The sequence below is a fragment of the Kribbella sp. NPDC026596 genome, from assembly GCF_040638415.1.
GTDB lineage: Bacteria > Actinomycetota > Actinomycetes > Propionibacteriales > Kribbellaceae > Kribbella.
This window is the reverse complement of sequence record NZ_JBEZYF010000053.1, coordinates 1-54,685: the sequence shown is the minus strand read 5'-3', so window position 1 is coordinate 54,685 and position 54,685 is coordinate 1. Positions and strand designations below refer to the sequence as shown.

General features: G+C 67.8%; 59 protein-coding genes and 3 pseudogenes (1 of these 62 cut by a window edge). 27 read left to right on the top strand and 35 right to left on the bottom strand.

Going from position 1 to position 54,685, the window contains the following annotated elements; genetic code table 11:
• The 10 genes and pseudogenes from AB0E63_RS33325 to AB0E63_RS33280 all read left to right on the top strand — a co-directional run.
• A protein-coding gene (locus AB0E63_RS33325; protein ID WP_360375031.1) for a V-type ATP synthase subunit E family protein crosses the window boundary here: on the top strand, positions 1-31 show its end. 497 nt of this gene lie to the left of the window's left edge; the window shows 31 of its 528 coding nt (coding positions 498-528); its start codon lies beyond the left edge, outside the window; its stop codon occupies positions 29-31.
• Positions 28-1,746, top strand: coding sequence for a V-type ATP synthase subunit A (locus AB0E63_RS33320; protein WP_360375029.1), 1,719 nt, complete (start codon positions 28-30; stop codon positions 1,744-1,746). Before AB0E63_RS33325 ends, AB0E63_RS33320 begins: the two co-directional genes overlap by 4 nt.
• Positions 1,743-3,128: a V-type ATP synthase subunit B gene (locus tag AB0E63_RS33315; protein ID WP_360375027.1), complete on the top strand. Its 1,386-nt coding sequence runs from the start codon at positions 1,743-1,745 to the stop codon at positions 3,126-3,128. Before AB0E63_RS33320 ends, AB0E63_RS33315 begins: the two co-directional genes overlap by 4 nt.
• On the top strand, positions 3,125-3,736 hold the full coding sequence (locus AB0E63_RS33310; protein WP_360375025.1) for a V-type ATP synthase subunit D: 612 nt from the start codon (positions 3,125-3,127) through the stop codon (positions 3,734-3,736). The genes AB0E63_RS33315 and AB0E63_RS33310 overlap by 4 nt, the downstream gene beginning before the upstream one ends.
• Positions 3,733-4,191 (top strand): universal stress protein, encoded by a 459-nt coding sequence (locus AB0E63_RS33305; RefSeq protein WP_360375023.1) that lies wholly within the window; start codon positions 3,733-3,735, stop codon positions 4,189-4,191. The genes AB0E63_RS33310 and AB0E63_RS33305 overlap by 4 nt, the downstream gene beginning before the upstream one ends.
• A gap of 89 nt (positions 4,192-4,280) precedes the next feature.
• Complete coding sequence (locus tag AB0E63_RS33300; protein WP_360375021.1) at positions 4,281-4,949, top strand: dienelactone hydrolase family protein; 669 nt, start codon at positions 4,281-4,283, stop codon at positions 4,947-4,949.
• A 75-nt stretch (positions 4,950-5,024) separates the two neighbouring features.
• The gene (locus tag AB0E63_RS33295) at positions 5,025-5,774 is read left to right on the top strand and encodes an ABC transporter ATP-binding protein (RefSeq protein WP_360375019.1); all 750 of its coding nucleotides are present in this window, start codon (positions 5,025-5,027) and stop codon (positions 5,772-5,774) included.
• 25 nt (positions 5,775-5,799) lie between these two features.
• Positions 5,800-6,966 (top strand): ABC transporter permease, encoded by a 1,167-nt coding sequence (locus AB0E63_RS33290; RefSeq protein ID WP_360375017.1) that lies wholly within the window; start codon positions 5,800-5,802, stop codon positions 6,964-6,966.
• Positions 6,963-7,691, top strand: a pseudogene (locus AB0E63_RS33285) (ABC transporter permease); the annotation flags it as partial. The gene AB0E63_RS33290 and the pseudogene AB0E63_RS33285, both read left to right, overlap by 4 nt.
• A 73-nt stretch (positions 7,692-7,764) precedes the next feature.
• Positions 7,765-8,124 (top strand): annotated as a pseudogene (locus tag AB0E63_RS33280) (ABC transporter permease); the annotation flags it as partial.
• A gap of 137 nt (positions 8,125-8,261) precedes the next feature.
• Here AB0E63_RS33280 and AB0E63_RS33275 read toward each other — a convergent pair.
• From AB0E63_RS33275 to AB0E63_RS33255, 5 genes are all read right to left on the bottom strand, one after another.
• Complete coding sequence (locus AB0E63_RS33275; protein WP_360375063.1) at positions 8,262-8,525, bottom strand: hypothetical protein; 264 nt, start codon at positions 8,523-8,525, stop codon at positions 8,262-8,264.
• On the bottom strand, positions 8,522-9,148 hold the full coding sequence (locus tag AB0E63_RS33270; protein WP_360375015.1) for a hypothetical protein: 627 nt from the start codon (positions 9,146-9,148) through the stop codon (positions 8,522-8,524). Before AB0E63_RS33270 ends, AB0E63_RS33275 begins: the two co-directional genes overlap by 4 nt.
• A gap of 300 nt (positions 9,149-9,448) precedes the next feature.
• Positions 9,449-11,974, bottom strand: a complete 2,526-nt coding sequence (locus AB0E63_RS33265; protein ID WP_360375013.1) for a cation-transporting P-type ATPase — start codon at positions 11,972-11,974, stop codon at positions 9,449-9,451.
• Between the two features lie 47 nt (positions 11,975-12,021).
• Entirely contained in the window at positions 12,022-12,606 is a 585-nt protein-coding gene (locus tag AB0E63_RS33260) for a CBS domain-containing protein (protein WP_360375011.1), read from the bottom strand.
• Positions 12,607-12,797: 191 nt separating this feature from the next.
• On the bottom strand, positions 12,798-13,094 hold the full coding sequence (locus AB0E63_RS33255) for a hypothetical protein (protein ID WP_360375009.1): 297 nt from the start codon (positions 13,092-13,094) through the stop codon (positions 12,798-12,800).
• 239 nt (positions 13,095-13,333) lie between these two features.
• On the opposite strand from AB0E63_RS33255, the gene AB0E63_RS33250 reads away from it, so the two are divergent.
• The 3 genes from AB0E63_RS33250 (at position 13,334) to AB0E63_RS33240 (ending at position 15,731) form a co-directional block, all read left to right on the top strand.
• Positions 13,334-13,711, top strand: coding sequence for a VOC family protein (locus tag AB0E63_RS33250; RefSeq protein WP_360375007.1), 378 nt, complete (start codon positions 13,334-13,336; stop codon positions 13,709-13,711).
• Between the two features lie 47 nt (positions 13,712-13,758).
• Positions 13,759-14,634: a universal stress protein gene (locus AB0E63_RS33245; RefSeq protein ID WP_360375059.1), complete on the top strand. Its 876-nt coding sequence runs from the start codon at positions 13,759-13,761 to the stop codon at positions 14,632-14,634.
• Between the two features lie 350 nt (positions 14,635-14,984).
• Positions 14,985-15,731 carry a DUF4386 domain-containing protein gene (locus tag AB0E63_RS33240; protein WP_360375005.1) on the top strand — a complete coding sequence of 249 codons (747 nt, stop codon included), beginning with the start codon at positions 14,985-14,987 and terminating at the stop codon, positions 15,729-15,731.
• Positions 15,732-15,920: 189 nt separating this feature from the next.
• On the opposite strand, the gene AB0E63_RS33235 is transcribed toward AB0E63_RS33240, so the two are convergent.
• From AB0E63_RS33235 to AB0E63_RS33205, 7 genes are all read right to left on the bottom strand, one after another.
• The gene (locus tag AB0E63_RS33235; protein WP_360375003.1) at positions 15,921-16,244 is read right to left on the bottom strand and encodes a hypothetical protein; all 324 of its coding nucleotides are present in this window, start codon (positions 16,242-16,244) and stop codon (positions 15,921-15,923) included.
• A 142-nt stretch (positions 16,245-16,386) separates the two neighbouring features.
• Positions 16,387-17,955 (bottom strand): FAD-dependent monooxygenase, encoded by a 1,569-nt coding sequence (locus AB0E63_RS33230; protein ID WP_360375001.1) that lies wholly within the window; start codon positions 17,953-17,955, stop codon positions 16,387-16,389.
• A complete protein-coding gene (locus AB0E63_RS33225; protein WP_360374999.1) occupies positions 17,928-18,494 on the bottom strand; it encodes a hypothetical protein in 567 nt (188 codons plus the stop codon). The genes AB0E63_RS33230 and AB0E63_RS33225 overlap by 28 nt, the downstream gene beginning before the upstream one ends.
• 82 nt (positions 18,495-18,576) lie before the next feature.
• Positions 18,577-18,861, bottom strand: coding sequence for a hypothetical protein (locus tag AB0E63_RS33220; RefSeq protein ID WP_360374997.1), 285 nt, complete (start codon positions 18,859-18,861; stop codon positions 18,577-18,579).
• 78 nt (positions 18,862-18,939) lie between these two features.
• Positions 18,940-19,761, bottom strand: a complete 822-nt coding sequence (locus tag AB0E63_RS33215; protein WP_360374995.1) for an FAD/NAD(P)-binding protein — start codon at positions 19,759-19,761, stop codon at positions 18,940-18,942.
• Positions 19,754-20,200, bottom strand: coding sequence for a cyclic nucleotide-binding domain-containing protein (locus AB0E63_RS33210; RefSeq protein WP_360374993.1), 447 nt, complete (start codon positions 20,198-20,200; stop codon positions 19,754-19,756). The genes AB0E63_RS33215 and AB0E63_RS33210 overlap by 8 nt, the downstream gene beginning before the upstream one ends.
• Positions 20,193-21,299 carry a 4Fe-4S dicluster domain-containing protein gene (locus AB0E63_RS33205; RefSeq protein WP_360374991.1) on the bottom strand — a complete coding sequence of 369 codons (1,107 nt, stop codon included), beginning with the start codon at positions 21,297-21,299 and terminating at the stop codon, positions 20,193-20,195. The genes AB0E63_RS33210 and AB0E63_RS33205 overlap by 8 nt, the downstream gene beginning before the upstream one ends.
• A 110-nt stretch (positions 21,300-21,409) precedes the next feature.
• On the opposite strand from AB0E63_RS33205, the gene AB0E63_RS33200 reads away from it, so the two are divergent.
• The 4 genes from AB0E63_RS33200 to AB0E63_RS33185 are packed head-to-tail and all read left to right on the top strand — an operon-like array spanning position 21,410 to position 24,248.
• Positions 21,410-22,159: a hypothetical protein gene (locus tag AB0E63_RS33200; protein ID WP_360374989.1), complete on the top strand. Its 750-nt coding sequence runs from the start codon at positions 21,410-21,412 to the stop codon at positions 22,157-22,159.
• Positions 22,156-23,451, top strand: a complete 1,296-nt coding sequence (locus tag AB0E63_RS33195) for a Ni/Fe hydrogenase subunit alpha (RefSeq protein WP_360374987.1) — start codon at positions 22,156-22,158, stop codon at positions 23,449-23,451. The genes AB0E63_RS33200 and AB0E63_RS33195 overlap by 4 nt, the downstream gene beginning before the upstream one ends.
• Positions 23,448-23,960, top strand: coding sequence for a hydrogenase maturation protease (locus AB0E63_RS33190; RefSeq protein WP_360374985.1), 513 nt, complete (start codon positions 23,448-23,450; stop codon positions 23,958-23,960). The genes AB0E63_RS33195 and AB0E63_RS33190 overlap by 4 nt, the downstream gene beginning before the upstream one ends.
• A 42-nt stretch (positions 23,961-24,002) precedes the next feature.
• Positions 24,003-24,248, top strand: coding sequence for a hypothetical protein (locus tag AB0E63_RS33185; protein WP_360374983.1), 246 nt, complete (start codon positions 24,003-24,005; stop codon positions 24,246-24,248).
• Positions 24,249-25,063: 815 nt separating this feature from the next.
• Here the strand turns inward: AB0E63_RS33185 and AB0E63_RS33180 are convergent.
• Positions 25,064-26,008: an aminoglycoside phosphotransferase family protein gene (locus tag AB0E63_RS33180; protein ID WP_360374981.1), complete on the bottom strand. Its 945-nt coding sequence runs from the start codon at positions 26,006-26,008 to the stop codon at positions 25,064-25,066.
• Between the two features lie 405 nt (positions 26,009-26,413).
• Between AB0E63_RS33180 and AB0E63_RS33175 the strand changes: the two genes are divergently transcribed.
• Positions 26,414-29,404: an AAA family ATPase gene (locus tag AB0E63_RS33175; RefSeq protein WP_360374979.1), complete on the top strand. Its 2,991-nt coding sequence runs from the start codon at positions 26,414-26,416 to the stop codon at positions 29,402-29,404.
• Between the two features lie 477 nt (positions 29,405-29,881).
• Here the strand turns inward: AB0E63_RS33175 and AB0E63_RS33170 are convergent, their stop codons facing one another.
• Positions 29,882-30,148, bottom strand: coding sequence for an SOS response-associated peptidase family protein (locus tag AB0E63_RS33170; RefSeq protein WP_360374977.1), 267 nt, complete (start codon positions 30,146-30,148; stop codon positions 29,882-29,884).
• Between the two features lie 117 nt (positions 30,149-30,265).
• Here AB0E63_RS33170 and AB0E63_RS33165 point away from each other — a divergent pair, with 117 nt between their 5' ends.
• The gene (locus AB0E63_RS33165) at positions 30,266-30,469 is read left to right on the top strand and encodes a hypothetical protein (protein ID WP_360374975.1); all 204 of its coding nucleotides are present in this window, start codon (positions 30,266-30,268) and stop codon (positions 30,467-30,469) included.
• A 798-nt stretch (positions 30,470-31,267) separates the two neighbouring features.
• Here AB0E63_RS33165 and AB0E63_RS33160 read toward each other — a convergent pair.
• The 3 genes from AB0E63_RS33160 to AB0E63_RS33150 form a co-directional block, all read right to left on the bottom strand.
• Positions 31,268-32,086 (bottom strand): SDR family oxidoreductase, encoded by an 819-nt coding sequence (locus tag AB0E63_RS33160; RefSeq protein ID WP_360374973.1) that lies wholly within the window; start codon positions 32,084-32,086, stop codon positions 31,268-31,270.
• Positions 32,087-32,247: 161 nt separating this feature from the next.
• Entirely contained in the window at positions 32,248-33,066 is an 819-nt protein-coding gene (locus tag AB0E63_RS33155; RefSeq protein WP_360374971.1) for an SDR family NAD(P)-dependent oxidoreductase, read from the bottom strand.
• Between the two features lie 275 nt (positions 33,067-33,341).
• Positions 33,342-34,379, bottom strand: a complete 1,038-nt coding sequence (locus AB0E63_RS33150) for a hypothetical protein (protein ID WP_360374969.1) — start codon at positions 34,377-34,379, stop codon at positions 33,342-33,344.
• Positions 34,380-34,512: 133 nt separating this feature from the next.
• On the opposite strand from AB0E63_RS33150, the gene AB0E63_RS33145 reads away from it, so the two are divergent.
• Entirely contained in the window at positions 34,513-35,109 is a 597-nt protein-coding gene (locus AB0E63_RS33145) for a TetR family transcriptional regulator (protein WP_360374967.1), read from the top strand.
• A 218-nt stretch (positions 35,110-35,327) separates the two neighbouring features.
• Here AB0E63_RS33145 and AB0E63_RS33140 read toward each other — a convergent pair whose 3' ends face one another.
• Together AB0E63_RS33140 and AB0E63_RS33135 are read right to left on the bottom strand one after the other, a co-directional pair.
• Positions 35,328-35,810, bottom strand: a complete 483-nt coding sequence (locus AB0E63_RS33140) for a hypothetical protein (protein WP_360374965.1) — start codon at positions 35,808-35,810, stop codon at positions 35,328-35,330.
• Positions 35,777-36,337, bottom strand: a complete 561-nt coding sequence (locus AB0E63_RS33135) for a tyrosine-type recombinase/integrase (protein WP_360374963.1) — start codon at positions 36,335-36,337, stop codon at positions 35,777-35,779. Before AB0E63_RS33135 ends, AB0E63_RS33140 begins: the two co-directional genes overlap by 34 nt.
• A gap of 391 nt (positions 36,338-36,728) precedes the next feature.
• Between AB0E63_RS33135 and AB0E63_RS33130 the strand changes: the two genes are divergently transcribed.
• Positions 36,729-37,166, top strand: coding sequence for a hypothetical protein (locus AB0E63_RS33130; protein ID WP_360374961.1), 438 nt, complete (start codon positions 36,729-36,731; stop codon positions 37,164-37,166).
• Positions 37,167-37,753: 587 nt separating this feature from the next.
• Complete coding sequence (locus tag AB0E63_RS33125; protein ID WP_360374959.1) at positions 37,754-37,888, top strand: hypothetical protein; 135 nt, start codon at positions 37,754-37,756, stop codon at positions 37,886-37,888.
• A gap of 352 nt (positions 37,889-38,240) precedes the next feature.
• Here AB0E63_RS33125 and AB0E63_RS33120 read toward each other — a convergent pair whose 3' ends face one another.
• Both AB0E63_RS33120 and AB0E63_RS33115 read right to left on the bottom strand, forming a co-directional pair.
• Positions 38,241-39,188 (bottom strand): M56 family metallopeptidase, encoded by a 948-nt coding sequence (locus AB0E63_RS33120; protein WP_360374957.1) that lies wholly within the window; start codon positions 39,186-39,188, stop codon positions 38,241-38,243.
• A complete protein-coding gene (locus tag AB0E63_RS33115; RefSeq protein WP_360374955.1) occupies positions 39,185-39,565 on the bottom strand; it encodes a BlaI/MecI/CopY family transcriptional regulator in 381 nt (126 codons plus the stop codon). The genes AB0E63_RS33120 and AB0E63_RS33115 overlap by 4 nt, the downstream gene beginning before the upstream one ends.
• Positions 39,566-39,782: 217 nt before the next feature.
• Between AB0E63_RS33115 and AB0E63_RS33110 the strand changes: the two genes are divergently transcribed.
• On the top strand, positions 39,783-40,460 hold the full coding sequence (locus AB0E63_RS33110) for a class I SAM-dependent methyltransferase (protein WP_360374953.1): 678 nt from the start codon (positions 39,783-39,785) through the stop codon (positions 40,458-40,460).
• A gap of 297 nt (positions 40,461-40,757) precedes the next feature.
• Here AB0E63_RS33110 and AB0E63_RS33105 read toward each other — a convergent pair whose 3' ends face one another.
• Both AB0E63_RS33105 and AB0E63_RS33100 read right to left on the bottom strand, forming a co-directional pair.
• Positions 40,758-40,949: a hypothetical protein gene (locus AB0E63_RS33105; RefSeq protein ID WP_360375061.1), complete on the bottom strand. Its 192-nt coding sequence runs from the start codon at positions 40,947-40,949 to the stop codon at positions 40,758-40,760.
• A gap of 129 nt (positions 40,950-41,078) precedes the next feature.
• On the bottom strand, positions 41,079-41,315 hold the full coding sequence (locus AB0E63_RS33100) for a hypothetical protein (RefSeq protein WP_360375057.1): 237 nt from the start codon (positions 41,313-41,315) through the stop codon (positions 41,079-41,081).
• A gap of 200 nt (positions 41,316-41,515) precedes the next feature.
• On the opposite strand from AB0E63_RS33100, the gene AB0E63_RS33095 reads away from it, so the two are divergent.
• The gene (locus AB0E63_RS33095) at positions 41,516-42,814 is read left to right on the top strand and encodes a S8 family serine peptidase (RefSeq protein WP_360374951.1); all 1,299 of its coding nucleotides are present in this window, start codon (positions 41,516-41,518) and stop codon (positions 42,812-42,814) included.
• A 372-nt stretch (positions 42,815-43,186) separates the two neighbouring features.
• Here AB0E63_RS33095 and AB0E63_RS33090 read toward each other — a convergent pair whose 3' ends face one another.
• A complete protein-coding gene (locus AB0E63_RS33090; RefSeq protein ID WP_360374949.1) occupies positions 43,187-43,756 on the bottom strand; it encodes an IS110 family transposase in 570 nt (189 codons plus the stop codon).
• Positions 43,757-44,009: 253 nt separating this feature from the next.
• Entirely contained in the window at positions 44,010-44,984 is a 975-nt protein-coding gene (locus AB0E63_RS33085; protein ID WP_360374947.1) for an NAD(P)-dependent alcohol dehydrogenase, read from the bottom strand.
• Between the two features lie 108 nt (positions 44,985-45,092).
• Between AB0E63_RS33085 and AB0E63_RS33080 the strand changes: the two genes are divergently transcribed.
• Entirely contained in the window at positions 45,093-45,440 is a 348-nt protein-coding gene (locus tag AB0E63_RS33080; RefSeq protein WP_132286811.1) for a hypothetical protein, read from the top strand.
• Positions 45,441-45,734: 294 nt separating this feature from the next.
• Here AB0E63_RS33080 and AB0E63_RS33075 read toward each other — a convergent pair whose 3' ends face one another.
• The 3 genes from AB0E63_RS33075 to AB0E63_RS33065 all read right to left on the bottom strand — a co-directional run bounded on the left by AB0E63_RS33075 (position 45,735) and on the right by AB0E63_RS33065 (position 47,499).
• The gene (locus tag AB0E63_RS33075; protein ID WP_360375055.1) at positions 45,735-45,935 is read right to left on the bottom strand and encodes a hypothetical protein; all 201 of its coding nucleotides are present in this window, start codon (positions 45,933-45,935) and stop codon (positions 45,735-45,737) included.
• Positions 45,936-45,983: 48 nt separating this feature from the next.
• Positions 45,984-46,595 (bottom strand): hypothetical protein, encoded by a 612-nt coding sequence (locus AB0E63_RS33070; RefSeq protein WP_360374945.1) that lies wholly within the window; start codon positions 46,593-46,595, stop codon positions 45,984-45,986.
• 328 nt (positions 46,596-46,923) lie between these two features.
• The gene (locus AB0E63_RS33065) at positions 46,924-47,499 is read right to left on the bottom strand and encodes a TetR family transcriptional regulator (protein ID WP_360374943.1); all 576 of its coding nucleotides are present in this window, start codon (positions 47,497-47,499) and stop codon (positions 46,924-46,926) included.
• Positions 47,500-47,589: 90 nt separating this feature from the next.
• Between AB0E63_RS33065 and AB0E63_RS33060 the strand changes: the two genes are divergently transcribed.
• Positions 47,590-48,069 (top strand): hypothetical protein, encoded by a 480-nt coding sequence (locus AB0E63_RS33060; RefSeq protein ID WP_360374941.1) that lies wholly within the window; start codon positions 47,590-47,592, stop codon positions 48,067-48,069.
• A gap of 310 nt (positions 48,070-48,379) precedes the next feature.
• Here AB0E63_RS33060 and AB0E63_RS33055 read toward each other — a convergent pair whose 3' ends face one another.
• On the bottom strand, positions 48,380-48,853 hold the full coding sequence (locus AB0E63_RS33055) for an anthrone oxygenase family protein (RefSeq protein ID WP_360374939.1): 474 nt from the start codon (positions 48,851-48,853) through the stop codon (positions 48,380-48,382).
• A 397-nt stretch (positions 48,854-49,250) separates the two neighbouring features.
• Here AB0E63_RS33055 and AB0E63_RS33050 point away from each other — a divergent pair, with 397 nt between their 5' ends.
• Positions 49,251-49,646 (top strand): hypothetical protein, encoded by a 396-nt coding sequence (locus tag AB0E63_RS33050; protein ID WP_360374937.1) that lies wholly within the window; start codon positions 49,251-49,253, stop codon positions 49,644-49,646.
• Positions 49,647-50,477: 831 nt separating this feature from the next.
• Here the strand turns inward: AB0E63_RS33050 and AB0E63_RS33045 are convergent.
• The 6 genes and pseudogenes from AB0E63_RS33045 to AB0E63_RS33020 form a co-directional block, all read right to left on the bottom strand.
• Positions 50,478-51,200 (bottom strand): hypothetical protein, encoded by a 723-nt coding sequence (locus tag AB0E63_RS33045; protein WP_360374935.1) that lies wholly within the window; start codon positions 51,198-51,200, stop codon positions 50,478-50,480.
• Positions 51,201-51,205: 5 nt separating this feature from the next.
• On the bottom strand, positions 51,206-52,405 hold the full coding sequence (locus tag AB0E63_RS33040; protein ID WP_360374933.1) for a hypothetical protein: 1,200 nt from the start codon (positions 52,403-52,405) through the stop codon (positions 51,206-51,208).
• Positions 52,406-52,579: 174 nt separating this feature from the next.
• Positions 52,580-53,146 carry a zinc-binding dehydrogenase gene (locus AB0E63_RS33035; RefSeq protein WP_360374931.1) on the bottom strand — a complete coding sequence of 189 codons (567 nt, stop codon included), beginning with the start codon at positions 53,144-53,146 and terminating at the stop codon, positions 52,580-52,582.
• 93 nt (positions 53,147-53,239) lie between these two features.
• A pseudogene (locus tag AB0E63_RS33030) lies at positions 53,240-53,287 on the bottom strand (hypothetical protein); the annotation flags it as partial.
• Positions 53,277-53,597, bottom strand: coding sequence for an alcohol dehydrogenase catalytic domain-containing protein (locus AB0E63_RS33025; protein ID WP_360374929.1), 321 nt, complete (start codon positions 53,595-53,597; stop codon positions 53,277-53,279). The pseudogene AB0E63_RS33030 and the gene AB0E63_RS33025, both read right to left, overlap by 11 nt.
• Entirely contained in the window at positions 53,594-54,247 is a 654-nt protein-coding gene (locus AB0E63_RS33020; RefSeq protein ID WP_360374927.1) for a Gfo/Idh/MocA family oxidoreductase, read from the bottom strand. Before AB0E63_RS33020 ends, AB0E63_RS33025 begins: the two co-directional genes overlap by 4 nt.
• Positions 54,248-54,685: the final 438 nt, after the last annotated feature.

The following is a 54,685-nucleotide window of genomic DNA, read 5'->3' as shown; positions in this document are numbered from 1 at the left end:
TGCGGAGGTGGCAGAGCTGTGGGCGGCATGATGCAACCGGGCCGGATCCGGCGCATCAACGGCCCGCTGGTCGAAGTACGAGATGTGCCAGACACCGCGATGTACGAGGTGCTGGAACTCGGTGAGCTCCGGATCCCGGCCGAGGTGGTCGCGATCAGCGGTGACACCTGCACCTTGCAGGCCTTCGAGTACACCGGGGGACTGAGGGTCGGCGACCCGGTTCACCGCACCGGGCGCCCACTGTCCGCCCGTCTCGGGCCAGGCCTGCTGGGACAGGTCTTCGACGGATTGCTGCGTCCACTGTCGACCGCGCCGACCTGGTTGTCTCCGCAGCAATTGGCGTTGGAGGAATCCACGGGGGATCGTTGGCACTTCGTGCCCGGTGTGGAACAGGGACACCAGGTGTCGCCGGGCACCGTGCTGGGAGTGGTGACAGGTTCGGGAGCGATAGAGCACCGCGTGCTGGTGCCGCCGGGAGTGACCGGGGAGCTGCGATTCCTCGCCGGGGCCGGCAAGGTGTCGGCTGACGCGACGGTGGCGCGCGTCGGAGACGTCGACGTGGGCTTGTTCGAGCAGTGGCCTGTCCGCCGGCCGCGGCCGTTCGAGCGCCGCGAGGAGACCTTCGTCCCGCTGCACACCGGGCAACGGGTGCTGGACCTGCTCTTCCCGATCGGTGCGGGTTCGACGACCGCGGTGCCGGGCGGATTCGGCACCGGCAAGACCGTGCTGCTGCAACAGGTGGCGAAATGGTGCGATGCCGACGTCATCGTGTACGTCGGGTGTGGCGAGCGCGGCAACGAGATGGCGGATGTGCTGGGCGAGCTGGCTGAGCTCGCCGATCCGCGCACCGGTGGGCGGATGATCGACCGTACGGTGATCCTCGCCAACACGTCGAACATGCCGATGATGGCGCGAGAGGCCAGTGTGTTCACCGCCGTCACCGTGGCGGAGTACTTCCGGGACATGGGGTACCACGCGGTCGTCGTGGCCGATTCGACCTCGCGCTGGGCCGAAGCGTTGCGGGAGTTCGCGTCCCGGACCGGAGCGCTGCCCGCGGAGGAGGGGTATCCGGCCGACCTGTCCTCGGCACTCGCCGCGTTCTACGAACGAGCCGGCCGGGTCCGGACGCACGGCGGCCAGGTCGCCGCCGTCACGGTCGTCGGTGCCGTGTCCCCACCCGGTGGTGACCTGACCGAGCCGGTCACCACCGCGACCGAGCGATTCGTCCGCGGCGTCTGGTCGCTGGACCGCGACCTCGCGTACGCGCGCCATTATCCGGCTGTCAGCTGGGCGGCGTCGTACTCGCACGACGTGGCCGCCGTGGGTGCTTGGCATGCCGGTCATGGGAACCAGGGCTGGGCCGCGCGGCGAGCCCGGGCGATGACCCTGCTGGCCGAGGCGGCGCGATTGACCGAGCTTGCCGAGATCGTCGGTACCCGGACGTTGCCCGGGCGGGAACGCATGACGATCCTCGGCGGCCGGCTGCTGCGCGAAACGGTCCTGGCGCAGAGCGCGCTGAGCGCAGTCGATGCCAGCTGCACCGTCGAGCGCGGCGCTGAGCTGCTGCAGCTGGTGCTCGATGTCGTCGACCGTTGCCTGGTGCTCGTCGATCGAGGGGTGGCGGCGACGGAGTTGGAGGAGTTCGATTTCGGCGCGCTGATCAGGGCGCGGGAGGAAGCTCCCGAGCAGGCGGATCTCGAGCGGTGCCGGACCGAGATCCTGACCGCGTTGGAGGCGTTGCCATGAGTACGGGTTCAGACCTCGAGTACGGCGCGGTCGAGTCGCTGCGTGGTTCGCTTCTGGTGGTGCGTGGCGTCCGTGACGTGGGCTGGGACGAGTCGGCCGTCGTAAGGCTGGACGACGGCACCGAACGCCACGGCGTCGTGCTGGAGGTAGCCGACGACCTCGCCGTACTGCACGTGCTGGAAGGCACTGACGGGATGCGCCTCGGCGGGGTCCGGGTCGGGTTCAGTGGCAGCCCGTTCCGGATCCCGCTCGGTTCCGGCTGGCTCGGCCGGATCTGTGACGGGCGCGGCGAGCCGCTGGACGGTGGCCCACCGGTGCTCGGCTCGGTCACCGCGCCGGTGAACGGATGGCCGCTCAACCCGGTCGAGCGGGAGCCGCCGCGGCAACCGGTGCTGACCGGTGTGTCCGGGATCGACGCGCTGACCACACTGGTCCGCGGGCAGAAGCTGCCGATCTTCTCGGTACCCGGCCTGCCTCACCTGCAGCTCGCGACGCAGATCGCGGCCCAGGCCTCCGCGGTGGGCGACCCCTTCCTGATCGTCTTCGCGGCGATGGGCCTGCCACATGCCGACATCGACTTCGTTCGTATGGCGCTGGAGGGACGAGCCGCGGCGGGAGAGCTGGTGATGCTGCTCAACAGCGCCGACGACCCGGTGATCGAACGGTTGCTGACGCCTCGGATCGCACTCACGGTCGCGGAGCATCTGGCCTTCGATCTGGGCAGCCACGTGCTGGTGGTGATGGCCGACATGACCAGCTATTGCGAAGCGGTGCGCGAAGTGGCGGCGGCGCGTCAGGAGATCCCGGCCCGGCGTGCCTATCCGGGCTATCTGTACAGCGATCTGGCTTCGCTGTACGAGCGGTGCGGCCGGATCCGGGGCCGGCCCGGTTCGGTCACGATCATGCCGGTCCTGACGATGCCTGCCGGTGACATCACCCATCCGGTGCCGGATCTGACCGGGTACATCACCGAAGGACAGATCGTGCTGGCCGAAGATCTGCATGCGCGCGGCCTGTACCCGCCGCTCGACGTACTCAGTTCGCTGTCGCGGTTGATGCGCCACGGTGCCGGCCCAGGCCGGACCAGAGCCGATCACCTGGAGCTGGCCGCCCAGGCGATCGCCGCGCTCGCTCGGGCTAGGCAGGCCGCCGAACTGGCAGACCTGATCGGCGGCGGAGCGCTCAGCGACATCGATCGCGGCTACTTGGCGTACGCCACCGCGCTGGAGGATTCACTACTACGACAGCGAGTTGACGAGACGCGGAGCTTCGACCAGACGCTGGACCGGCTGTGGCAGGCGGTGTCGGTGTTGCCTCGGCGTGAACTGACCATGCTGTCGCGCGCCTTGCTGGCCGAGCATCTGCCGGGCGGCGGACGATGAGCGGCGCGGCGGCCACCGGCCGCGCCGGACGGCTTGCAGTGACCGCGAGGTTGGCGACGGCACGACGAGCGGTCGAGTTGCTGGATCGCAAACAACGAGCGCTCGCGGTGGAGTGCGAACGGCTGGAGTTGGCCGCCGCCCGAGCTGCCGAGACCTTCGAGCAAGAGTCGCGCGCTGCGATGAACTGGCTGCGGCGAAGTACCGCGCTGGACGGGCAGCGCGGTCTGCAAGCGTCGACCCCGTTGGCTGCCGCCGACGTCACCATCGGCTATGACGTGACCATGGGTGTGCGACACCCAACCAGTGTCGAGATCCGCTTCGTTCCGCGGCCCGGACCGGCCGGAAGCTCTGCCTTGGCCTATACGGTCGAAGCCCACCGCACGGCACTCCTCGCCGCGGCGCGGCTGGCCGCGGCCCAGCGCGCGGTCGCCCTGGTCGCCGCCGAGCTGGCGCTGACCCGGCAGCAACAACGCGCGCTCGAACAGCGCTGGATCCCCAAGCTCGACCGGCGGCTGGCCGAGATTGTGCAACGCCTCGACGAGACAGAGCGCGAGGAGAACCTGCGGCTGCGCTGGGCTGCGGCGAATGCATGCCGGGAGGACCGATGACGGACCGGTTCCTGGTGGTCGTGGACGACTCTGCGGCGGCCCTGCACGCAGCGCGAGTGGCGGTCGACCTGGCCGCGGCGGCCGGCGCGAGGCTCACGCTGGTCACGGTCGTCGAGGATCACGTGCTGGACGCTCGGCTCAGTGCGGCCGCGATCCCGGATGCGGCGAGTCGACGCGCTCGGGGTGCGGTGGCGATGGTGAGCCGGGTTGCCACGATGGCGGATCGTCAAGGCGTGGCGGCCGAGACCGAGGTGCTGTCCGGGCACGGCGCCGAGCAAGTGCTGGCGGCCGTCGGCCGATGCGGCGCGGACCTGATCGTGGTCGCGCGGGAACCACGGTTGCCGGCCGGCAGCCGCACGCCGTCGGTGAACGTCGAACACTTGCTGGAATTCGCCGACGTCCCAGTCCTGGTGGTGCCGCCCGCGCCGAAAGACAGCGCCGGCCAGGAGACGTGACGCAGCGCGCGGAAGTCCGTCGTACGACGCCCTTGCCGGACCCACCGGTGACACCGGATGGTGATGGTTACCCGTGCCCAGGAGGCGCCATGAGAACCGAATCGCTGGACAGTTCCTACCTGGCTCTGCCCGACGACGGAGGTCCGTTCGCCGGTGTGGTCGTCGTTCATGAGGCATTCGGGCTCAACGACAACATCCGCGACATCTGCGGCCGGTTCGCCGGCGAGGGATATGCCGCCCTGGGTGTGGACCTGTTCGAGGGACGGAGCCGCGCTGTCTGCATGGCCCGGATGCTCGTGGGCGGACTGGCCGGCAACCTCGACTATTACGGCGTTCCCGGTCTGAAGGACGCGCTGGGGCGGCTGGCCGGTCATCCCGAAGTGGACGGCGAGCGGATCGGTGCCATCGGGTTCTGCCTCGGCGGATCCATTGTGCTCACCTGGGCCTGTACCGAGGACCGGCTGACGGCGGTCGCCCCTTTCTACGGCTCCGCGCCGAGACCTCGCGGGGCGATGAGGCGGTTGTGCCCTGTGGTTGGTTCCTGGCCCGGGAAGGACTTCACGACCAGGGCTGCGGGCGTGCTGGAGACAGAATTGACGGCCGCTGGTATCGCGCACGATCTGAAGATCTATCCGGGGGCCAAGCATGCGTTCTTCAACGACCGATGGCGCAACTACCAACCGGATGCGGCGGCTGACTCGTGGCGGCGGGTCCTGGCCTTCTTCGACGAGCATGTTCGTGAGCGCCCGACTGGCTGACGCATCGCCGATGGTCCCGCGAGAGGGGGACTGCCTGCTCTGACCGTGGCTGCGGGTGGAGCAGACGCTGGACTTATGTACAGCGTCGAGACTGTTCCCGCGCAGGCCGGCCCGGCCACTGATCAGGTGCTGGTCGCATCGCATCTGGCCAAGCGGTTCGGGGATCGCATTGCTGTCGACGACGTCAGCTTCGAGGTGGCAGCGGGGGAGACGTATGGCCTGCTCGGGCCGAATGGTGCCGGCAAGACGACGACCATCCGGATGGTGTGCGGGCTGCTCCGTTCGGATGCCGGTGAGATCCTGATCGCCGGCCGGCAGGTCAGCACGACGGCGACCCTGGCGAAGGAGTGCGTCGGCTATGTGCCGCAGGACATCGCGCTCTATCCCGATCTGACCGCGCGGGAGAACCTGAGGTTCTTCGGCCGTCTCTACGGGCTGCACGGCAAGGCCCTGAATCGCCGGGTAGGCAAGGTGCTGGAACTGATCGGGCTGTCGGAGCGGGGCCGCGACCGGGTCGAGTCGTTCTCGGGCGGGATGAAGCGGCGGCTGAACATCGGTGCCGGCCTGTTGTACGAGCCCACCCTGCTGGTTCTCGACGAGCCGACCGTGGGAGTGGATCCGCAGAGCAGGCACGCCGTGATGGAGAGCGTGCGGGCCTTCGGTGCGACCGGTATGGCGGTGCTGTACACCACGCACTATATGGAGGAAGCCGAGCGGTTGTGTGACCGGGTCGGCATCATCGACCACGGTCGATTGGTTGCCGAGGGCACCCAGCGTGATCTGGTCGCGCAGCTCGGTGAGCACGACCGCATCGAACTGACCTGACCGGCACGGCCTTGCGGGAGTGATCGTGAACGCAGCCCTCGTGATTGCCGGCAAGGATCTGCGCCAGCGCTTGCGGGACCGCTCGGCCATCGTCCTCGGCTTCGTCGCGCCGGTCCTGGTGGCGGCCCTGATGAGTTTCGCCTTCTCGTCGGTGGAGGCCTTCCATGCCGACGTCGCGCTGGTGGACAACGACCACGGGCAGATCGCCGTGGCCTTGCGTACGGCGCTCAGCGGCCCGGACCTGTCCGACGTACTGACAGTGAAGCCAATCGGTGACGAGCAGCAGGCCCGCAAGCTGGTGGATCACGGCGACGTCGGCGCCGGTCTGGTGATCCCGCCGGGGTTCAGTGCGGCGGCAGTCGGTGACGAACCGGTCGGCTTGACCGTGCTCGGCAGTCCGGACAACCCGTTGGAGGCACAGGTCGCCCGGGCTGTCGCGGACGCCTATGTCGCACAGTTGAACGCCGACCGATTGTCCGTGCATGCCGCGCTGGCCGCTGGAGTGCCGCCGAGCCGGACTGCGGAGCTGGCAATGGCGGTGGCCGGCCTCAGGCTGCCCGAGTCGGTCGAGGATCGCGCGACGGGTTACCGGCAGCTGACGACCGCCAGCTACTACGCGCCGGCGATGGGCATCATGTTCATCCTGTTCGCGATCGGCTTCACCGCGCACAGCTACTTCGCCGAGCTGCGCGCCAGCACCCTCGAGCGGATCAGCGCCGCACCGATCCGGCGGGGCGTCGTACTGCTCGGCAAATCACTGGCCGCCTTCGCCTACAGCGTCGCAAGTCTGACCAGCCTCGCCGTGGTGTCCTCGTTGGCGTTCGGCGCCCAGTGGGGTCCTCCGATCCCGGCCGCGGCATTGATCATGGCGATGTCTGCGGTTCTGGTCGCGCTGACCGCACTGGTGATCGCGGTCTCACGGACCGAGCGGCAGGCGGACGGGATCGCGATGATGATCACGTTCGCCCTGCTACTGCTCGGCGGAAACTTCGTCCTGATCAGCCAGGCACCCGAGACACTGCGCAAGCTGGCGCTGTTGACGCCCAACGGCTGGGCGCTGCGTGGCTTCACCGACCTCGCCACCGGCGCGGCCGCAACGAGCGCCATACGACCTGTTCTTGTCATTCTCGGTATGGCCGCGGTGGTCGGCGTACTCGCCGCGGCAGTTGGTCGCTGGAGGGCCGCGTCATGACAGTTCTGGCTGTGGCCGGCGCCTCGCTGCGCCGGATGCTGCGAGACCGGACGGCGCTGTTCTTCGTCGTGCTGCTGCCCGTTCTCGTCATCGCGATCATCGGCACCGTCGTGCGGAACCCGGGTGGCTTCCGCATCGGCGTAGTGTCAGCCCAGGCCGCCGGTCCGCCGCTTGCCGCCACTTTGGTCGACGACCTCGATGCCACCGGACCGGTGCATCTCCAGTCCGACGAGCAGACCGCGCGTACGGCGTTGCGCCGCGGCGAGCTCGACGCGGTGGTCCTGATCCCGACCGGCCTGGAAGCGGCACTGCTCCGGGGCGACGAAGTGGTGATACCGGTGCTGGCCGGTGGCGCGAAGTCGACGCAGGGCGCAGTACGATCCGCCGTCTCCGCCGCGGTCGCGCGGCATGCCGAGCGGATCCAGGCGGCCGCGTCCGCCGCCCGGAAGACTGGCAGCACCGTCGCCGAACAGTTGCTGAGGGCCACTGCCCTGCAACGGGTCACTCCACGCATCACGGTGAGCACCGAGAACGTGGCCAGCGGCAGCAACTACCTTCCACTGGGGTTCGGGTACAGCGCGCCGACCATGCTGGTGCTGTTCGTGTTCATCAACGCACTGGCCGGTGGTGCGACAGTCGTCCAGAACCGCCAGCTCGGCATCTACGGCCGTGCGCTTGCGGCGCCGGTCCGGGCGAGTGACCTGGTGCTGGGTGAATCTTTGTTCTACCTGACGTTCTCGTTGCTGCAGTCGGCGCTGATCATCGGCACCGGATGGTTGCTGTTTCGGCGTCAGTTGGGGCAACCTGCCGGCGGCGATCGCGCTGGTTGTCACGTGGGCACTGGTCGGCACGGGCGCGGGGATGCTCAGCGGTGCCGCCTTCAAGACGCCGGACCAGGCGTCGGCGATCGGGCCGGTGATCGGTATCGCGTTTGCCATGCTCGGCGGCTGCATGTGGCCGCTCGAGATCGTGCCGGACAAGGTTCGCATCCTCGGCCATGCGACGCCGCACGCCTGGGCCGTGGACGCCTGGATCACTGTGCTGTCGCGCGCGGGTGGGATTGCGGACATTGCAACGAACCTGGCCGCGCTGGCCGGATTCGCCGCTGGAATGCTCGCCCTGGCCTCGGTCCTGCTCCAGCACCGCCTCAGCAGCTGACTGGTTGTTCACCTCATCTCCATCCGCATCGCACTCGTCCGCGGCCGGCGATCGTATCCTCCGCCGGGACACGGAACCTCGCGTGGCTTGCCGACAGCAGCGCCGACGTCGCTGCCAAGGCCAAAGGACGTGTGCGGTCAGTTGGTCGGGGCGGGGTGCAGGCCGGTGATGGCGAAGGCCTCGACGCCTTGCAGGTGACCGCCGGTCGAGGCGACGACAGTCAATGCGGAACCGGTCGCGCCGGTGAAGCTGACACGGGCCGACCACGGTTGTCGTTCACCTCCGGCAGGGAGGCAGCAGAACGTACCGATCGGCTTGGTGGACGACAACTGTCGGACGTCGACCCGGATGGATTCGTCGACACCGGTGATCAGCCCACCCACCGTCAACGGCGAGGTCACGGTCGCGCCGTACCGGGGCGGTCCAGAGTGAGGGTGGTGTCGATGGTCCCGACAACCTCCCATGGCGCGTCCGGTCCCTGACTGATCCGGACGAGGTGCAGCGTCGCTGCGTGGGCGAGGCGGCCTTCGGCCTGGTATCCGATGCCGATCCACGCCTCGTTTCCGCTGACCGAACGGGAGACCACCCGGTCGATCTCGGTGAAGCCGAGATATCCGGTCGTGAACGACAGCGCCGTCTGCTCCGGATCGAGATGCCAGGGCTGATGTCCGCCGCTACGGTAGCTGCGTTGCCACGCTGCCGCGCCGGCGTCCGAGCTGAACGGCCACAGCGCCTGGTAGGCAAAGGGGGTGACTGTCGTAGTGGGCCTTGGCGATGTGTTCGAAGGTGTCGGCGATGGCGTAGGTGTCGTACGGGCGGATGCGGTCGGGGTCGCGCTGGCCGACGGGGGTGGGGCAACGCCCGGCTCCGATCCCGTGTCACGGAGGAGTACGACGGCCAGTACGGCGATCAATGCGATGCCGGTGACAGTGGCGACGACAATGGCGATCCGCATCCGCCGGGTTGCCCGGCGCTGTGGAGCCGGCTCGTCGCCGGGAAGGTTGTCAGGGCCCGTGGTGGTCATCGCTCCGCCTCCCGAATCTCAGCCTTGTGGAGCGAGGGAAGCCCACCACCGCTACTGCAGCGGGCCGAGATGTACGGTGCACGGCTGCGGGCCGCTTCTCCGTACCCTTGCGCCTGGCTTCCCTCGCCCACGTCCATTGCACCTCCGATGGCACGACGGACGCAGGGCCGAAAGTCACCACTCCGAAGGCCTCTCGGGGTCGGGTGCCGAGGAAGGTCACACGGTCGGCCACGGTCCGCAGCCGGGATAGTCGTCCTCGTCGATCCGCCGGCCAGAGCCGGTGCTGAGCAGTTCGACGGGTCATGGCTGCTCCTTGCGGGCCGTCCAGACGCGGCGGGCGGCGACGGTCAGGCCAGGGACGACAGCGAAGGCGGCGGCGATGGCGAGCTCGGAAGCCGACAGCGCGTGCAGGCTGAGCAACTCACGCAGCGGCGGCACGAACAGCGGCCCGACCTGCGCGACCAGCGCGCCGGCGACAGCGGCGTCGAGGAAGCGGAGCCGACGGCGTTCTCCACTCGGACGCGGCCGGCGGAGCGCGATGGCGACACCTAGTTGGGCCAGGCCGAGGACGACGTACGCCATGGTCTGCCAGGGGCCACCGGTGGAGTGGGTCCAGAGGGCGGCGGCGATGGTGACCGCGGCGATCAGTGTGCCGGTCCAGGCGATTCGTTGCCACAGGCCCGCACCGAGGACCTGCTCGTCCGGGGATCGCGGGTCGCGCCGCATCGCCCGCGGGTCGGCGGGTTCGGCGCCGATGGCGACACCGGGCAGACCGTGGGTGAGCATGTTGATCCAGAGAATCTGCGCAGGCAGCAGAGGCGCGGCGAGCCCGAGCATCGGGGCGATCAGCATCACCAGGATTTCGGCCAGGCCACCGCTGAGTGCGTAGCGCAGAAAGGTCCGCACGTTCGCGTAGATCCGGCGCCCTTCCTCGATCGCCGCCACCACGGTGCCGAGGTCGTCGTCGGTCAGGACCAGGTCGGCCGCCTGCCGGGCCGCCTCGGTACCGCCCTTGCCCATCGCGACGCCGATGTCGGCGCGCCGCAGGGCCGGGGCGTCGTTGACGCCGTCGCCAGTCATAGCGACCACGTGCCCCGCGTGATGCCACGCCCGCACGATGTCGAGCTTCTGCTCGGGCCGGATCCGGGCATAGACGCGTCCTCCGGCCGGGTCAACGCCTTGATCGATGTCGGCGCCGGTGATGACGCCGTCGGCGTGCAGTCCGACCCGCTCGGCCACCGCACGTGCTGTGCCCGGTGCGTCGCCGGTGATCAAGAGCAGGTCGACACCGGCTCGGCCGAAGGCGGTCGTCACCTCGCCCGCGTTGTGCCGGACCGGATCGGTGAGGGCCACCAGTCCGACGAGTTGCAAACCGTCCTCGGTACGGCGCGCACCCGGTGGCAGTATCCGATCGGCAACCGCCAGCACCCGGTACCCGTCGGCCGCGAGCTCCGCCGCGTTCGCCCCGGCCGTTGCGACGTCGCCGTACGACGTGACCGACGGATCGAGGAGCACCTCCGGCGCACCCTTGCCGACGACCAGGGTGCTGTCGCCGCCGGGCATCCAGTGAAAGGTTGTCATCCGCTTGCGGATGCTGTCGAAGGGCAGCTCGGCGATCCTCGGGTAGGCCGCCCGCACCGGCTCCGGATCGATCGCGCCACGATGGGCGAGCGTGAGCAGGGCCGCCTCGGTGGGATCACCCAGCGGCAACCAGACCGGCTGGTCCGGGCCGGGCGGCCTCAGGTCCGCGTCGTTGCACAGCACGATGTCGCGGAGCAGCCGTTCCGGTGGTGCCGCGTCACCGATGGGGACCAGGCCGCCGTCCGGCTCGTAACCGTTGCCACTGGCAATGAACTCGCCCTGCTCGGTCCACAACCGCTCGGCCAGCATCACCCCTTCCGTCAGCGTGCCGGTCTTGTCCGCCGCCACGACAGTGACGGAGCCGAGCGTCTCGACGGCCGGCAACCGGCGCACGACGGCCGACCGCCGGGCCATCCGATGGGCGCCGATGGCGAGGGCGAGCGTGACGACAGCAGGCAGGGACTCGGGCACGGCGGCCACAGTCAGGCTCACCGCGGTCACGATCATGTCGGCAGCCGGGAGACCTCGCAGCAGACCGGCCAACGCGACGAAACCGGACAGCAGCAGTGCGACCACGCTGAGGATGCGGCTGAGCGACCTGAGCCGGAGCTGCAACGGAGTAGGCCTTGGACGCTGGGTCGAGATCAGACTCGCGATCCGGCCGAGCGCGCTGTCCGGACCTGTCCGAGAGACAACTCCGGAACCTCGGCCGCGTGTCACCACAGTGCCGGCGAAGACCTCATCGCCTGAGTCCTTCTCGACGGGCAGGGATTCACCGGTGAGTGCGGACTCGTCGGTCTGCAGGCGGACTGCTCCGTTCAGTTCGAGATCCGCCGGGACGATGTCGCCTGCTTCGAGCAGCACCAGGTCGCCGGGTACGACCTCCGCCGCGGGGATGACCGTCGCCCGGGCGGAACGAAGTACCGTCGCGTGCAGCGCGGCCAGACGGTTCAGCGCGGTCAGCGCATGCTCGGCCCTGAGTTCCTGGACCACGCCGACCGTGGTGTTGAGCACGATCACGACCAGGATCACCGCGAAGTCGGCGAGGTCGCGCAACGTCGCGGTGAGCACGGCAGCACCCAGCAACAGCAGGATCATCGGGTCGCGCAGTTGCTCCCTGACCCGGAAGAGCGCAGACGGTGGCTCGGGGGCGGCGGTGGTGTTGGAACCGTGCTCGGCGAGTTTCCGGGCGGCCTCGACCTCGGTCAGGCCATGATGCAGCGGAAGTTGGACGGGGTCGGGCATTGCACGCTCCCGAGCAGGAATCAGCCGGCGATCGCCGGATCGGTAGGTCAGCAGATGCGAACGGCGATGACGCCGCGGACGGTGCCGGCCAGCGTGTCGGCGAGGCTGCGCTCGCGCGGGTCGGCCGGGCCGGTCACCGTGACGACTCCGTCGCGGACGTCGACCTGCCAGCCCGGGTTCTCGGCCTGGATGATCTCGCGAACCTCGGCGCGGATGCGGTCGTCCCGGCCCGCCAGCTGGTGGATGACGTCGCTGCGGCTGATCATGCCGATGACGCGGCCGTGATCCAGCACCGGCACGCTCTTCACCATCGTCGACCACATCAGATCGATCGCGACCTCCAGTTCGTCATCGGCGTCGACGGTGGCCACCAGGTGGCTCATCACGTCGGCGATCCGGCGTGCCGGGGTGTCCGTGGTCGTCCGGACGGTGGCCTTCGGGACGCGGTCGTCCAGCAGGCCCTCCTCCTGGACGAGGTCGGCCTCGCTGACGATCCCCACCAGGACGCCGGCCGCATCGACGACGGGCATGGCGGTGATCTTCCGATCGTCGAGGAGCCGGATCGCCAGGCCGATGGGTGTCTGCGCCGTCACGGTGATCGCAGGTGTGGTCATCAGGTCACGGATCAACATCGTCATCACCTCGTTCTGCCGACGGTTCCGGCGTCTGTCGCGCGGAACTCGTGCCCGTCGTCGTGGCGGCTGAATCTCCCCGGCGCATCTACTTCCACGATGTCCTGGCCACGACGGCGATCCCAGAGACAAAGGTCCCGGCCTGCACAGGACCTGCCTGCAGTGGTGGTGGCAGGTGATGCGGACTGCATCTACGCCGCGCGCCGTACCGGCGGAGGCCTCGAACGTGGTGACTCATCGCGCCGTCGCGATGGCGTCGTACCGGCGAGGCGCCCGGCCGATGCCGGGATGCGGTCGCCGACCAGAGCCCCGTCCTGGACGAGATCTGTCTCGTCGATAACTCCGGTCAGCGCAGCGCGGTCGTCGACGACGGGAATCGAACCGGCAACCGCGACGTGGGTGTACGACAGCGGCTTCGCCCGATGGCTGCGAGCCGAGAAGTGGTCGGCACATCGCATCGAGGACGGGCGCCAGGTCTCTGCACTCAACCTCGTCGTGCTGCGGGCCTAGCGGGACACGTAAGCCGCTGCTGCTGGCGTCTGGCTCGACCTGGGTCGAGTGCGTCCTGCCTGGCGTGCCCGTCCAGGTTGATGTGCGCGGGTAGGACCTTCGGGACTGCCGCAGGGAGGCCTAGGCCTCTGTGCCGGCCGGCGCTCCCGGCGTTCGGTGGAGACGTAAACCACTGAGCCGGTTCGTTGGGACGAGCACACAACGGAGGGTGACCAGCATGACAAGTCCGGTGATCCACTTCGAGATTGGCGGCCGTGATCTCGGTCGGATGGCGTCGTTCTACGGCGAGTTGTTCGGCTGGCAGCTGCAACCGGCGGGACCGGAGTACTCGCTCGTCCCGGCCGGCGAGAACGGTATCGGCGGCGGACTGCTGCAGACCGGGGACGAGGTGCCTGCGTCCGTCACCGTGTACGTCGCGGTGGACGACCTGCGGTCCACACTCGACCGCGCCGGCGAGCTCGGTGCGAAGACCGTCGTCGAGCCGACGGCGATCCCCGGCATCGGGCAGTTCGCCATGATCGGCGACCCCGACGGCAACATCATCGGCTTGCTGCGGCAGGAAGACGGTGAAGGCGCCGACCAGGCGCCGCGATGAGCGGCAAGGCGGGGACGCGAGAGTGAGGAACCGGCCATAGAGAAAGGATCACGATCGCCGTCGGGGTCGACGACAGTTGGTCCGCCAACGGCGCCGTCGACTGGGCGCTGTACGAGTCGGGGCTCAGTGCCGCTGCTATTCGAGTGCTGCACGTCGTTGGCGACCGGCCGCCGACGGCCCTTTTGGGCGGCGGACCTGCTGCCGCCAAGGCGGGCAGGCAGCTGGTGGCCGATGTCCGCGAGTACCTCGATCACCGTGACAGCAATGGGCTGCATACGGCCGTGGTGCTGTCCGGTACGCCGGCGCACATCCTGGCGCGATCGACCGGGAACGACCGGATGGTCGTGGTCGGGCGGCACGGGCGTGGCATCCTGGGCCGGCTGCTGATCGGTTCCACTGCCGAAGCCGTGGCGTACGTGGCCGAGACGGCGGTGGTCGTCGTACCGCCGAAGTGGAGTCCGGGCGATCGGGACGCGCTGATCGTGGTCGGGGTCGACGAGCTCGAGTATTGCGAGTCAGCGGTCGACTTCGCGGTCGGCCTGGCCGCGGAGCGGGGGGCTCCGATCCGCTTGGTGCACGTCTGGGACATTCCCACGATGTTCACCGGAGACGAGCCCGACACCGCGGGCACTGTCGAAACCGCGCACCGCTATTACGGCGACCGGCTGGATGCCACAGTACGGCGGTGCCGCGACAGATACCCCGGCGTCACCTTCGAGGCTGAGCTCAGGCGCGGCCACCCGGTCGCCGGCTTGACCGACGCCGCGCACGAGGCAAACGTCCAATTGCTGGTGGTCGGCGGCCGGACCCACCGGCGGATGGTGGCGCTCCTGCTGGGCGGGACCGCCCGCGGCATCCTGCAGCACGCCACCGGCCCGACAGCCATCGTCCACCAACCGGCAACGCAACCCGCCCAGACCTAGGTCCCGCACGTTGTCCCGGTGGGCGGGACTCTCGGCCCTGACACGAGCAGAGGCGGACAGGCATGGTGTACGGCCGGGGAGGAGTTCGCGATAAGCATCGGCCGGAGCAGGTCTGGGAACTGTGGGTGCTGATGCGGGCGCGCCGATTCGGTTTCGGGCGAACGCGAGTGAGTACGCCGCGGCACATTGTCGCGCCGTACTCATCAGCGGAGCGCCGCTGGTCAAGTGAGCCAGAGCTGGAGGTGGACACCTCCGGTGGGAAGGAACATGCTGAGGCTTGAGCGGTCGCATCTTGCGTTTGGGGACCGGCGAGGGTTGCCGCGTTATCTCCGCTCGGGGGGCGGGTTCAGATGGACACCGGCACAGATCATTACGGCAGGACGGTCGACGCGAGGAAGATTGCCACGCTGACGGGTTGGTTGATGGTGGTCACCTTCGTGGCCTCGATCCCGGCGTACTTCATCCTGTACGCCCCGGTGCGGGATTACCCCGACTACATCACCGGAGCCGGAGCCGACCCCACCTCGAGCGTGGCTTTGGGCGCCACCCTCGAACTCATCGTCATCATCGCCAACATCGGCACCGCCGTAGTGCCGTACGCGATCTACAAGCGATACAGCGAAAGCCTCGCACTTGGCTACGTCGCAGCACGTCTCCTCGAGGCCACCTTCATCGCCATCGGTATCGTCAGCATGCTCACGTTCCTGTTGATGCGGCAGGACGGCACGGCCGGCACAGACGCCGCTCTTGGCCAGGCTTTCGTCGCGATCTACGATCGGGCATTCCTGATCGGGCCAGGCTTCTGCGCCGGTGTCGCGAACGGAATCATCCTGGGCTACCTGATGTATCGGTCTGGTTTGGTGCCACGAGGCATGGCGATGTTGGGGCTCATCGGAGGTCCGCTGATCGTCATCTCGGGAATCATGGTCATGTTCGATGTCATCGAGCGTGGAGGCACGGTGCAGGGCGTCGCGACGATTCCGGAGTTCTTCTGGGAGTTGTCGTTCGGTATCTACCTCATCGTCAAGGGATTCAAGCCCTCTCCGATTCTGGCTGGGCTGGTCGGCGGATCTGTCGCCCGCAGTGAGAGTTCGTAGCCGGCTGCCGCGAGCCGGAGGGGGGACCGATCATGAAACGCAAGCAGGTGATGATCCAGCGGCCGAAGCGCCCGCGCCGGCCGGAGACGCTCGATCTCCGTACACCGTCCGGGCGCATCCTGCCGTTCTGACCTCGTTCGCCGCGCGGGCGTGGATGAATACGAGCAGAACGACGCTGCGCCGCGGCGGTCAGCGCTCGGCCAGCAGGCGGGCGATGACGTCGGACGTGGACGTGAGCTCACGTCGGAAGGTGATCAGCTCGTCCTCGGTCAACGGCAGCAGCAACGGCGGGTAGGGCCAAGGCTCGTTGCCGGGCTCCGGGCTGCCTGTCCGGCCGGTAGCCGGGGCTGTCGTCGGGCGGTCCGCCTGGCTTGGCGCTGGGTCCGCCGCGCGCCGCCGGCCGAAGAGACGCCAGGAGCGGGCCGGGCGTTGCGGATCGCGCTGGGCGTCGGCGAAGTCGGGGCGCGCCCACACCTGGAAGAACCACGGTACGCCGAACAGGAAAGGTGTCATCTCCGTCACCGCCAGCAGCTCCGCCGCACTTGCGTGGGCGACATCGGGAACGTCGTGTTCGTCCCACGATCCCCGGCTCCGGCAGACGGCCGGCAGTGCGTTCAGGCCCGAACCACAGGGGCCGAAGGTCCCCACCCGACGGTCAGCGGGCGCCGGGTGGGACGGCTCCGACGAGTTCGAGCCAGGCCCGGAGGGCGGCCGGGTCGGTCGTGCTCGAGTGGTAGCCCACGTGGCCGTCGGGGCGGACGGCGACGACGCCGTGACCCGGCCGGCTGCTCAGGTGGTGTACCTGAACGCGGGCACCGAAGTAATCCGAACCCAGCGGCTGCGCGTCTCGCTCGTACAGCAGGTGCACGCCGGGCGACGCGGTGAGTTCATGCAACCGGACCATTCGCCCATCGCTCGTCACGGTTGCGTCCGGCAACCGGTCACCGGGACGGAGACGGCGATCGATCATCGACGTCCTGGGTCGCGAGAGGACACTGCCGCGGTAACTCACCCTGAGCTGGGACAGTGTGCGGACGGCCTCGGCGACCAACCGCCGCTGCCGGAGAAAGAGCGGTACGGCGGGAGCCGCGAAGGGCGCCAGTGTGCCGCGAACGAAGGCCGGCAGCGGATGTGTGGACGCTTCGGCGAAGAAGATCAGGTGGGTCATGGCCAGCACCTGCCGCGCGACCGGCCGGCGCTCCTGATCGTAGGAGTCGAGCAGTTCGGTCCGCTCACTGTCTCCGGCGTACGCCAGCTTCCAACCCAGGTTGATCGCGTCCTGGATCCCGAGGTTCATGCCCTGCGCGCCGGCCGGGGAGTGAGTGTGGGCCGCATCACCGGCGAGGAAGAGCCGGCGATCCCGGTACACCGCGGCCAGCCGATGCTGCACGCGGATCCGGGCCGACCAGTGGACGTGGTCGATCGCGATGTCCTGCGCAGACTCGTCGAGCAACTGCTGGAGCTCCGCGGCGGGCACCGGCGGCCCGAATCCCTCGACGGCGGACCCCTGAGCCGGTCGGGTCGCGAGCAGTCGCCATCGCGCGCCTTCCCCGAGCGCGAAGAGGAAGAGCAGGCCGCCGTGCCCGGCCGCGACGTGCACAACCCCAGGGCCCAGATCGCCATCCAGTTCCACGTCGGCCAGCACGACCTCTTCGTTGTACGCCGCGCCCCGCCAGCCGATTCCGGCGAGCGTGCGCACTGTGCTCCGCGGACCGTCGCAGCCGGCGACGAACCGGCACGATGTCTGCGTGATTCCGTCTTCCGACCGGAGTGTGGCGCGGACGCGGTTGGCGTCCGGTGCGATGTCCATCAGTTCCACACCGCGCTCGATGCGGACGCCGCGCCGGGTCAGGGCCCGCGCGAGGACAGTCTCTACGTCCATTTGGCTCACCAGCGTCAGGTGTGGAAACGCGGTGTCGGGCAGGAGGAACTCGGCCAGCGAGACAGAAACCCGGCTTCTCCCCAGATGCAGCTCGGCGCTCGGCGACGCGTCGCCTCGGTCGAGCAGCTCTCCGGTCACCCCGAGAGGTCGAAGGCACTCCAACGTCCGCGGGTGCATGATCATTGCCCGCGAGGGGCGGAAGGCCTCGGGGCGTCGTTCCACGACCCGGACGGTCGCACCGTGAGCGTGAGACTGGAGAGCCGCCGCCAGTCCGGCCGGTCCCGCGCCGACCACGAGGACATCGACGGGCTCGCTCAGTTCGCGCCGACCATGCGCCACCATGCCTCCTGGTTCGCCGGCTGAACGGAGTCGAGCAGGTGCGGATCGCCAAGCAGTTCGTCGCGTCGCATAGCGGCCACCACCTGGTAGTGGATCGAGCCTTTCACGCTTACGAGCTCAAGCACTCGCCAGAGTGCGCGTGCGTACGCCTCGGCCGACTCGGCGCCGTCCCACTCGTAGAGACCTCGGTAGGTGCCGACGTCGTCATGGGCCAACCACAGCTTGGAGACGAAGCCGGGGAAGCCGACGAACAGCGGAGTGTTGAACCAGGACTCCAACCGGAACACGGCATGTCCCCGGCCACGTACACCACGCAGCCGGAACGCGACCACCAGTACGCACGGATCGGCCGGCGCGCGCCGATCGACCACGGTCTCCCGGTACACCCGGCCCTGCGTCCCATCGGCGAACCGAAGCCACCTGTCGACATACTCGCGCGGCTGATGCACGCGCCGTTGCACCAGCAGCCGCATCGTGGACGCGACGCACCGGCAAACCGCAGCCAACGCGACCACCCTGGGCAATGGATGCTGCACAGTCATGAGCTCTCCTTCCATCCAACCCCAGCGTTCTGCCGTCCCCACATGCGCGACACGGCCGATGGACACGCGTTCACCAGGCCTTTCAGCGCCCGCAGGTCGCCACCTGAGGCAGGACGTCCACCCCAGCTCCTGCCGGCAGCCCGCCGTTCGAGGCACGAACGAACCCAGCCAGGCCGGCAGGGCCTTCCGCGCTGAACGTCTGTGATCCGATGCTGTCATTGCGGAAGGCGAGCGGGGTGCGGCCGGTCTCGCGGAGGAAGAACTTGACGAAGTTGGTCGTCTGGGTGCGGACGCCGACGGCAACGCGGTGCTGAGCTATGAGGACGCCGCGGTCGCGATCGTCGACGAAATCGCGGGGGCGCCACACGCTGCCCAGCCTTTGATCGTCGCCATGGTTGTCACCTCCGACAAGGGGCGCGCGCGTACATGGGATTCGATGGACGGATCACAGCTCCGGTACTGCCAGCAATGGCTCGGCGACGGCGTAGCTCACCACTGGGCCGTCACGACAGAGCAGCAGCGGCCCGAGCTGGCAGTGCCCGCACAAGGCGATCCCGCACTTCATCGAACGCTCGAGCGACACCCGGATCCGCTCGGCCGGAATCTGACTTCGGAGCAGGACGCGTGCGCTGAAGCGCATCATCGGCTCCGGGCCGCAGAGGAACGCGACGGTTCGCTCCGGATCGAGTCGCAGCCGGGCGAGCGGCTCGGTGACGAAGCCGACCGCACCGTCCCAGCCGACCGCCGGCTGGTCGACGGTGAGCTCGACCTCGACGTCGTCGCGAGCTGCCCAAGTATCCAGCTCGGCGCGGAAGAGGAACTCGTCCGGAGTCCGCGCGCCGGCCACGACCACGACCCTGCGGTACGCCGATCGCCCAGCCAGCGCGGCCAGCACCACCGGACGCAGTGGTGCGAGGCCGACGCCGCCGGCCACCACGATCAGGTCATTGCCAACGGCACCTTCAGGAGCCCAGACCGTACCGAACGGGCCACGGACGCCGACCACGGTTCCGGGCTGCGCGTCGTACAGCGCCTGGCTGACGGCCCCGACCGACCGGATGGTGTGGAGCAGCGTTCCGTCGTCACCGATGCCACTGATCGAGATCGGCACCTCGCCGACGCCGTACGCGTAGAGCATGGCGAACTGCCCCGGCCGGAATCGGGCCAGCGGCCGGTCGACCGGCTCCAGCCGTAGTGTGGCCGAGTCGTGGGTCTCGACCGTCTGGCCGATCACTCGGTACCCGACGGGCAGCATCGGCTCAGTCACGATCGCCCTGGCCGTACAGGTCGAGCAACCGTGCCCGGGTGGACTGCAGCCGGTCGAGTACGACGGTCAAGAGCTCTCGCGTCAGCGCGTACCCGAGCCGAGGATCCTGGTCCGCAAGCACCCTCAGCTGCTCCGCGTCGAACGCCGTTGCCTCGACCGCGCCGACGGCGCGGGCACCGAAATGCCAGCGGTACGGCGGGATCAGCCAGGACCAGCCGAGGAGGTCACCAGAACCCAGGGTTTCCACGACGACCTGCCCGCGGCCGGGTACGGCGGTGTCGAGCGCCACCCGGCCGTGCCGAATCAGCCAGCAACAGCCGGCCCGGCCACCCTCGTCGAACAGCCGCGCACCGTCGTCGTAGAACTCCTCGCGGGAGATGCGGAGCAGCGCGTCCCGTTCGTCGGCGGCCAGACTGTCGAGGAGGCCGGCGCTAGGCATGAGTGGCCTCGGCGTCCGACGCGAGCTGGGCGACCTCTTCGGTCAAATCGATTCCTACCGGGCACCAGGCGATGCATCGCCCGCAGCCGACACAGCCGGAGCCGCCGAACTGGTCGTACCAGGTGCTGAGCTTGTGGGTGAGCCACTGCCGATAGCGGCTCTCGCCGGAGCTGCGAACGTCGCCGCCGTGTACGTGGGAGAAGTCGAGCTCGAAACACGACGACCAGTGCTGCCAGCGTTCGGCGTGATCGCCGGTCAGATCGGTGACGTCCTCGGTGGTCGTGCAGAAGCAGGTCGGACAGACCATCGTGCAGTTGCCACAGGTGAGGCATCGTTCGGCGACGTCCTCCCAGTGGGACGAGTCGCGGTTCCCGGCCAGCAAGGACCGCAGATCCACCTCAGGCATGGCACGACCCATGCGGTGTGCGGCTTGCTCGACCGCAGTGCGCGCGCTGCCGGTCTCGTCCGCGGTCGCGTCGTCGTGGCCGATCCGGGCGAGCAGGTCGCGACCGGCGTCGGTGCCCGCCTCGACCAGGAACCGGTGGCCGTCGGTCGGAGTCATCTCGGTGAGGGTCAGATCCGCCCCCGGCCCGGCCGCGGGACCGGTGCCCATCGACGCACAGAAACACACCTCGCCCGGTTCAGTGCAGTTCACCGCCACGACCAGCAGCGACTGGTGCCGGGCCTGGAAATGCTTGTCCGGATGGCTGCCGCCGGTGAGCACATCGCGGAGCTTCGTGATCGCCGCCAGGTCGCACCCCCGTACGCCGAGTAGCGCGTACCGCGGTGTCTCTTCGTCGGGCGCCCGGAACGTGCCGTCCGCTGTCGTGGACCAGAGCTTGCGGCGGGACGGATGCAGGAACGCCTTCCAGGATTGCGGTCCGGCCGAGTGAGCGAACATCACGTCGTCCTCTCGGCGCCGCAGCCGGTACTGGCCCGGGCCGGTCTCGACACCCCAGCCGGCGGGCAGCTGTGCGGCGCTCCTCAGCTCGGCCAGCACGATCGCGGCACCGGATACCGTCGGTCCGATCACCTGGTACCCGTCAGTGCGTAGCGTCCCGACCAGCTCGTCGAGGCCGTCGATCATCGCCTGGTCCATAGCGCGATTGTGCCGATGCCTGTCGTACCGGCCCAGGGTCGAAGGTCCCGGCAGAGGCGGTCGTCGGTCTCTGGCGACATGCAGCGTCGATCTGGTGTGCTCTCGGCACGATGGACATTCCGACGCTCGCGATTTTCAAGCTCGCCTCGTGTGACGGCTGCCAGCTCACCGTCCTGGACTGCGAGGACGAGCTGCTCGCGCTGGCCGGGCGGGTGCGGATCGCGCACTTCCTGGAGGCGTCGAGCGCGGTCCGGCCGGGACCGTACGACGTGGCGCTGGTCGAGGGTTCGATCACCACGCCCGCCGACGCCGAGCGAATTCGCCGGATCCGTGCCGAGTCGAGGGTGCTGGTGGCGATCGGCGCCTGCGCCACGGCGGGTGGGATCCAGGCGTTGCGCAACTTCGGTGATGTCGCCGAGTTCGCGTCGGTGGTGTACGCCCGGCCGGACTACATCGAGACCCTGGCCACGTCGACGGCGATCGCCGACCATGTCCCGGTCGACTTCGAGCTGCGCGGGTGCCCGATCGACCGCCGGCAGCTGCTGGAGGTGCTGACCGCCTTCCTGGCCGGCCGGAAACCGAACCTGCCGGACACCTCGGTGTGCACCGAGTGCAAACGCCGCGGTCTGACCTGCGTCATGGTCGCCGAGGGTACGCCGTGTCTCGGACCGGTCACGCACGCCGGATGCGGGGCGCTGTGCCCGGCGTACCGGCGTGGCTGTTTCGGCTGCTTCGGCCCGATGACGAAGCCCAACGTGGCGGCCCTGGTTCCGCGGTTGCGGGCGGCAGGGATGAGCGAGGACGACGTCGATCGGGTCTTCCTTACCTTCAACGCCGCAGCCGGAGGCTGGTCGTCATGAGTCACCGTGCGAGGCAGCTGAAGGTCAGTTCGCTGGCCAGGGTAGAGGGGGAGGGCGCGCTTCACGTCATCGTCAGGAACGGCGACGTGGAGCGCGCGGACCTGCAGATCTACGAGCCGCCGCGGTTCTTCGAGGCGTTGCTGCGCGGCCGGAGCTACACCGAGCCGCCGGACATCACCGCGCGGATCTGCGGGATCTGCCCGGTCGCCTACCAGACGAGTGCGTGCACCGCGATCGAGGATGCCTGCGGGGTGCGGGTCGGCGGCGCGATCCGCGAGCTCCGGCGGTTGCTGTACTGCGGCGAGTGGATCTCCAGCCATGCGCTGCACATCTACCTGCTGCACGCGCCGGATTTCCTCGGCTACCCGGACGCGATCGCGCTGGCCACCGACCACCGCGAGATCGTCGAGCGCGGCCTGATGCTGAAGAAGGCCGGCAACGCGATCTTTGACCTGGTCGGCGGCCGGGCGATCCACCCGATCAACGTTCGCATCGGCGGCTTCTACTCCGCGCCGAGCCGCGCTCAGCTCGACGAACTGGCGGCCCAGCTCCGTCCGGCACTCGACGCCGCGATCGCGACGGTGCAGTGGGTTGCCGGACTCGACTTCCCGGATCTGGAGCTCGACCACGAACTGCTGGCCGTCCATGACCCGGTCCGCTACGCCATCGAAGGTGGTACGACGCTGCGCCGCGGCGATGGTTCGTCCTTCGAGGTCGATGCCTTCAGCAACCATGTGGTCGAGGAGCAGGTGCCGCACTCGACCGCTCTGCACGCCCACCTCGACGGAGGCCGGTACCTCACCGGACCGCTGGCCCGCTACACCCTGAACCACGAGCAGCTGTCACCGCTGGCCCGCGGACTCGCCGCCGATGCGGGGCTCGGAAGTGAGTGCCGCAACCCGTTCCGCAGCATCGTGGTCCGAGCGATCGAGGCCGCGTACGCGGTCGAGGAGGCCCTACGATTGATCGACGCCTACCAGCCGCCGGAACCGCCGTACGTCGCTGTCCAGCCGCGTGACGGGATCGGGCACGGCGTCAGCGAGACGCCGCGAGGTCTGTTGTACCACCGGTACGGGATCGGGGCTGACGGCTTGGTCCGGTCGGCGACGATCGTGCCGCCGACGTCGCAGAACCAGGCCGCGATCGAGGACGACCTCCGGCGGGTTGTCGCGGCTAACCTCGACCTCGACGACGAGCCGCTGACGCGCTTGTGCGAGCGGACGATCCGCAACTACGACCCGTGCATCTCCTGCTCGACGCATTTCCTCGATCTCGTCATGGACCGGCGATGACGCAGGCCGCGGTGATCGGTGTCGGCAACGAGTACCGCCGCGACGACGGTATCGGGCCCGCCCTCATCGCCGCTCTCGAAGACCGTTGGCTGCCCGGCGCGAAGCTGATCGTGTCCGACGGCGAACCCGCGAGACTGATCGACGACTGGTCCGGCGTGCACCTCGCGATCGTTGTCGACGCCGTACTGTGCGAGCCGTCGACACCCGGTGAGATCCATCGCACCGATGTGGCCCTTCACCACGAGCTGTTCGCCGGTAACGGCGAACCGGTCGCCGAAGAGGCGCACGCACACTCGGCTGGTTCGCACAGCCTCGGTATCCCCGACGCGCTGCGGCTCGCGGCGGCGCTGGACCGTCTGCCACAACGACTCGTCGTCTACGCGGTCGAGGCCGCCGATGTCTCCTTCGGCACCGACTTGTCGCCAGTGGTCGCTGCCGCCTTGCCCAGACTCGTCCACGCCGTACTGACGGATCTGATGTCGGTCCAGATCGGAAGGACCGTCTCCTGACGAATCACGGTGCCTGGCTTCCCGCCCACTTTCGGTAACGAGGTGCCGTACGACGAGCGGCGCGCGGAGGATCACCGCCTTGCCGAGGACCAGCATGTACTCGAGGCTGCGCGACGCAACAAGGAGGTCGCGAACCGACGCGTGAACAACGACGGCCCCGCGATCGCCGGCGGCCTTTGCCTGGGCTGCTTCGCAACCGAGCGGGCTGCCGAGGCACGAGCTGACCGCGACGAGTACACGCAGCGCATCTGCGAACTCCTTGCTCAGCAAGCCAAGAAGTGGCCGTGAGTCGAGTTGGCGGCCAGGACCTGTGCCCGTCGACGTGCTTCACCCGTGAGCACGATGCGCTGTCTGCTGAACCGGGACATGCGTCGACGCGGGCCGGTCGATCAAGCGCGGAACGCGGGTTTCTGATGCGTAGATCTCGAGCGTTGGCTGACTGACGGATTAGAAGAGCCACGCTATCGCCATCAGTACTGCACTTCAGGCGGCGGAACTCTGGGACTGAGCCCTCTAGGCCACTTCGACACCTGTGTTTGACGCGATTTCATGTCACGAACCATGTCATGACCGGCGCTGTCGCAACGACCCAGCCAAGCGGCTACCCACTGGAGTCCCCGAGATTGCCGCGTCGAGCTCTCGATGATCAAGGAGCCGCTGAGACGGCGTACCGCCCGGTTACCGCCCTTGCGGGCGGCGGACGTCATCGTGGACGTGGTCGAGCCAGGCGGGGGCGCCGTCCTCAGGTTCGCCGGGCGGACAAGCCGAGCATCGTCAAGACTCGATGGCTCGGTTCGCAGGTACGGTGACGACCCGCACTCCTCATATGCCAGTCTCCGGCCTTCGCGGCGCGCGTCCAGGGCGCCTACGGCGTCGCTGGCGCGATCGAGCAAGCGCGCCCCTGGACCCGCTTCGTGGCGGCCGACAATCTGGCTGGTCTGGAGGATGACGGGGAGTGTGGTGGCCGCATGACCGCACTGGGGCCCGTCCGGAGGCCCACGGCTCTCAGCCGGTCTTAGGGCTGAATGGTGGCGAAGCGTCGGCCGCCTCGTTGGCCCCACCCTGGTTCGGATCTTCACGTCCGATGTAGTGCGGTTGGCTACTCAGGTGCCGGTCGTGGGCAAGGGACCGCGTTCGAGGATCTCGGCGAGGAGGCCGGCGGTGGCGGTGAGGTGTTCCTGGTTCCAGGTCAATATGCTCCACCCCAGGTGGGTGAAGCCGATCTGCAGCTCGTAGCAGTGGTGGCGTACGGCGGCGTCGATGAGGGCGCTCTGGTCGGCTCGTAGGCTTGGGTCCTGGAGCAGTCCCGACAGCGGGTCGATGGCGGCGATCCCCGGGTAGAACACCGGCCCCCAGACACTGCACCAGGCGGCGTCGTAGAGGAAGTCACCGCGTAGCGAATTTTTCCAGGAAAGCACCGCTTGAACCCGGCAACAGTCTGGACTCACCAGCACGTTGCCGTGCAGGAGATCGCCGTGTATGAGATCGCGGCGCTCGGGGCAGGCCGCGACCAGCGTCCTCACCCGGTCGCAGACCGCCCTGGCCAGGGCCGCGAGCTTCGGGTCGCCGTCCAGGGCGGCCCTCCGTCCGTCCGCCAGCCTGCTGAGGACAAGTTCTCGCCAACTGGGTGCCGGCGCGCCTGCCGGGTGCCACATCACCGGTGCACCGGGGGATGCGGGTGCCCGGTAGAGCGCGAGGAGCAGGCGGGTGAGGGCCGGGGCGACGGCATCGGCGCGCTCGACTCGACTGTCCTCCAGGAACCGCCCGTGATGACGGACCGAGATGGCGTAGGCCTGTCCGGTCAGCGTGGTCCCCACCTCCCTGACCTGCGGTACCGGTAGATCCGGTCCGCTGAAGGCCAGAGCCATGCGGTCGGCTTCGTACCAGGAACGTTCACGACCGAATCGGACAACCAATTCCTCGCCGCCCGCTCGGTAGGCCCATGCCGACGACCAGGCGCCGCCCGTGAGTGGCTCCAGGTCGCTGGCAGTGCCGCCGGAATGCTGGGCGAGGAATGCGGCGACCTCTTCGTGACTAGGGTGCTGCATCCCGCCAGTATCCGCCCAGGTCATCCGCTGGCCTATTGACGGGTCGATTGGCGCGCTGGCCCATGAACCTCAGGCGCCCTACGCGGATTGGATGGGCGGCCATCTGCCGCTCCTGCATTGGCGGTGGGTCCGCGGGTCGTTTGCTGACGGCGTTGCTAACAGCGGGTCTGGACGGAGGCAGCCGTCAACGGCCCGTGACCAGCGAGCATGTTCGGCGCTCGGAACTTGATCGGGGCGGGCTCGGGCGGCACGCGTGCTCCGAAAGCGCATCACCTGCACCCCGGTCTGGTTGTGGTCTAGAACGAGTTCGCTTCGCCGGTCGGATCAGTCGTTCGCGGCGTGCGTCTGGTCGGCCTGGGCAGGTCGATGGAGACAATTCGGCCCGTGCGGCGCAGACTGAGTGGCGTGGGTGAGCCTGCAGTCTCGCGGCCACCCCTCGTTGCGGGGCGGGTCGAGGAACTGCGGATCCTCGGTGCAGCGATTCAGGGGGCGGCTGAAGGCCGGCCGTGTGCGGTGTTCGTGCACGGTGAGGCCGGCGTGGGCAAGACCTGCCTGGTCAGGCGGATCTGCGACGATGCCGGCGGGCGTGGGATCGTCGTGCTATGGGGGCAGTGCGTCCATTTCGGATCAGTCGACGCGCCATACCTGCCGCTGATCAACGCCTTGGAGGGCTGGATCGAGTCTGCCCCGCCTTCGGAGGTGTCCGGGGTGTTGGCCGCTGTTCCGGCCGCTGCTGAGTTGTTGCCTTCGTTGGGCGGGCAGGCCTCACTGGGGGCGGTTCGGCTGCTGCCTGTGGTCGATGGGCTGGTGATGGCGATCGCGTCCCGGCGGCCGACGGTGCTGGTCGTGGATGATGTGCAGTGGGCGGATCCGGCCTCGCGTGATGCGATCACCTATCTTGTTGCGGGCTTCAGAACCCAGCGCCTGGCAATGTTGATGACATACCGGGACGAGGAGCTCGCCGCGGGGCATCCGCTGCACAGCTGGCTGGCCGACCTGACCCGGCTGCCGTCGGTTTCATCTGTACGGCTGAACAGACTGAGCCGGGATGAGACCGAGGACCAGCTCGCCGCGCTGCTGGGCGGGCGACCACATCCGCGCCTGGTAGCCGACGTGACACGACGTTCCGACGGCAATCCTTACCTCAGCGAACTGCTCGTCGGCGGAGTCGCGCTCGCAGACGACGGCCTTCCTGCTGGTCTGCCCACAGAGTTGACGGGAGCGTTGCTCGGGGCGTGGCACCGGCTGTCGGCGCCGGCGCGTGAGGTCATGCGGATGCTGGCGGTCGGCGGGCGGCCTGCGCTGGTCGACGACGACCTGACCGAGGTCGCCGCGGCGCGCGGCATCGGCGCCGAGGCCGTGGTCGATGCGCTGGTCGAGGCGACGAACGCCGGTATCTGCGTAGCAGTGGACGCCGAGACGTGCTGGTTCCGGCATCCGCTGCTGGCCGACGTACTGTGCGGAACCTTGGTCCCCGGCGAGGCAGGTCCAATCCATGCCGCATGGGCGAAGGCGCTCGAGTCCCGGTGCCGCACAGGCATCGACGAACTCCGCCGGCAGGGCGACCTGGCCCAGCACTACCAGGGTGCAGGCGCCCTGGGGTCTTGCCTCGAGGTGTCGCTACGCGCAGCCGGCCTCGCGCGAGATCTCAGGGCGCTTCGCGAGGAGGCGCTTCATCTGAGCCGGGCGGCGCGCCTCTGGCCTACCGTCCATCGTGGCGACGCTCAGAGCGTGGACCAGGAACTGGACCTGTTGGAGCGCCTCGCTGATGCGCACAGGCTGGCGGGCGACGACGAGTCGATCTTCACTGCCTGGAATCGGGCGCATGATCTGGTCGATGAACGAGCCGACCCACTGCGAGCGAGCCGGGTCATGAGGCACTGGGCTTCTAGCGCCTGGTCCACCGGCCGAGCCACCGGCGAACCGATCAATGAGATCGAGCGTGCTGTCGAACTGGCCCGGGCGTTTCCTGACAGCAGGGAGTATGCCGAGGCGCTGGCCGCTCTGAGCGAGTCTCACACGTTTATGAACGCCCCCGAGGCGGCGCGACGGTACGCCGAGCAAGCTGTCCAGGCAGCGCATCGGGCCTGGTCCAACGAAGCACTGACACACGCTTACAGAGCGCGGGCCTTGGCGTTCATCCGGGAGGATCGCTCCGATCGCGACTCAGCGGAGTGCTTGCGTTTCGCCCGGCTGACGCATGACCCTGCCTTGCTCAACCAAGCTCGTATGGTCCGGTCGGACTACCTCGATGCGCGCGGCCGCGTGGCCGACTCGACCGGCATCATGGCCGAAGGGCTCAGCGACACCCTCGACGCAGGTGCGTTGAACGTGGTCTCTGGTCTGACGCGTGTCCTGGCGTGCCAGCTCCTCATGTTCGGGCGCCTCGCGGAGGCTGGCCGCGTCATCCGCCAAGGCCTCGCCTTGGCCGAGGGGCCGGAATGTACAGCTGACGTACGGCTCGTGGCCGCGTTGCTATCCACTAGGCGAGGAGACCTAGAGGTGGCCCGTCTGCACCTAGAGCGGGCGAGAGAAGCGATACCGGACCTCGATGAGCGGCCAGGCTTAATGGCGCCGCCGATCCTGGCTGAGTGTCTCCTGGCAGCGGGCCATCCCGACCGAGCTCTCGACATGCTCATGCGAACGCTTGCGGTCCATTCCGTCGATCCGCGTGTTGCCGACGAGATGCTCCTGTGGGGGGCGCGTGCTGCAGCCGACATGGCGCAGGACGCCCGAGACCGACGCGACGGTGACCGAGTGAGCACGGCGAGATCCAACCTCGACGCCCTGATCGCATTACGCAAAGACCTTCCTCAGCGACCGTTCGAGGTGCTGGTCGCCGAGGACCTTGTTCAACCGGCGATGGAGGCGCTCTTCAACGCGGAGACGAGCCGGTGCCGCGGCGAGACGATTACATCCTTGACCTGGGAGAAGGCGGTCGCTTCGTGCGAAGCCGCAGGCCTGCAATGGGAGCAAATGATCGCGTCCTGGCGACATGCGCAGGCCCTGCTGGACGAGGGAACGGATCCTTCCGCCGCCGCGGCACCGCTCCGGGCGGTGCATCAGTTCGCCACAAGCTCCGAGGCCCACCCACTGCAGCGGCATGCGGCCGCGCTGGCAGCCATCGGCAAGATCCCACTCCAGGAACCGGTGACGCCCCCGCGACGCGACACGCTGCCGGAGCCCTTCCATGCGCTGACGCAGCGAGAACTGGAGGTCCTCTCCCACCTCGTCGCGGGAAGAACATATTCAGAGATCGCCGACGCCCTGTTCATCAGCAAGAAGACACTCAGCGTCCATGTGTCGAACTTGCTGCGCAAGACCGGAACATCGTCGCGTCGAGATGTATCCGCGCTCGCGCTCAGACTCGGCCCGCCCATAGTCAGCTCGGAATGAACTATCCCGGCTTTGTAGGCGGACCGGCGAGATCAATGCGAGCGGGGCCGCCGCCGTACCTGCAGGGGTGCGCAGGTACGGCGATCCGCCTAGATGGCAGGCACGTGGCGACGTCGGTACAGCCACGACCCACCGAGGGCGAGGCCCACACCAGCGAGCGCGGATGCACCGGCCTGGAGGGCCTCGACGCCTGCGTCGTCGACCGGCACCTGCTGGACAACCGACACCGGGGCGGCGGGACTTTCCCCAGACCTCGGCTCTGGCGGTTGTTGTGCCGATGCTCCGGTCGCAGTGAACGCGGCTGCGCCCAACGCGAGTGCGGATATTGCGATGGCTGAGTTCCTGCGGTTCATGACTTCTCCATGAGGTCGATGCGGCGGGATCGCCGTTTCCCTTCATGGTCGGCGCGGTGGCTGCGCCACACATCGGGTTCATCACCTCAGATCGAGGGCCAAACCTCCTCAGATTCGGTCGCCCCTAAGGGTTTGCGTGGACACGCCTACGGTTGTCCTCGCTACACGCCCGCAGGTTCGGTAAAAGTCCCCACTTGAACAGCCGCAGCTGGCGGACCGCGTCGGCGTCCTTGGGGCCGTCGCCCGGCGGCCGGGCGATCACGACGGGCGCCGTCTTGGTGGGGGCCACGTTGTAGTCCGGGTCCTTCAGTTCGTCGGCGTTGTCGTCGTCGACCTGGAACTGTTCGAGCAGATCGGCCCGGCGGGCTGTTGACGCATAGCGACCACACATGGCTCCCAGACTGCCACGACCGGGCCGGATACACAGCTGGCCAGGAGTGGTTCGGTGTGTGACGGTGGGTACAGGGGCTGGAGGCAACCACCCACTTCCGGAGGAGGAGCAGGACCCATGGCTGACCGGAGTTCGGACAGCGGCCAGGAATGGGCCGACGACCAGGTCAAGGAGCTGCGCGACCTGGCCGGGGCGAACACGCCCGTCGGGGTCATGAGCATGAAGCTCGGTCGATCTGAGGCCGCGATCCGGTCCAAGGCGCAGTCCGAGGACATCAGCCTGTTGCCGCCGAACCGGTCGCCGTACGGCGACATGAGCTGAGATCCAGGCGCATGCTGGTGCCATGGCCCGGGTCTGGCGGTGCGGGAACTGCGACGGGGCGAACGTCCCCGAGCACCACCGGTTCTGCCCGCACCGCGGCCCTTGGCTGACGATCCGGCAGGTGAAGATCATCGTGTGGCCGCCATTCCGCCGATCACGGAACAGGAGCGGCAATGACCCCGGCCAGGCGCAGGACTGAACCGACCGAGACACGAATCCCGGCCGATCTGGCCGGCCCGATCGACGTGGCCCTGGCCCGGTCGATCGACCAGATCCCCGGCCCGCACGCGCTTTCCGGGCGGTTCACGCTACGAGGTGAAGTGGGACGGCTACCTTTACTGAACCTGTCAAGCTGGGTGCACCGGCGGATCCGTCTCGGGGGCGACGGCTTTAGGCTTGAAGTTGCGTCCGGTCATGTAGCGCGTGGGATCTCAGCCGGCGCTGGCAGCGGAGGCGAGCTAGGCGTGCAGGCCGTCGGGGACGCAGCATGAGGGGGCTGCCGAAGCGATGATCAAAGGTGGCGATCTGCGCTTCATCCGTGTACGTCCTGATACAGAGGCTCGCAGCGTCGGGCCGCCACACGCCACCAGCTTTCCGACGGCGTAGCGATGGACGGCGGGTTGCGGGGGCGGCATGGCGCTCACGGAAGCAGGTGACGTCGAATTTCGCTGGAGAAGGATCTGCTGCCTGCGGGTGAGGGAGCCCGGGCGAAGGTGCCGTCCGGGGCTCCCTCAGGTGCCGGCGGTGCGGGTGCACGCCGTGGTGTGGGCGTGTCATGGCCTGCGGGCCGGGCGTTTTCTACTTGCCTTCTGCGGCCTTGGACACGTGCGCCCACTCGGCCCACTCGGCCAGGCGCTGCTGGTAGACCTGCGGTGCCATCTGAGTCGGCCCCTCCCCGAAGAACACGCGCAGCGGCGGCTCCTCGGCGTCGACGAGCGTGAGGATCGCGGACTTGAAGCCGACCGGCTCCGGGAGTACGACCTGCGCCCGCCGCGCGGCCATGTTCTCGTGCAGAGCCGCGTACGCGGGATGCGCGTCGGCGACGATGGCGGAGGCACCGGACCAGTCGGTGGCGAAGCCGCCGGGTTCGACCAGGGTGACCTTGATGCCGAAGCCGGCGACTTCCTGAGCGAGTGCGTCCGTCATCCCTTCCAGTGCCCACTTCGACGCATGGTAGGCACCGAGGGTCGGGAACGCGACGATGCCGCCCATGGTCGAGATCTGGATGATGTGGCCCGCGCGCTCCTCGCGGAGGATTGGGAGGACCGCCTGCGTGACATCGAAAACGCCGAACAGGTTCGTCTCGAGCTGGTCGCGCAGCTGCTGCTCGGTGATCTCCTCGACCGTTCCGAAGAGCCCGTAGCCCGCGTTGTTGATGACGACGTCGATCCGCCCGAACGTCTCGTGCGCGGACTTCACCGCAGCGAACACCTGGTCGCGGTTGGTGACGTCGAGCTTGACCGGGAGGACGGCGTCGCCGTACTGCTCGACCAGATCACTCAGAGTGTCCGTGTTGCGGGCGGTCGCTGCGACCTTGTCGCCACGCTCGAGGGCGGCGAGGGCGAACTCGCGGCCAAAGCCTTTCGACGCGCCGGTGATGAACCAAACTTTGCTCATGATGTGAATCTCCTGTTGGTATGGACGGCCACCCGCGAGCGGGAGGGCTGTCCGGATTGTTTTGAGTTCGTTGTGTAGGTGGGCGGCGGTAGCGGCCGCAGCTCCACGGTCATTGGCGGGCCGTCGGCCCGACGTGTCATGGCCCGAGGGCCGGGCGTTTGCTAGTTGCCTTCCGCGGCTTTGGACACGTGCGCCCACTCGGCCCAGGTCTTCAGGCGCTGTTGGTACACCGCGGGTATCCACTGGGTGGGCTGCTCGCCGAAGAACACGCGCAGCGGCGGCTCCTCGGCGTCGACAAGCTGGAGGATCGCTCCGCCGACTCCCTCGGGGCCGGGCATCTGGGCGGAGGCGCCCATCTCGTTCAGTGACGCGTGCAGGGGGCCGTAGGTGTCCTGGCGGTGGGCGGTGAAGACCGACGAGCTCGCGAAGTCGGTGGCGAAGGCGCCGGGTTCGATCGTCGTGACCTTGATGCCGAAGGCAGCGACTTCCTGGGAGAGTGCCTCGCTCATGCCTTCGAGCGCCCACTTGGAGGCGCTGTAGCCGCCCGTGCCGCCGAAGGTGGCCACCCCCATGGCCGAGGAGATCTGGACGATGTGGCCGTTGCCCTGCGCACGCAGGACGGGCAGTACCGCCTGGGTGACGTGGAAGACGCCGAACACGTTGGTCTCCAGTTGGTCGCGCAGTTCCTGCTCGCCGAGTTCCTCCACGGCGCCGATCAGGGAGTAACCGGCGTTGTTGACCACTACGTCCAGTCGGCCGAACCGCTCCTTGGCCGCCGCGACCGCCTCGAACACCTGCGCTCGGTCGGTGACGTCCAGTCGCAGCGGCAGCACCGCGTCACCGAACCGTTCGACCAGGTCGGTCAGCGTTTTGGTGTCCCGGGCGGTTGCCGCGACCTGGTCGCCGCGCTTCAGGGCGGCGAGGGCGAATTCGCGGCCGAAACCGCGCGACGAACCGGTGATGAACCAGACCTTGCTCATGAAGTAGACCTTCTGTGGGTATGGACGGCCATCCGCAAGCGGGATGGCGATCCCGAGAATGTTGAGTTCGTTGTGGAGATGGGCGGCGGTAGCGGCCCGCAGCTCCACGGTCAGCGGCCTTGCGCTGATGTCACAGGGAAACGGGCTCTCGACTCAGGGGCCTGAATCTCCTGCGGGAAGCTCGCCCCGGTGATCTGGCGGGCCGTATGGGCCCGCCACTGATCCGTCTCCTCGGCCGACCACCGTTGTGTGGCCGGCAGGGTGGATGGTCACGGTTACTTGATCAGCTGCTTGCTGCTGGCGCGCTGGGCGGCTGGGGTGCTGGTGAGGATGCTGCGCAGCTTGGCGGCCTGCTGGTCGATGGCCTGCGGGCCGTTGCCGGTGAGCAACCGTACGGAGGGCTCGTAGGCCAGTTGCGGGGCGGAGATGTTGAGGGAGGACGCGACGGTGAAGCCGGCCTCCTTGATGGCCACGTCGACGAAGTAGGGCAGTCGGGTCCTCTTGCCCGGGACGCGCGGGTAGAGGAACCGCAGCGCGAACCGCTCGCCGATCGTGGGGACGGTCGAGATGGTGGCGGCGAGGAACGGGTTGTCCTTCACGGAGTAGGCGGCGCCCTGCGCGTCGATGCGCTGCCGGGTGGAGGTCACCGCGATGGGGGCGTGGCAGATCAGCGAGATGGTGACGCCGTTCTCCCGGGCCACGTGGAGGGTTTCGCCGAGCCACGGGTCGTCGCGGAAGTCGACCATCGGGGCGTGACCGCCGGGGGCGTGGATGAAGTCGAAGTCGGCGAAGGTGAACGGGTCGGCCGGGTCGCGGTGGCGCAGGACGAGTTCCTGCAGCGAGTGGAAGGTGCCCTCGGGCAGCTTGTCGAGGCGGCGGATCAGTTCGGGGCGGTACTCGGCGAGCTCCGGCTCGCTGTTGGGCAGTAGTTCGGAGACCGGGATCCGGCCGATGTGCCGCTCCAGCAGCCGGACTTCCTGCTCGCGGCGGGCGACCAACTCGGGGTGGCGCCGCCGGAAGCTGCTGACCTCGAACGAGCGGCGGCGCTGCTCCATGCGCATGGGGAGGGTCTTGGCGCCGGTCTTCTCGATGGACTGCACGGACAGAGCCATGCCGTTGATGTCGAGTTGCGGGGCGTTGCCGTCGGGGGTGGCGAAGGTGAACTCGTAGTCGTTCTCGAACTCCTTGAGTACCTGAGCCATCTCGACCAGGAAGAACCCGGTCGAGATCGACTTGACCTCGGCCGGCTCGACCAGCGGCAACTGGCGGCCGGACGAGATGAGGATCAGTGCGCGGCGCTTGGTGGCGGGCATGACGTTGCTCCTTCTCGAGGTTCTCGGCCGAGGTGAGGGCAGGCCACCCATGTCACTCATCGGCTCGATAGCCACTATACGCCGAAGATGGCACTTAGTGTCAAGTGTGCGTCTGTGTGGTATTGTTGTCGTCATGAAGCGCGATCCACTACCGGTCCGGGAACGCACCCGCCGGGCCGTACGCGGCGAGCTGGCGCAGCTCGCCGTGGGCCTGTTCGTCGAAAAGGGTTACGACGAGACCACCATCGACGACCTGGCGGCGGCGGCCGGAATGTCCAAGCGCACGTTCTTCCGCTACTTCGCGTCGAAGGAAGAACTGGTGATGGGCAAGTACGAGTTCTTCGGGGAGCAACTCGCCGAGGACCTGGCCGCCCGCCCCGCCGACGAACCCATCTGGGTGTCGCTGCGGCAGGTCTTCGGCCGGGTCGCCGAATACTTCGAGAGCGAAGCCCGGGGAGCCACAACGATCGCCATGGAGAAGATCGTCCGGGACCATCCGACGCTCAACGCCAGCTACCTCGAACGGGTCTCGCGGATGCAGGAGCTCGTGCTCGACGAGGCGCGCAGCCGCACCGGATGGCCCGATCCGGCCGACCCGCGCACCGCGGCCATCGTCGGTGCGGCCTTCTCCTGCCTCATCGCCGCCTGGACCACCTGGCTCACCATCGACCAGGCACAGCCGTTCGGCGATCTACTCGACCAGGCAATGGACGCCATCCAACCCACCTGACCCGCGTGGCTGACACCAGCGCGGACATCGACATCGCCATGACTCCGGCGGCCCTGCCGAACGGGCGGAAGGACGCGGCATTGCAGGCAGGTCGCTACTGCCACCCACTGCGGCTGCTCCGTCACCGCACCGACCTCGAGCCCGGCGACGTCGAAACCCTCCCCCTCCAGTTGAACAGCCAGGCAGAGCGCCGAGCTCGCGTACCCACCGTGCCGGCGTCAGCTCTTCACACCTTCTGCGCGCTCTCTGGCCCCGGTAGCGCTGAGCGGCTGCGCGGCCTCGGTGCGGCGTAGGCGCAGGTGACGCAGAGACTCCTCCAGCGCGGCAACTTCACCCAGCCAGGCTCGGTCCTTGGCCTCGGCGAGGCGTGCCTCGGCGTTGCTGGTCATTTCCTCGATCCGGGACAGCTGGGCCGGGTCGACGCGCAGGAATCGGCACCTGGTGCAGGCGTGCTCGTGAACGCACGGGGTGCCATACGGGCGGTGGCACTCGCCGAGCGCGACCTTGCGCAGCAGGAAATGGTTCTCGAACTCGGCCCACTCCTCCCCAGTCGCGGATCGCAGCTCGGCGAACGGCCGTGTTGCGCGTCGGCGCTCGATGAAGTGCTGATGCGCGGCGATCACCTCGTCGGGGAACACCGCGGTGTAGCCGCGGGTCGTGTCCAGATTCAGGTGGCCGAGCAGCGTGGCGGCGATGTGCACGGCAGCCCGGTGGACACCATTTCGGTTGTGAACAGGCGCCGGAAGTCGTGCGGCGTGAAGTTGATTGGCTGGCCGGCGTCGTGCAGGTCCGCGGACAGCGCGACGTCGTTGAGGAGCCGCCGGACCACTGAAGCGGAGATCACCTCCTGGCGTGTGCCTACCCGGCGCGCGAACAGGTGCGGGAACGGTTCGCCGTGGAGCTTCTCGTCCGGGTCGTAACGCACCGACAGCGGGACGTGATCGCTGCCGCCCCTGACGCGGCGCTGGACCGCGACCAGCACAGTCACCAGTTCCGGCGTCATCGGTATCAACCGCTCGGCATCGGTCTTGCTGGGCACAATGTGCAGCAAAGGAACCAGCGTGCCGGTCGTGGTCGAGGTGTAGTGGCGCAGCGAGAGCTGGGTCAGCTCGAGGAGTTCCTCGATCCGGATGCCAGTGTGGCGCAGCGTCTCGATGGCTGCCCAGGCCCAGAACCCGTCGGCTTCGGCCGCGGTGATGTCGATCAGGCCGTGCCGGTTCGGGTGCACTAGTGGAAGGTCGGGCGCGGCGGTGATGAGGCGGCGCGCAGCAGGCAGGGCCGGTCGCGCTCGTAGCGGCGCGGCGGGGGCTGATGCAGTTCGAACACCGACCCGCGACGGCGAATCGATCGCCATGGCTGGCGTGCCCGGCGGCGGCCAGCAGGCGCGCGGACCAGTCCTTGCGCCGGGCCGCCTCGACGAGCAGCGCCGGCAACAACGGCGCGAGCATCCGAGTGCGATTCTGGGTGCGGGACTGCTGGTGCCGTTTCGCCTTCGACGCGCTCTTGGATTCGTGCCGCGACACCGGACAGGGAGCGACCCATGGCCCCCACCTGGCCGGTTCGTCGTGTGACCACTCCGCCAGGTCCCGATACATGCCGCGGACCGCGAACAGCGTCGAGTGGATCTCGCGGCGCGGCTGGCCATCGGTGGTGACCGCGAGCCGCTGCCGCCACTCGGCTGCCGTCGCCGGATCCAGCCGAAGATCTGCCTGGGCGGGATTGATCTGCAGCACCTCCCACCAGAACAACCGCACCAGCCGGTAGGCCCAGCCCTGCAAGGTGCCGTAGTCCATCGACGGCTTCAGCTCGCGCAGATAGTCGACCAGCAGGTCCCGGACCCCGCCGGGTGGGATGCCGTACCGGTCGACCAGGGTCTCGACCGTGTGCTGGCGGGTGTTGCCTTTGGCCGACCACGCCGCGCGCAGCGTGGCCGGTTCAGCCGCGAAGGGGCCGAGAGCAACCAGCAGCTCCCAGGCCAGGTGCTCGCGACGGTTGCGACCCGACGTGCGGACGACGTCGGCGTAATGCAGCAGATGCTCGCCTTCCAGTTCCTGTAGGCGCCGGCCGGTGCGGATCAACACCCGCGACAGGCACGCCTCCGCATCGAACTGGTGCCGCTCCAGCGCGGCTCGGTAAGTCGGCAGTGCCCGCAACCGTTGCAGCTGTTCAGGGTCATTGACCGCCAGCATGCGTTGCGGCAGGTGCGCGCCGGCCTTGAAGCCAAGTTGCCAACCGTATGAGGGCCGCAGCACCCGAGCCACCATCAGCGCGTTCACCGCAGGCCCAAGCACGGCTGGCGGCGTCACCGGCTCGACGAACGCCCGCCATGATCGAGGAGCAAGCTCGGCCCCTGAGGCCAGCCACCGTTGCTCCCACGACTCACCCTCGAACCGCTCCAGCCAGCCCAGCAGACGCCGCACCCCGAAACTCAGCCGCTTGCGGTCCAGAAACATCGGCAGCGTGCACGCCAGCGTGTGATCGATCGCGTGCACCAGATCCAACGCCTGGACCGCCGCGCCGGGAGCATCGGGCAGCAGCTGCGGCGCCTCGAGCCCGAGGTCGTAGCCGTGCCGCTGCCGCAACCGTCCGCCCGGCCCAAAGACGGCATCAGGCCGAACCACGCTCGGCGGTGACAGCAGCTTAATTGACGGCATCGACGCCGCCCGGGGATCCGGGCAACGCGACCGTCCTTGTCGCGGACTCGGCCGAGCCACTCACCGTTGTCGCGATCCACGCGTCGAGCTCGCCGGTGGTCCACTCGGCCCGCTGGACCGGCTGAGCCGGATCGACCTTGCGGACCGGGTCTGCCGGTCGCGGACCGTGAGCGTCGTACTGGACGCCGAGATCACTGGCTACGCGGTATGCCTCCGCCTCGTCGTCGATACCGACCGCACGCCACCCGTTGACCGCACCGTCCCAAACGCCGAGTCTGTTCGATCCGTCGTCGGACGGGCGAACCGTGAACCGCTGATTTCCAGCCGAGAGTCACCGACGGTTGCTGATGACTCGCAATGTTGATCCTGACCTGAGGTTTCTCGAGATCGGAATGTGCATTGTTCCCTGTGGCTGATCGCTGATTCGCGTCGATTCAGGTGTCTCAAGGGGTTGAGTGACCACGGCGGATCGGGTGGTCAGGTGAGGCCGCAGTAGTCCATGCCGGCCAAGAGGAAGGCTGGGAAGGCGGCCAGGACGACAGGGGCGATCAGTGTGGCGGCGACGAGGGCGCAGAGGATGCTGTGGGTAGTGCGGCGCAATTGCCGACGGCGGCCGGTGAGGCGGTGGAGGCGCAGCGCGACGGCTTCGGCGCCGAGCGCGAGAGCGGCGGCAGGCGCTGAGCTGTGGGCCAGCTGAAGGATGGCGTTCGCGATGTCGGACTTCCGGTGATGACGGCAGGCCTGGTCGTCGGCGACGAGTTCGACGAGGCGCCGTACCTGCTGGTCGCCCCACACGAAGACCGGGACACCACTAAAGGCCCGAACCAATCCTTGGCTGACTGCGAGCAGCAGGTGGTGTCGGCCGCGGAGGTGGGCCTTCTCGTGCGCGAGTACGGCGTGAACCTCTGCCCGGGTGAGCAGGGCCAGGGCGCTCGCGGTGACGACGATGTTCTGGTTCCGGCCTGGGAGGCAGAAGGCGGCGGCTGTCGGGTGATCGAGGACCAGTACGTCGAGTTCAGGGTCCCGGCGGGCCACGAGGTCCAGGATCTGCAGCTGGCGGCGGCGGTCGCGGGCAGCCCGCCGTAGTGCTGTGCTGACTCCCCATGCTGCTCTGGCGGAGACGAGTACGAGGACGACGAGTGCGATCGTGGTCGTGGCGGCGTCGCCTGGTGTGGCGTAGGCAGTCCGTAGGTTCTGCACGCAGATGTGGAACAGCTGCGCTATGTCTCTGCTGTCCAGATGGAGCCGTACAGACAGCGCGACCGAGCCGAGTGTCACCGACAGCAGAACCGAGGTCGCCAAGGCTTGCCAGACGGCGATGGCGACGCGTGGCGCCTGCGCGGGCCAGGCGGCCTCCCGGAGCAGCCAGGCGCCGCCGGTCGCCATCAGGGCGGCACAGCTGTAGAGGGTGATGGCGATGATCATCCGGACTTCCTCCGGGATCCGCCGCGGGCTGGACCATGGAGCAACGTGCGCAGCCGGGAGACTTCGTCGGCGGGCATCTGTGCGACGAAGCGCAAGAGAGCGGCCGTCGGGTCGCCGCTGTCGGCCAGTGCTTCGCCCATCAGTTCGGCGGCGTACTCGGCGCGATTTCTGGTCGGTCGATAGACGAAGGCGCGACCCGCGCGTTGGCGCGCGAGGAATCCCTTGCTGTGCAGCTTGTCCATCACCGTCAGGACCGTGGTGTAGGCCAACGGCCGCGGAGTGCGGATGCCATGCAGGACCTCTCGCACCGTGGCAGGAGAGTCCACACTCCACAGGTAGTCCATGACTATCGCCTCGAGCTCACCGAATCCCCGCATGCCACCTAACCCCCTCTGCTCGCCGATGATGCCCGAACCCAGCCGATTTGGCCATCACCAGGTTCTGACCCTTGTCCTGGGCCCTGGCACTAACTACTATCGTCGATAGTAGATCTACGGTGACATTGCGGACCAGAGAGTCCGGGGGGAGAACATGTCCGTAGCAAGTTTCGCGCGTCAAGGTATCAACAATGCCCTGCGGCCTTTGGGTGTCCAGATGATCCGTGCGTACACGACTGATCCGGCCATCCAGCCGTTCTTGCCGGCGAAGGAGACCATCGCGGCCGCGAAACGTGCCGGCCTGACGGTGGGGGACTACCTCGACCGGTACAGTGCCGAGCCGCAGGTGACGGCGGCGGCGGTCCAGGCGTTGCTGCAAATAGGTGCCCTGAGCAACGGGGTCGAGCGGGTGTGCGAGATCGGTCCTGGATCCGGGCGGTACGCCGAGAAGATCATCGAGGCGCTTCGGCCCTCGGCGTACGAGATCTATGAGACGGCGTCCGACTGGCTTCCGTACTTGCGAAGGCTTCCCCATCTGGTGGAGTGTCCGGCTGACGGTCACACGCTGTCGGCGACCCCGACCGAGTCGGTGGACCTCGTCCAGGCGCACAAGCTCTTCGTCTACATCCCCTTCGTCACGACTGTCGGGTACCTGGAGGAAATGGCCCGGGTGGTTCGTCCAGGCGGCGTTGTCGCCTTCGACATCGTCACGGAAAACTGCCTGGACGAGCAGACGACGAAGACCTGGGTCGCCGAGAATGCTGCCATCTACATGCTGACGCCACGCGCCTGGACCATCGAGCTACTGGAGCGCCGCGGCCTTGACCTACTAGGCAGCCACTTCGAACCTCTCAGCGGAGCTCTCACCGAACTGCTCGTGTTCCGCAAACGCTGAACAAGCCGGCTGTGCTTCGGTGGCGGCTGCCTGGCGTTGGCCCCGAAAGGACACACATGAAGCACCTCAGTCGATCGCTAGCCTCCCTCGTGGCCACGGTCCTCACTGCAGCGGCGGGCCTGGCCGGCTGTGGCGACGGCAGCAGTGACGCCGATGCGATGCCGGGCGCGACGCAGGCCGGTGCGGGTACGCAGGCGAGCACATCCTCGAAATCGAGCACAACGATGCGGACGTGGCCTTCGCTGGCCACATGATCCTGCATCACGAGCTGGCGTTGCGGATGGTGAGCACGGCGGGCTACCAAGCGACCAGCCCTGCGGTGAAGAAGCTTGCGACGGCTGTCCCGTGCTCGGCGTCGATCCACGCGAAGTCGTAACCCGTGTACCCGGCGATCTCCACCGACTCGGGGCTCGGCAGCTGAATCGTTACGCCGAACGCGCTCTCGCCCGCCTCGAGTTTGGTCCAGATCCGGCGAGGTGGTTGTCGCATCACTGTCTCCTTCGCGTCATGACGGGGCGAATCGCCCGGCGAATCCAGCCAAGCACCTAGGCTCGCGGACCAGATCGGTCATCCGTCTCGGCTTGCCGCGACATTTGACCCACCTGCTCTGGCGGGGATTTAGGGACGCACTGTGCGCAGGCCAGCGGCGATGGCTGCGAGGAGGCGCTTCATGGTGGGAAGGAAGATCGGGCGCGCGCCGGCGAGGTCCGGCTCGTGGAGATAGACCTGGGCGAGGGTGGGTGGTGGGTTGGCAGCGGGGTAGACGGCGCCGACCGACACGTTGTGCTCGAGGCTGGTCGCGGCGTGGCTGAGCAGGTCGCAGAACAGCGGTCGCGCCCCGAGGGTCTCGACAATGGCCAGCTACCAACGGCGCTACATCCATCTAGTTCCCTGGGGGGATCATCCTCCGGGGAAGGTCCTCACGCGACCCACGCGGAACGACCTTGGCTGAGGCGTTGCACGACTCCCTGTGCGGATCGATCATGAGGCATTGATTGGGCGGTGCGCCGGTTCCGTTCCGAGTCGTCGCGCCTCCCTAGGGGAAGGGGAATCAGATGAGGAAGTTCGTGCTGCTCGTGGGAGCTGTGCTCACGCTGACGCTGGGGTTGCTGACCCCAGCGTCGGCGGTTACACCCGGCGCACTGACCCCGGCGACGGCCTCTGCCAACTGCCAGGCCTTCTTCGGTGTCGCAGCCGGACCCGAGCCGCTGTCGGCGTGTCAGTGGGACATGCGTGCGATCGGGGTCGGTGCGGCGTCGTACGCCAACGCCGCTGGCGACGGCGTCGATGTGGGGGTGATCGACGGCGGGGTCGACTTCACCCACCCCGACCTTGTCGGCAGCATCGACGTCGCTCGGTCGTGCTCGTTCATCTTCTCGACCACGCCGACGGCCGACCCGCGGGAGATCGCCAACGGTAACTGCAGCAACAAGGCCGCAGTACAGGATCTGCAAGGCCACGGCACGCACGTGTCCAGCACGATCGCCGGCCGGGTCAACGGCGTCGGCATCGCCGGCGTCGCACCTCGTGCCAAGATCGTGGCCATCAAGGCCTGCACCATCGCGGGCTTCTGCTTCGCCGACTCGGTGGCTGCCGCGCTTCGGTACGCCGGTGACCAGCGACTCGACGTCGTGAACCTGAGCCTGTTCGCCGACCCGTGGCTGTACTTCTGCGGCAACGACGCCGAGCAGCGAGCGATCCTCGCGGACCTGCGGAATGCTGCACGGTACGCACAGCAGCGCGGCGTCGTGGTCGTGGCCGCGGCCGGCAACGAGGCGCAGGACCTGGGGCACCCGACCACCGACACCATCAGCCCGGACTGGCCGCCGGACACAGCCGTGACCCGCGAGGTGCGCAACAACTGCCGAGTCACGCCTGCTGAACTCCCCGGTGTGGTCGCGGTGTCGGCCTCCGGCGTCACGACGCTGGCCAGCTACTCCAACACCGGAGGTCCGACCGTGGACGTGACGGCGCCAGGTGGCGACGCGGCGCAGACGCCTGGTACGACGTTCGGCCGGGTCCTTGCCGCCTGGTCGAGAACTGACGACACCGGGCAGTGGGAGGCACTGGCCGCCGCCGGGCGCGGGGTCGAGGACGCCAACGGCGCCCGCTGGGTCTGGATCAGTGGGACGTCCATGGCATCGCCTCACGTGGCTGGGGTGGCAGCGCTGATCCGTCAGCTCCACCCCAACTGGAGCCCGGGTGCCGTGGCAGCGCAGATTCGGCGCACTGCGACGCCGACGGCATGCCCGGCCGTCTGGCCGGCCGATGACGTCCGCCAGTGCACCGGCGGGCCGTCGAGCACCACCTTCTTCGGCGCCGGCATGGTGAACGCCTTGGCGGCCACCTCCTGACACCGAAGCGGTGAGTGGGGCGGCCACTAGCCCGCCCCACTCTCGCCCTCTGTGACTCGAAGTCCCGCGCTCGTTGCGTGGGACTCGCTCAGATACGAGTCCTTGCCAATGACGGGATTCACCCCGGCATGAGACGAGTCCCGATGGGAGCCACCGCACGTTGGCATCTTGGCATGATCCAACTCCTCTTCATTGTCAGAGCCATTGACAGAACCCGCCGATGGGCGTTCGTAGGCACCAAATCGCAGGGCCCGCTGGTGGTCTCGAACCGTCCTGGCGGCCACATGTACCGGCTGTCCGTGGCGATCTGATGCGCTGCCGGCCCGAACAACCCCTGGTGCGTCAAACGTCCGCTCATGGTTCCCTTCTGTGTCAAGGCGCGGTTGGAAGGGTGCGGTTAGGCTTGGTCTTGGCGGGTCCGGGAAGTGACTTGTCCGAAGAGCCGGTGCTGGGCTGTGAGCCGGTCGCGCTGGAGACAGCGTCGTTGCCTGGTTGTCCTCCCGGGCCTGTTTTCTGCGCGGCGACGAGGTCGTCGAGCATGGTTTTGTAGATCAGGTCGGAGAGTCGTCGTTTGAGGCAGCGCATGGCTTCCATGGAGGTCTTGCCGGTTGTTTTCTTGCGATCGAAGTAGGCACGTCCTTGGGTCGGGTTGCGTAGCTGGACGACGGCCATCACGTGCAGCACCCGGTTGATTTGGCGGTTGCCTCCTCGGGAGAGGCGGTGGCGGACGTGGTCGCCGGAGGAGGTGTCGATGGGTGCGGTGCCGGTCCAGGAGGCGAAGTGGGCGCGGTCGGGGAAGCGGGTGATGTCGCCGACCTCGACCAGCAACCGAGCAGCACCGGAGGGTCCGATGCCGTGCAGGTCGAGCAGGCCGGTGCCGGTGCTCCTCACCCAGAACGCGGCGGCGGTCGACCAGCAGGCGGAGTACCTCGAGCTGCTCATCGGCCACCACCGGACGCAGTCCCGTCATGCGGGTTCCGACCAATGCCACGGAGTGCGCGTCGGTGGCATCAGTGAGAGCCAAACGCGATCCGTGGGCAGCGGCGATGAGAGCGACAACCTCAGACACCTCGACCGAGCCTCGTCAGACGCCGGTCGTGACGTCAATGGAACAAGTAGCCGCTGACAGTGAATCGCAATCATATCGAGGAGCGGGCGTGCGAGGCGCCGGGGGGACGGACGCGTTCGAATTGCGTCAGGAGAGGTCGACAACCACTTTGCCGAGGGCGCGTCCCTCGCCAACGTGAGCGAGCGCGGCGGGAACCTCGTCGAGGGCGAAGGTGCGGTGGATGTGGATCCTGATGTCCCCGGTGACGCAGAGGGCGGCCAGCGGCTCGAACTGGGCCGGACCCTCCTTGACGGCGAGGATCCCGATTGCGCGACCGGTGAGCCGCCCAACCAGCCAGCCGACGGTGAGCACGCGGAGCAGCGTGGGTACCGACCCGCCGACGCATCGATAGGTGCCGCCGGGTGCCAGCGCACGCCGGTAGGCGAACACCGACCGGTGCGCGACCAGGTCGAGGATCAGGTCGTACGGCTGGGTGGTCCGGGTGAAGTCGTCGCGGTGGTAGTCGATCACGTCGTCAGCGCCGACCGACCGCATGAAGTTCAGCTTGGCGGCGTTGTCGACCGCGGTGACGTGGGCACCGAGCCGCTTGGCGAGCTGGATCGCGAACGATCCCGACCCTCCGCCGGCGCCATTGATCAGAACCCGGCGACCCGGCGCGGCCCTAGCCGTGCCCTGAAGTGCGATCGCGCCCGCCTGCGGGATCGTCGACGCCTCGGCGAACGTGAGCTGGGCCGGCTTGTGGGCGAGCGCGGACTCCGGCGCGAGCGTGTACTCCGCGAAGCCACCCATCATCCCGAGGTTGTCGCCGTACACCTCGTCTCCGGGTCGGAACCGGGTCACCCGTTCCCCCACGTCGTCGACCAGGCCGGCGATGTCCGATCCGAGCGTCCGGCGAGCCGGGGAACGCAGCCCGCCGATCCGCGCGTACGCGGGCGAGCCGCGCAGGCACTCCCAGTCGCTGAGGTTGACCGAGGTCGCGGCGATCTTCACCCGCACCTGGCCGGCGGCCGGCGAGGGTGCCGGGACGTCCTCGACCTGCAGCACGTCGGGGGACCCGTACCGGTCGTAGACGACCGCCTTCACGCCCGCCCCGTGGCCCACCTGGTCATGGTGGCAACGTAGCAAGCCCGGACGCTCGACCGACACGGTCAGTTCCGCATACGGTGAAATGCGGGTGACGCGGACTGGTCCCGGAAGGAGGCCTTGGCCATGGCGGACGACGAGGTAACCAGCAATCTCCAGGGCATGAATGAGCTCGACTTCAACGGATGGAACCGGGCCGACTGGCATGGCGTGTTCGCCCGCTGCCACACCGACGACGTGCTTGTGGAAGTCAAAGGGCAGCCGCCCACCCGTGGTATCCAGGAGCACATTGCGGCGATGGAGGCTCTGGTCGAGTCCACCGGTGGCACGCCGATCCAGGTCGCCTCCCACCCGATCAGCTTCGGCTCCGGGGAGTGGACCTGCGTGGTCGGCGAGTTCGAAGGCGGTGGCCGGATGGTGACCATCGCGAAATGGCGCGACGGAGCGGTCGCCGAGGAGTACATCTGGCTTTAGCCTCCGGCTCGGTAGGCGGAACCTCCGAACCAAGCGGCACGTGCGAGAAGGCGGCACGAGATTGGCACGCCCGTCGTCCATCGACGGCTTCAACTCGCTGCTGGTGGTCGACCGGCGCGTCCAGTCGGCTCTCGACGCGGCTCGGCACGCGACGATCAGCTGGGTTAGGACCTGCCGCACCTCGAGACCGACTCCCGTGGCATCACTCGTGGCACAAATCGCGGATACTCATGGGGGATCTCGCGCGCGCTGCGGGCGGCCGTGCTGTGGTGACAGCTGGTCCATGACGGGGTTCTACCGGTCGTTGCTGGTGAGGAGTTGGAGGGTGTCGACGACGCGGTTGGAGAAGCCCCATTCGTTGTCGTACCAGCCGACGACTTTGACGTGCCGGTCGTGGACGCGGGTGAGTCCGGCGTCGTAGATCGATGAGGCCGGGTTGCCGATGATGTCGGTGGACACTAGTGGGTCGGTGGAGTACTCGAGGACGCCGTGCAGGCGGTACCGGGGGTCTCCGAGCCGGATGGTCCTGGTCGTCGCGACCGACTACTGCGACTGGCCGTCCGGGGTGCCCAGGCGGCGCGCGGTGTGCCGCAGAGCGGCGTTGTCCTCGTTCGAACGCCAACGCACAACCGCCGCCCGTTCGCCCGTCCACGACCGTACGGCGGCAGCGAGGTCATCGATCTCGTCCACGTTCGTGACGAGGAGTACGGCGACCGCCTCGCGCGTCCCGGAGACGTCCGACTCGACCGTCGAGACATCGAGATGCACCGACCGGTCCTGGGCCCACCGGACGACGACGCGGAGCTGGAGCTCGTCCACCCAATAGGTCGGACGTTGCGGGTGCCAGTCCTTGTCCCGGCTCGGTGGGCCGATCTCCGGGAACGCCTGCCGGACAGCGTCGTACAAGGCCACTCGATAGGCCTGGGCGCTCCGATCATCGGCGCCGAAGGTGACGCGTTGCAGGCCGACCTCCCTGGGCAGCCGCCCGGTCACGCCGGTAACCGCTACGACCGCGCCAACGAGTAACGCTCCCAGCGCAGTGAGATCGCTGGCGCCGCGGAACGCGAGCAGCACCCCAACTGCGACGAGAGCGAGCCCGCTGACTCCAAGACCGACCCTGATGCTGGGCCGCAGATCCGCCGCCACAACGCTCACATCCCTAGCTGTACCTCCATGATCACTCTTTGCTGACGCAAAATCACGTCCGGTGGCGAACATTGTCCGGGCGTGATTGTGGACGTCCAGCAATGGAAATGCAGCCATCGATCCGGATCGAACGGTCCGCTACTCGCGCGGCGACTGTGAGTGCGGCCCGTACCGCGCCGGTCCTGCTCGGGAACCGGCGAGGGGGGCGGGCACTGCCTTCAGACCAACCGCCACCCTCGCCCTCCCGGTGGCCGCGCGTCGCTGAGAGATACCGACGCGGGCAGAAGGCGTGTACCCACGCGATTCGCGTTCCATGCGCTGTCGAGGCCTCATGCGGCTAGGGGGTGGCTGTCGGGCTCTTCGGGCGGTTGAGCAGGAGGTCGGCGGCGCGGAGCAGGACCTGGGATCGGGTGCGGTCGCCGTGGTCGGCGGCGAGGAAGTGCTCGCCGATCGCTACGCAGAAGGCAAGCAGGCTGCGTGCCTCGATCTCGTCGGCATCGGAGCAGAAGGTGCCAATCATCTCGCGCAGCAGCGCCATCCGCCGGTTGTCGACGCGTCGCAGGCGCTCGGCGACCGCCTCGTCACGTCGAGCCCAGTCTCGGATCGCTAGGTCGATCGGCAACAGGCGGTCGCTGGAGAAGGTGAGCATTCCAGCGCGCTGGATCTTGGTCTTCGGATCACGGCCCTCGCGGTCGACACGTTCGATCACCTCGTCGGTGCTCTCCCGCTCCCAGGTGTCGAGCATCGCCTCCAGCAGCGCGTTGCGGTCGACGAAGAAGCCGTAGAACCCGCCCTTCGTGACACCAAGCTTCTTCGCCAGTGCCTCCACACGGACGGCATCCGGGCCACCGTCGCCCAGAGCCTGCAGCCCTTCTTCGACCCACCTGTCCCGCGGCGTTCGAGTCGCGCCCACGCTGTGCGTCACCTCACTCGATATATACGCCACCGTATAAGTCGGCTAGCCTCATTTATACGGCATCGTATATATGAACGGAGACACCCCATGACCGTCCGCCTTGTCGACACAGCCGTGGGGACGCAGAGCATCCCCGAGGCCGTCCGCGCTCTCAGCTCGTTGACTGTCATCGACTACGCCGACGAGTTCACCATCGACACTGACGCGAACGCGACACCGGAGCAGTGGGCTCGAGCGATGTTCGGCGACCTCCCCAGCGTCGCCGAGCTGCTGATCTGGCGCGTCCTCCTCGGTCTCCGACTCTCCCGGGGACGATCGCCGGCCACCGTGGCCGGATGGCAGATCGGCGCCCGCGGCGAGGATTGGATCCGGCTCGAGGCGGCGTCCTGGTTCCTGACCGGCAACCTCGTCGTACAGAAGATCCCTGGGCGAGTGTCGCTGGTCACCTTCCTGCACTACGACCGGCAGGTAGGCAATGTCGTCTGGCCGCCGCTGTCCGCCGTACATCGCAGACTCGTACCCGGCGTGCTCCGTGCCGCCGCCGCACGGATCCGAGCCGCCCGATGAAGAGCCAACGGTCCCCCCACCATGCAGGTTCGGTGGGCCCGAGTTCGGAGCACGCGGCGAGCTGTGACAACGCGGCTTGCACAGCGGTCGGCGGCTGACTGTCTCGCTCGTGAATGATGAGTGGATGGCGGCGGCCGCTGAGGTCGTTTCGGACGGGGTCTCTTGAGCCGGTCGCACGCACGAGTCGTGTCCTGTTGAGATTGACTGCGGGCCATTTGTGGTCGAGTCCAGCAGGGTCGACGCCCGGAAGCAGCGGGTCCAACCCGGGCCGATTCGGCGGTCCCTCCCGCTCGTGGCGCAACGTGTGGCCTTACCGCCCGCGACGGGGTGGGGCTGTGAGGTAGCCGAGTGCCACGCAGAGCGCGGCCGTTCGTACGGCGTGTGCCATCTGCCAGCGATCGCGTATGCGCGCCCAGTCCGTCGGCGGCGCCTGTGCGTTCCATCGCTGCTGTTCGAGGTTGATCGGACCGTTGACCACGAGAGTGACGGCAACTGCGAGCAGGATCAGGACCAGCGCGATGAGCGTCGGTCGCAGCAGTGACCTGTCTGCCTTGTACGCCTGGGTGACGGCCGTCACCACTGCGATGAGCGTCGCCACGAAGACGGCACCGATGAACCAGGTGAAGTACTCGTACTCCGCCTGCCGGACGACGACGTAGTGCGGCCCGTCGAGCGACCGCAGCGCGAGCTCGAGGACGAGCACGGTGAGCGCGACGCCGACCAGGATTCCGCAACAGATCTGGCTCGCGGATCGTGCGATCCTGGCCAGGATCCCAGACCTCATGCCCGAATCGGGCCAGGGGACGGCATTGGCTGCGTCGGATCCGGTGGCTCGGGCGGGTCCGGCGGCAGCGGTGGTGTCGGCGGATCAGGAGGTTCTGGCGGCGGCATTGGCGGGCCGACCGCGTCTCCACCCAGCTCGATGAGGTGTTCGTTCGACCCACGTTGCACGTCAAATCCGTTCATCTTCCTGTCCTTCCCGCGTTCCAGGTCCGCAGTGCAGATCAGGCGAATGGTTGCTGTAGGCATCATGCACAGAATCCTTCGTTGCACGGTACCCATTCCGCAACCGGCCCGAACGGTACGGGCGCAGTACGGGCAGTGCGGCGGCAATGCCGATCCCTAACCTGACCGTGTCCAGAACCACCCAAAGGAGTGTTTGTGACCCTGTCCCTACGAGAGTGCTCGTGCTGATGCCGATGCTTGCACTCCTGATGTCCACGGCCGTGGCGGTCCCGGCGGCGACCAAGGCCGAAGCGGTGACCTGCGTGCGCTCCTGGAACGAACCGGACACCATCGGGGTGGAAGGGATATGCGTACCGGGGTGGCCAGGCGGCAGTGCCAAGGTGAAGATCACGTACAAGATCTCGGGCACCGTCAAGATGATCCGTGTGCGCAATGCGCTGGGGGGCTCCAGCACCTTCACTACGCTTCTCGGCACGTCGGGCCGCAAGGTCACGAAGACCGTCAGCTTGAGCTATCAGCCCCGTGGCGACGGATGGCTGTATCTCGAGCCAGGAGGCGACAGCACGACCACGGGCCGCTTCATCTACTCCTTCTGCCTGTACAAGGGATGATCCTGCGGTGAGTCGCCGGCGTCCCGCGCGCCGCAGGCTTGTGTGCGACCGCCGCTCCGCGATCAGCCCTAGCGAACCGGCGCACGCACCTGTGGTTCGTGTTGTCCAAGCCCTCGCTCAAAGGTCCATGCATGGCGGGAGGGCGGAGCGGTTGCCCAGTCTGGCGGTGAGTAGTTCTCGGCTGTCCGGTAGTCCTGGAGGTTCGGTTCGCGAACAGCTCGTCGGTTGGCCGCTCTCGACTATGCGGCCTGTCGGCATGGCAAGGACAATGTGGGCGATGATGCGTACCGACGGCCAGGTCATGGCTCATGAAACAGATAGCTGCGGCCGAGCTCTCGCGGCTGCTCCGCAAGCAGTTCGAGGATCTGGGCCTGGACAAGCACGGTCACACGACCTGCGTCAGGCTGAGCGCCGCGCTGAGCAGCCGCTGGGTGTACTCGTGCTGCGGCCTGGGGACGACCTCGGCGGCCGGGATGTCCGCGGCCTCGTTGCTCCCGACATCCATCGGATGCTCCTCCTGACGACCGGATGGTCGCGCTTGAGCCGGTCTCCGGTCGTCGTGGCCCCAGAACTGTCGTTCAAGCAGGTCTCGTGTACTTTGCTCGCCTCCGACGCAGGCGTCGTACCCGTGGTCCACGGCGGGGTGCCGCTCGGCGTGATCACCGAGTACGACGTACTGGTGAACCTCGAGTTTCACGGTGGTGTCGATCCGGCCCCGCCGATTCTCGGTAGCGCCGGTCGCCCGCGGCGCCGTGAGGCCCGGGCCGCGACGGCTGCTGAGTTGATGAGCGTGAGGTCACGCCCCAGCAGACCGAGACACCTCCAGGGGCGTCACATCTGGGGTGTCCGCACGCGTCGCTGAGGCGGATTCGCGGTTCGCGATCGTGGTTGTGGTGATCGCTCTCTGGTTCTGAAGAGGCCGGTGCCTGGTGTCAGTTGGGTAATGTCGTTCGAGTCGAGTTCAGGTGCGATGAAGTGCATGCGGACGAACTCGTCCAGCAAGTCCTCGGCTCTCTTGCGAGCGGCTAGATCGCCACCCTCACGACGTTGCTTGGTGAACGATTCGATGGCAGACACCCGCAACGCGATGCGTCGGCGGTCGAACTCGCGCCGCCGGTGGTTGTGCGACTCGATCGACGCGTAGAGGAACAGCGCGATGAGGAAGGACATCACGGACACGCTCGTCGTAACCTCGAGCTTGCCGGCCAGCGCAAGTGAGGCGGCCAGACAGGAAGCTGCCAGCAGTGTCCCCACTGCGCCGTACCTCCATCGGTTCGCGATCTTCAGATGATGATCGGCGTCCTCGGCGTATCGACCGAAGAGCTCGGTCCCGTGCAGGATCGAGGTGATCTGCTCCACCTCTCGGCGAGCGTCGCGAATGAAGGCGACATCCTCCTCGACCTTGGCGGTGAGATTGTGCTTCGCTCGACGGTAGTCGACCTCGAGTTCCGCTCGTATCCTCTCCAGGTCGGCGATCTCTTTGCGCAGCTTGGAGAGCTTGGTCGTCAGGCCTTCGGCAACGCGGTGCGGTTGTGGCGAGGCATCGGATGACATGCTCGTCATCGCCTTCTGCCATCAGTTCGTTCAGTGGCGAACGCCTGCACCGCGTAGCCTATGGTGGCGATCAGAATCGCCAGCAGGACGAGAGTCATGATCGCCGCGACCGGGCTGATGTTCTCGCTCGACGCTACGTACATCACGGCATCGATCACGATCGCCAGGCTGGATATGACGCCGATCGCGAGGGTCGCGCGCTCGAAGTTCAGCAGCGACTGGGGTGTGCGCTTGGTTTTCGTGTTGCTCGTGTCGGCGTACAGCCAGAACACGGGGCGCCGGACGATGACCACTGCGACCAGCCCCCAACCACCGTAGATGATCAGCGTGGACAGCCACACGTACTGAGGATTCACGGCCTCGAGCCGTACGTCGTCGACTGGTCGAAGCAGTGTGAGCACACCGCTCGCCGCGATGGTCACCACGGTCGTGGCGATCGTGAGCAGGAAGGCCTTGGCGTATCGAAGGACCAGTCCTCGTAGAAACCGAAGATGGCGGGCGATCGAGGCCTCCATCTTCGCCGCCTCTTCCGGGAGGGTTCGGATGTGGGAAGCAGTCTGTCGCAACACGTACTGCTGTAGCGAGTCTGCGACGTAGGCCTCGTTGTCATTCAAAGTAAGACTGGTGAGGTCGCCGATCGACTGCGCATCCTTCATCATCCGGCGCCGAAGCTTGGCTGGGCTGGGTACGAGCAGATCCTGTACGTACTCGTCGTCTCGCGCTCTTCTCAGCATCTCCAGCGATCCATCGAGCGACGACTCCGAGACCATGATTCCGGACAGGACGAAGCGAGGGTAGATGAGCCCTTTTCCCTCTCGCTTGAAGGTACGCGCGGTGAAGTAGAAGAGAATCAAGTCCCGGATCAGCAAGTACAACGCAGCCAACGGCATCGTGATCGAGGCCAGTACTGGGACCAACGTGAGCCAGCGCTGGATGGACGCAGGCGCTGGCATCCCTGGGCTCGGATAGAACAGGATCAAGGCCAGCAGGCCGGAAAATGTTCCGCTCAACAGCAACGGCAGCAGCGTGAGTAGTCCGGCCCCGCTGATGAATGCGCCGGCGACCCGGTGGAGAGTCGACAATCGGGTCTCGGCGCGCTGCAGGTAGGCTCGATACTCCTGCAGATCCCGCTCGCTGACCGCCCCCGAATCGGCTGATTGCAGGTCAATTGCATGATTCACTACGAATCCCCCTGAGTTCCCCACGAAGCCTTTGGCTTCGCCCCTTCGGTTATTGCCCAGGATTGATCCTCTGTTACAAACCGATGACTGGTCTTCGCGCAAGCATCTGACGCATCTCACGATGTGCCGAAGCCCGTCCCGGTCGAGTCGCCGCTGCGGTCGATGGAGATGTCTTCCTCAGTCCCCACATCGGATAGGTCACGGGTCTTGTTGGGGGTTGAGGACGACCTTTCGGGTGGTGGGCGTTGCAGCGGCGGCGAGCGTGAAGGCGTCTGGTGCTTGGGCCAAGGTGTAGTGGTGGCTGATGAGGGCCGAGGGCTGGACCTGCCTGGTGGCGACCAGTTCGATGGCGTGGGGCCAGACGCCGGGGCTACCGAGGCTGCCGATGAGGGTCAGGTCGCGGAGGACGAGGCTGTCGATGTCGAGCGGTGCGGTGGGTTGTCCGCACAGTCCCAGGATGACGACGCGGCCGCCGTCGGCGGTGAGGTCGAGTGCTGCGGCGGTGCCCGAAGTAGTGCCGGTGGTGTCGATGACGTGGCGGTAGCGTTCGCCGGAGTACACCGTGACGTCAAAGCCCAGACTGACCGCGAACTCGCGGCGGGCCTCGCATCGCTCGACCATCACGACACCATCGGTGCCGAGTGCTCGGGCGGTCATGGCGCACAGCAGGCCGATGGTCCCGGCCCCGACGATCGCGACCGGCCGGCCCGAGTTCGGCGACAGGCGCTGGAGGCCGCGGTAGGCGACGGCGAGTGGCTCGATCAACGCGGCGTCGAGCCGGTCGACGTCCGGCGGAATCCGGTGGGCAGCGCGGGACGGGAAGACGAGTGTGGTCGCCGTTCCGCCTGGTCGGCCGAGGATGCCTGTCTCGGTGCGATCCGGGCAGAGGTGGTAATCACCCGCGATGCACAGGTTGCAAGTTCCGCAACCGATCGAGCATTCCGACGACCCGGTCGCCGATGACGAACCCGTCCACGTCAGGCCCGGCGGCCGTCACGGTCCCGGTCCATTCGTGACCGGGCACGATCGGGTAGCTGGCGCGTCCGATGGTCAGGTAGCCCATGGATCCGGCCAGCAGCTCGAGATCGGTACCGCAGATCCCGACGGCATCGACCGCGATCATGAGTTCGTCCGGGCCTGGTGTGCCAGCCGGCTGGATGGCGACCCGCAGGTACTGCGGCCCGCCGAGTACGACCTGGTGAGGCACCGTCGTCACACCACCCCGCGCTCGGCGTGGTCCCGTCGTACGAACGGCAGCTCTCGTACGGCGGCATCGTCGACCGGGAGGCCTGCGGCGGCCAGGATGCGCTCCATGAGTTCCTGGGTCGCGAGCGCGCTGGCGGCAGTGTTCTCGGTGATCGTGCCACGACGGCGCACCGCGGTCAGGAAGTGCTCGGTCTGTGCGGTGAACCCGAGTGCGTCGACGGGATCGTCGTACCCGGACGCCGCCGGTGAGCGGCGTTCGACGTGCTCGATGTCCTCGGTCGCGACGACGATCTCACCTGGTGCGTTCACGGTGATGGTCTGGCCGGCGCCGTACAGGTCGACCCGTTCGGACCAGATGCCGCTGCTGCGGTTGCCGATGACGGTGGCGATCCGGCCGCGCGGGAACCGGAGGGTGGCCGACAGGTTCTCCTCCCAGAACGGATCGTCGTACGTCGCGACGGCGGTCACGTCGTCGGGTTCGCCGAAGTAGAAGCGGGCGAGGTCGACCATGTGGATGAGGTTGTCGAGTGAGGCGCGGTAGAACCGCTCGCGGCGCGTTTTCTGGAAGGTGGCCAGCGTCGCCGGCCGGTCGGCGAGGAGCTCCTTGGCTCGCCGGTAGACGGGAGCGAACCGCCGGTTGTAGCCGACCAGGAACGGCACGCCCACGGTGTCGGCGAGGCCGACGAGCGCCCGTGCCTCATTGGCGGCCGCTGGCGCGTTTCCCGCGGAGAGTTGAATGGTTCCTGCGGTCCGTTGGTGACGAGCTCGGCGTACGTGGAGCCACCGCGTTCGGTAACTCTTGTTCGAACGTGCGGAAGGTCAGTGCGTCGTGGACGGAGTGCAGATCGCTCGACCAGGTCGGTCACCGCGAAGTCGAGCACCTGGGGGACGACGAGGGCCGGAAACAGCGGTGATGGCAGCGACTGTTCAGATCGTGTCGGGGATGCCGAGAGGCAAGCGATCGCCGGCGAGGAATGCGCCCATCGCGGAGCCGCCGTCGTGCCACAGCCGGACGTACCGAGTAAGCGCCGCAGATGCTTGTCGATCGGTCGCCGAGTATCTTGTAGTGTCACAGTCTGCCGACCCGGCAGACGCTTT

Bases quoted from the DNA above. Each gene is read 5' to 3' on its own strand.
- AB0E63_RS33320 (WP_360375029.1), top strand. From the start codon at position 28: ATGATGCAACCGGGCCGGATCCGGCGCATCAACGGCCCGCTGGTCGAA.
- AB0E63_RS33315 (WP_360375027.1), top strand. From the start codon at position 1,743: ATGAGTACGGGTTCAGACCTCGAGTACGGCGCGGTCGAGTCGCTGCGT.
- AB0E63_RS33310 (WP_360375025.1), top strand. From the start codon at position 3,125: ATGAGCGGCGCGGCGGCCACCGGCCGCGCCGGACGGCTTGCAGTGACC.
- AB0E63_RS33305 (WP_360375023.1), top strand. From the start codon at position 3,733: ATGACGGACCGGTTCCTGGTGGTCGTGGACGACTCTGCGGCGGCCCTG.
- AB0E63_RS33300 (WP_360375021.1), top strand. From the start codon at position 4,281: ATGAGAACCGAATCGCTGGACAGTTCCTACCTGGCTCTGCCCGACGAC.
- AB0E63_RS33295 (WP_360375019.1), top strand. From the start codon at position 5,025: ATGTACAGCGTCGAGACTGTTCCCGCGCAGGCCGGCCCGGCCACTGAT.
- AB0E63_RS33270 (WP_360375015.1), bottom strand. From the start codon at position 9,148: ATGACCACCACGGGCCCTGACAACCTTCCCGGCGACGAGCCGGCTCCA.
- AB0E63_RS33265 (WP_360375013.1), bottom strand. From the start codon at position 11,974: ATGCCCGACCCCGTCCAACTTCCGCTGCATCATGGCCTGACCGAGGTC.
- AB0E63_RS33260 (WP_360375011.1), bottom strand. From the start codon at position 12,606: ATGTTGATCCGTGACCTGATGACCACACCTGCGATCACCGTGACGGCG.
- AB0E63_RS33250 (WP_360375007.1), top strand. From the start codon at position 13,334: ATGACAAGTCCGGTGATCCACTTCGAGATTGGCGGCCGTGATCTCGGT.
- AB0E63_RS33240 (WP_360375005.1), top strand. From the start codon at position 14,985: ATGGACACCGGCACAGATCATTACGGCAGGACGGTCGACGCGAGGAAG.
- AB0E63_RS33235 (WP_360375003.1), bottom strand. From the start codon at position 16,244: ATGACACCTTTCCTGTTCGGCGTACCGTGGTTCTTCCAGGTGTGGGCG.
- AB0E63_RS33230 (WP_360375001.1), bottom strand. From the start codon at position 17,955: ATGGTGGCGCATGGTCGGCGCGAACTGAGCGAGCCCGTCGATGTCCTC.
- AB0E63_RS33225 (WP_360374999.1), bottom strand. From the start codon at position 18,494: ATGACTGTGCAGCATCCATTGCCCAGGGTGGTCGCGTTGGCTGCGGTT.
- AB0E63_RS33210 (WP_360374993.1), bottom strand. From the start codon at position 20,200: ATGCCTAGCGCCGGCCTCCTCGACAGTCTGGCCGCCGACGAACGGGAC.
- AB0E63_RS33205 (WP_360374991.1), bottom strand. From the start codon at position 21,299: ATGGACCAGGCGATGATCGACGGCCTCGACGAGCTGGTCGGGACGCTA.
- AB0E63_RS33200 (WP_360374989.1), top strand. From the start codon at position 21,410: ATGGACATTCCGACGCTCGCGATTTTCAAGCTCGCCTCGTGTGACGGC.
- AB0E63_RS33195 (WP_360374987.1), top strand. From the start codon at position 22,156: ATGAGTCACCGTGCGAGGCAGCTGAAGGTCAGTTCGCTGGCCAGGGTA.
- AB0E63_RS33190 (WP_360374985.1), top strand. From the start codon at position 23,448: ATGACGCAGGCCGCGGTGATCGGTGTCGGCAACGAGTACCGCCGCGAC.
- AB0E63_RS33180 (WP_360374981.1), bottom strand. From the start codon at position 26,008: ATGCAGCACCCTAGTCACGAAGAGGTCGCCGCATTCCTCGCCCAGCAT.
- AB0E63_RS33170 (WP_360374977.1), bottom strand. From the start codon at position 30,148: ATGTGTGGTCGCTATGCGTCAACAGCCCGCCGGGCCGATCTGCTCGAA.
- AB0E63_RS33165 (WP_360374975.1), top strand. From the start codon at position 30,266: ATGGCTGACCGGAGTTCGGACAGCGGCCAGGAATGGGCCGACGACCAG.
- AB0E63_RS33160 (WP_360374973.1), bottom strand. From the start codon at position 32,086: ATGAGCAAAGTTTGGTTCATCACCGGCGCGTCGAAAGGCTTTGGCCGC.
- AB0E63_RS33155 (WP_360374971.1), bottom strand. From the start codon at position 33,066: ATGAGCAAGGTCTGGTTCATCACCGGTTCGTCGCGCGGTTTCGGCCGC.
- AB0E63_RS33150 (WP_360374969.1), bottom strand. From the start codon at position 34,379: ATGCCCGCCACCAAGCGCCGCGCACTGATCCTCATCTCGTCCGGCCGC.
- AB0E63_RS33145 (WP_360374967.1), top strand. From the start codon at position 34,513: ATGAAGCGCGATCCACTACCGGTCCGGGAACGCACCCGCCGGGCCGTA.
- AB0E63_RS33120 (WP_360374957.1), bottom strand. From the start codon at position 39,188: ATGATCATCGCCATCACCCTCTACAGCTGTGCCGCCCTGATGGCGACC.
- AB0E63_RS33115 (WP_360374955.1), bottom strand. From the start codon at position 39,565: ATGCGGGGATTCGGTGAGCTCGAGGCGATAGTCATGGACTACCTGTGG.
- AB0E63_RS33110 (WP_360374953.1), top strand. From the start codon at position 39,783: ATGATCCGTGCGTACACGACTGATCCGGCCATCCAGCCGTTCTTGCCG.
- AB0E63_RS33105 (WP_360375061.1), bottom strand. From the start codon at position 40,949: ATGCGACAACCACCTCGCCGGATCTGGACCAAACTCGAGGCGGGCGAG.
- AB0E63_RS33095 (WP_360374951.1), top strand. From the start codon at position 41,516: ATGAGGAAGTTCGTGCTGCTCGTGGGAGCTGTGCTCACGCTGACGCTG.
- AB0E63_RS33090 (WP_360374949.1), bottom strand. From the start codon at position 43,756: ATGAGCAGCTCGAGGTACTCCGCCTGCTGGTCGACCGCCGCCGCGTTC.
- AB0E63_RS33080 (WP_132286811.1), top strand. From the start codon at position 45,093: ATGGCGGACGACGAGGTAACCAGCAATCTCCAGGGCATGAATGAGCTC.
- AB0E63_RS33060 (WP_360374941.1), top strand. From the start codon at position 47,590: ATGACCGTCCGCCTTGTCGACACAGCCGTGGGGACGCAGAGCATCCCC.
- AB0E63_RS33055 (WP_360374939.1), bottom strand. From the start codon at position 48,853: ATGAGGTCTGGGATCCTGGCCAGGATCGCACGATCCGCGAGCCAGATC.
- AB0E63_RS33045 (WP_360374935.1), bottom strand. From the start codon at position 51,200: ATGTCATCCGATGCCTCGCCACAACCGCACCGCGTTGCCGAAGGCCTG.